The following is a 57261-nucleotide window of genomic DNA, read 5'->3' as shown; positions in this document are numbered from 1 at the left end:
AGTACCCAGTGTCTGAAATTACTATCGCAGGTAATTTAAAAGATATGTTCAACAAGATTGTTGCCGTTGGCAGTGATGTGGAAACACGTTCTCAGATTCAGACGGGTTCTATCTTGCTGGATACAATGAAAGTCGCGGGTGAGTAGTGTTAGAAGGGCCTAGGTTCTAGGATCCTAGGCCCTAGAGGGAGCTGGTTGGGATTACGAATACAAAAATATACTTTTCAGTACTCTGTAATCCGTATTCCAAAACAACAAGCACCTGAGCTTCCATTTTTAACTGAACTTACCACAGACACTCCTAGAACCTAGTCACCTAGGATCTAGGACCGTTTTTAAATCATAATAGTCGCGAGTCCCAGGAACACCGATAGGCCAATCACATCAGTGACGGTTGTTAAGGCCATACCGCCAGCCAGAGCAGGGTCGATATTCATCTTTTTTAGTAGGATAGGAATACTTACCCCCGCGATTCCCGCAACCAACAGATTGGTTAGCATCGCGGCGGAGATAATGCCACCCAGCATCCAGTTGCCTTTCCAGACCACGACGATACCACCGATGATCACTGCCCACATGATGCCGTTAAGCAAGCCGATCGCCGCTTCTTTCATCAACAGCTCACGCTTGTTTGCGTCACCGATATGACCGAGAGCAAGGCCACGAATAACCAGTGCTACTGTTTGGTTTCCCGCAACCCCGCCCATTGATGGCACGATAGTCATTAAGACGGCAATCGCTGCCATCTGATCCAACGTGGCTTCAAACATGTTAGAGACGGAGGCGGCAGCCAGCGCAGCAAGTACGTTCGCGCCTAGCCAGATACTGCGTTTACGTGCAGATTTAACTACAGGTGCGAAGGTATCTTCATCGTCATCCATACCCGCCATACTCATCATGGAGTGCTCAGCATCTTCACGGATAACGTCAACCACGTCATCGATAGTGATACGACCAACCAGGTGTTGGTTTTCATCCACGACCGGCGCAGATACCCAGTTACGACGTTCGAACAGGCTGGCAACATCAGAATCGCTGGTGTCCACAGTGATCGCTTCGTCGGCATCTTCCATAATATCGATGATTTTGATATCAGGCTGAGCCGTAATAAGCGTTGTGATGGGCAGTTCACCAATCAATTTACTTTCATCGTCAATCACATAAAGTGCATCAGTGGCTTCTGGTAATTCGCCTTTCATACGTAAGTACCGCAAGACCACATCCACATCAACGTCACCACGAATGGTGATAACGTCGGTGTTCATTAGGCCGCCAGCGGTATCTTCCGGGTAGGACAGTGCAGTCTCGACTCGGGCACGGTCCGCAGAGTCCATTTGCGACAGAACTTCACGTGAGAGATCGTCTGGCAAGCTACGCAGTACGTAAGCCACGTCATCGGTATCCATGCCTTCAGTCGCTTCTGCAAGCGCTTCGGGAGCCATTTTGGACACGAGGTTGTCTTTAACGTCTTCGTTCAGTTCGTCAAGAATCTCACCATAGTCTTCTGGGTCGGTGAGTTGCCAAAGCACTTCACGACTTTTACGTGGTGCAGCTTCTAAAAGATGAGCGATATCCTCAGGTTCCATGTCCTGAAGTTGACGACGAACATGGACGAAGCGGCCGTTTTCTAACGCTTCTGTGATTTCTTGGAGGGCTTGGTGAGCTTGATCGAATTCTATTTGCTCTGCCATTCGTTCCTCCTAATTCCTGATGTTTACAATGCGTTGAATAATAACTTAATTCTAGGCGCCTTTTAATAACAACTTATGAAACTTAACAAAATTATTTATGGAGGGGAGGAGAGAGGTCCTAAGGTGGCTAGGATCCTAGGTTCTAGGAGTGTCTGTGGTTAGTTCAGTTAAAAATGGAAGCTCAGGTTCTTGTTGTTTTGGGAATACGGATTACAGAGTACGGGAAAGTATATTTTTGTATTCGTAATCCCAACGATCTTTATCTAGGATCTAGGGCCTAGAATCTAGGACCTCGTTACCTAGGTCCTTTCCCTATTCACCTTCTTCGAACTTGTCTTCAATAAGCAGGCATACCGCATCCAGCGCTTGTTCGGCTTGGTCACCTGTTGCATGAATCGTGACGTATTGGCCTTGTGCCGACTCAAGCATGAGTAGTCCCATGACACTGTCTGCTGTCGCCGTTTTGTCTTCTTCGTTATCAATGGTGATGATGGCTTCAAAACTTTGAGCCAGTTCCACTAATTTCACCGCGGCACGTGCATGTAGACCTAGACGGTTTTGGATTAATACCTTACGACTTAATTCCACCGTTACTCCTTATCTTTAGCGTTCTTTTCTAGCGAGGTATGACGAATCTGCACCTGATGTCCCTTTTCCGCGAAGTACTCACCAATTTTTTGTGTCAGATATACCGAGCGATGTTTACCACCAGTACAGCCTATTGCCACGGTGAGATAGCTGCGGTTGTTTGTTTCAAGCAGAGGGAGCCAAGTCTCAATAAAACTCTCAATCTGATACTTCAGAGTCAGTACGGATTGGTGTTGTTCTAAAAATGCAGCAACTGGTGCATCTAGCCCGGTAAATGGGCGCAATCCAGGTTCCCAGTGTGGATTTGGTAAGAATCGCACATCAAATACGTAGTCTGCATCGGACGGCAGTCCATATTTGAAGCCAAATGATTCAAAGACCATTACCAGTCCTTTGCGGTCACGAGCCTCAATACGCGTACGTACTGTCTCACTCAAATCATGTAGAGATTGCCCACTACTATTGAGTACTAAGTCGGCGTGAGCTTTGAGTGGTCGCAAAATCTCTCTTTCACGCTCGATGGCCTGATCGAGAGAAAGGGATTGACCGCCAAGTGATAGCGGGTGAATTCGTCGGGTTTCGCTGTAGCGTTTAAGTAACGTTTCCTTATCCGCATCCAAAAATAGCATGGTGACGTCCAGCTCTTTTTTCAGCTTTTCCAGCGTGACTGTGAACTCTTTGAGCTTTTTAGGAATATTGCGAATATCGATGCTTACCGCAACGTTCTGTTTGCTGTCAGCAATGGACTGAACAAATGCGTCAAGCAGGTTAACGGGTAGGTTATCAACACAGTAGTAACCTAAGTCTTCCAGTACCCGCAGTGCAATACTCTTTCCGGCACCAGAGTGCCCGCTAACAACGATTAATCGCATGGTGTTCGCCTTGCTTATTGGTGAATCATGATGTCGTAGAGTTCTTGATCACTTTGAGCATTACGCAATAGTTTTAATACTTGCTTGTCACTCAGACGTTCTGCCATAGAGGATAGAGTCTTGAGATGCTCTTTGCACTGCTCTTCTGGTACGAGGAGCGCAAAAAGTAGGTCGACAGGACGATTATCGATCGCGTCAAATTCAATCGCTTCATCACATTGAAGAAGCACAGCGATAGCTTTATCGCTCGATTGCATTCTGGCGTGCGGGATAGCAATACCGTTACCAATTCCAGTACTGCCCATTTTTTCTCTGTTGAGCATACACTCAAACAGCTCGTTAGAGTCTTGGCCCGTATGATCTGCAACAATACGGCTGATCAGTTCCAGGGCGCGTTTTTTACTCGTACAGTGGACTGCACTTTTTGTGCAGTCCAATGACAGTATTTCGCTCAGTTGCATGATTAATGACTGTTTAGTTTTTCTTTGTGCTTGTTAAGTTGACGAACCAGTTTGTCTACCAGCGAATCGATCGCTGCATACATATTCTCGTCATCGGATGACGCATGGATTTCGCCTTGGTTTACGTGGAGCGTAGCTTCCGCGATTTGAGTTAATTTTTCAACTTTTAGTACGACTTGGACCTGATTTATATGGTCGAAGAATCTTTCGAGCTTCTGAAACTTAGATTGAACATAGTCTTGCATTGAATCGGTAAGATCAACGTGATGGCCTTGGATATTGATTTGCATAGACTTTCCTTTTCAGTTAGTGCCTAAAGTAGGCGTTTACGCTGACTTGAAGGGGCGATACCCAAGGATTCACGATATTTAGCTATCGTACGTCTCGCGACCTGAATCCCTTGGTCAGCCAGAAGAGCAGCAATCTTGCTGTCACTAAGTGGTTTTGCAGTATTCTCTGCAGCGACCAGTTTCTTAATGAGCGCGCGAATTGCTGTTGACGAACATTCTCCGCCATTATCTGTACTCACATGGCTGGAGAAGAAGTACTTCAATTCAAAAATACCACGTGGTGTATGCATGAACTTTTGTGTTGTAACACGAGAAATCGTGGATTCATGCATATCGACCGCCAAGGCTACATCATTTAGTACCATTGGCTTCATGGCTTCCTCACCATACTCGAAGAAATCTTGTTGATGTTCAACAATACATCTTGCAACTTTGAGTAGCGTCTCGTTTCTGCTCTCTAAGCTCTTAATTAACCACTTTGCCTCTTGCAAATTACTACGAATGTACTGGCTATCGGCACTGTTGCCTTTACCCAGTTGGGCATACTGTTGATTAACTTTTAACTTTGGAATGCTGTCAGGGTTTATGGAAACCGTCCATTTCCCATTATCTTTATATACGGATACGTCCGGAATGACGTATTCAGTATCGTCTGGAGTAATGCGACTACCCGGACGAGGATCCAGCTGTTGGATTAATGTTAGAATTTCACGAAGATCGGATTCTTTTAGTTTCGTTTCTTTAATGATCAGCTTGTAATCACGGTTACCAAGATGTTCAATGTGATGTGTCAGAACCATTCTGGCTTCTACAAGCCATGGAGTGTCCTCTGGAAACGTCGCTAACTGGAGAAGTAAACACTCTTGCAGATTTCGTGACGCAACACCAAGAGGGTCAAACTGTTGAATTCGCTTACGAACCGCTTCTACTTCTTCAAGATCAATATCTTCATTATCGAAGCTTTCGTGAATGTCTTCCGGAGAAAGGGTTAAATAGCCGTACTCGTCAATCGCATCTATGATGGCAATGGCGATGGTACGGTCTGTTTCACTGAACGGGGTTAAATCCAATTGCCACATCAGGTAATCGTATAACGATTCTGTGGTTTCACCTTGGTAGACTGGCATTTCATCATCCAGCGCAAGACCAGTGCTACCCGTGTTTGCACTGTAAACATCATCCCAAGTAGTGTCGATTTCCAGTTCCGAGCTGATTTCCGATTTTTCAATCACTTCTGAACTGTCAGGAACATCCACTTCAGTAGGTTCGTTAGCACTGTGACTATTGTCAGACGCATCCAATTCTGATTTATCTTCACCATTAGCTAGTGGCTCATCTTGGCCATCTTCAACCTCCAGTAGTGGATTTGAATCCAATGCTTCTTGAATTTCCTGTTGAAGATCGAGTGTCGACAACTGCAATAAACGAATCGCCTGTTGCAGCTGAGGCGTCATGGCTAACTGCTGACCTAGCTTAAGTTGTAATGAAGGTTTCATTCAGTGTTACTTACCTTGTAATGCTCAGAATCTTACCGTTCCTACCTATAATCATAGACGGAATTGAATAATCATAGACGGAATTGTTCGCCGAGATAAACTTGTTTTACCTGTTCATTGTTGAGAACTTCGTCCGGAGTTCCCGATGCAATTAGGTGTCCTTGACTTACGATATAGGCTTTTTCACATACGTCCAGTGTTTCGCGTACGTTATGGTCAGTTATCAAGACACCAAGGCCACGATCGCGCAGATGTTCAATGATTTTTTTGATATCACCCACGGAAATTGGGTCAACGCCCGCAAAAGGTTCATCCAGCAAAATGAACTGAGGATTCGCCGCTAAAGCGCGAGCAATCTCAACCCGGCGTCGCTCGCCCCCAGAAAGTGCCATGCCGGCACTGGTTCGGATATGTTGTATATGGAATTCTTCCAATAGATCTTCTAATTTGTCCTGGCGTTCTTCTCTGGTCATTTCCTGACGAGTTTCCAGAACGGCCATGATGTTGTCTTCAACCGATAGTTTACGGAAGATAGACGCTTCTTGGGGAAGGTAGCCAATGCCAAGACGTGAGCGACTGTGCATAGGTAAAATGCTGATGTCTTGATCATCAATAGTGATAACGCCTTCATCGCGGGGTACTAATCCCACTATCATATAGAATGACGTGGTTTTACCCGCACCGTTTGGCCCCAATAAGCCTACAATCTGACCAGATTCTACTTCTAAGCTAACATCGGTTACTACCTTGCGCTTCTTGTAGCTTTTCGCCAGGTTTTTTGCACTTAGTACCGCCATATTAGTTCTCTAGCTGATTAGGTTGCAAAATGGTTGTGACTCGTTCGTTTTCAGAGCTGTCTGCCACCAGTTTTTGTTGACCAATTTGGTAACGAATGGAAGAGCCTTTAATAGTGTTCCCATCTTGCGCGAGCTGAGCTTGGCCTTTCATGGTTAATTCGTCAGTTGAGATACGATAATCGAGCTCAGTTGCTTGACCACTCAGCGTTTTACCATCGTCCATCAGTTGCGAAAACTTAGCCGGTGAACCAAAGGCCTGAATTTGGTTGATCGTTTCAGTTTTTGCATCGCGAGTGACCACGATTTTATCTGCATCAATATTGATGCTACCTTGCTTTAGAGATACGTCGCCACTGAAAATAACCTGGTTGCTCTTCATATCCACTTGTTGGGTATCAGAGTTAATGTAAACCGGCTGTTGAGTATCCGACTTTAATGCCAGCGCGTGAGGCGCCGCCAGAACCAGTGCCAGTAGGCTAAGGTGTAATGGTTTCATATCGACCTTGAACTTTATCTGTCAGAGTCGCAGTGTGCTGTTTCAAGTTGCCTTGCATTGCGCCTCCGGTAGTTTCAAATTGTGGCCCGACCAACATTACCTGCTGATCAGCTTTAAAATCACGATTAGTTAGATTAATGACCATCTTATCAGTTGCCATGGTATCAAAGCTGGCGTCTGGTAATAGGTTCTGCATTAACACCTTGTCATATAAAGTCAGTGTTTGGTTTTTATCTAACACAGCTCTTGTTGCTGTTACCTTCCACTCAACAACGTTACCTTCACGGTAAACCATTAATGTCGGATTGTTAAAAATCGTTTCTCCACTCTTAGCGTAATAATCTAAGTTGTTGGAGCGGATGATGTAACTGCGAACACCATCTTCACCATAGGTGATATTTTCCAGTCCAGTGCCACTGAACATAGGCAGTTCGGTATTTGGTGCTACCTGAATCGTATCTTTGCTTTTTGGTGTCACTAAATAATAGGTGCACCATGCTATTACGAAAATCAAGAGCACATAACAAAGGCGAGTAAAACTCATATAATAAAGGCCTATCGTTTAGCTCAGTACTTCCCTGACCATTGCCTTAATCTTAAGTGGTTTAGGCTTTGTGATGATATTACATCACACCAGCTTTTAGTAAATCATGCATGTTCAATGCACCAACAACTTTATTGTTCTTACACAGAATCAGAGCGTTGATGTTTTTGCTTTGCATTAAGTTCAAGCCTTCAACGGCAAGCATCTCCGGCTGTGCAGTTGTCGGGCTTTGGGTCATCACTTCGCCGATGGCGGTCGTGTGAATATCAATGCGTTTGTCTAATGTCCGACGCAAATCACCATCAGTGAATATACCAAGCATAGCATCGTGTTCATCCACAATTGCGGTCATTCCCAGACCTTTTTGCGAGATCTCAAGAAGTGCATCGCGAATCAGCGCATCTGGCGACACTTTTGGAAGTGCATCGCCAAAGTGCATAATATCAGACAACTTAAGCAGCAATTTTCTTCCTAACGCACCGCCTGGATGTGATAGTGCAAAATCTTCTGCGGAGAAACCTCTGGCCTGAAGCAGCGCGACCGCTAAGGCATCGCCCATCACCAAGGTCGCGGTTGTACTACTGGTTGGAGCCAAACCAAGAGGACAGGCTTCTTGTGGAACCGTAATCTGCAAGTGCAAATCTGACAGTTGCGCCATGTTAGATTCCGGGTTACCCGTCATGCTGATAATGTTAATGTTCAGACGCTTCAATACTGGAAATAGAGACAAGATCTCATGCGATTCACCAGAGTTGGAAATGGCAATAACAATGTCTCCGGCACTTATCATCCCCAAGTCGCCATGGGCTGCCTCGCCTGGATGAACGAAAAAAGCCGACGTCCCGGTGCTTGCTAAGGTTGCGGCAATCTTATTACCAATATGGCCTGATTTACCCATTCCCATCACAACAACTTTGCCTTTGTTGGAGAGTATTAATTCGCAAGCCTGCTCAAATTGTTGATCAAAGTATTTATCCAGCTCTTGCAGAGCGGCAACTTCGATATCAAGCACTTGCTTTGCTGCAGCGCGAAAATCAAATAGGTTGGACATATCAGTGCTCCAATGTGTTTCTATTACCAATGAAATGGGGTTAAGCGGTCATGTTTGCAAATAAGTAGATTTGGTATCCCAAGAAGCACGCAAACAGAATGGCACCTTCAAGACGGTTAATGCTGCGCGATTTACCTAAACACATTGCTAGCAGCAGGAGGGATACTCCCAGCATCACCCAAAAATCGCGCCCCATTGCGTATTCGCTTAGCATTGATGGGTTGATGATGCCTGGAATTCCCATTACTGCCAAAATATTGAATACGTTAGAGCCGATAATGTTTCCTACCGCCATGTCATCTTCGCCTTTTAGTACGCCAGCAAGTGACGCCGCGAGTTCCGGTAAACTGGTGCCGATAGCGATGATGGTCAAACCGATCACAAGATCGCTCATACCGAAATGTTTAGCAATGATAACAGCGTTATCAACTAAAATGTTCGCGGAGACAGGCAGCAACACCAAACCAAACACAACCCAGATTGCGGCTTTTGAGTTGCTCACGCCTTCAGGGATTTCAGATTCCTGGTCATCGAGAAAGGCATCGCCTGACTTTTGTTCTTTACGGCTGATTTGTAACATGACAAACAAAAATGCGCCGAATAATACAAACAGGAGAACACCTTCATAGCGTCCAAGGTGGTTATTCCAAAGAATTGCACCAGCAATCAACGTGACTGCAATCATCAATGGCAGTTCGCGACGAATAACACCAGAGCTTATCGATAGCGGTTTAATAAGAGCGGTGATACCCAAAATCAATGCGATATTCGCGATGTTCGAGCCCAGAACGTTACCGACAGCGGTGTCGGTTTTACCATCCAGTGCTGCGGTTGCAGAAACCATCATTTCAGGTGCAGATGAACCCATAGCCAGAATTGTCATACCAATTACAAGCGGTGAAATGCCAACGTTGCGAGCAATGGCTGCAGAACCAAAAACAAGTTTATCTGCACTCCAAACGAGTAAAACAAGACCAACGATAAGCAACGCGACTGCTTCTACGAGCATGATAATTCCTAACTATTAAATGAGCGAAATGAGTAACCGCTAATTTTGACCTTTTGCTGCGGAAAATGGAAGATAAACAACGAATAAATTAAAGCTTAGTAACGAAATTGTGTTTAGTTGTTGCTCGTTCAATCGCTACTATTAAAGCAATGATTCTGCATTAAGATGTAAATACTACGTCGAGATTTAGCTATTGTTGTGCAGAAATCAATTGAATTTGGCCTGCTTTATTTAATCGAACAGTGCTTTAAATTCGCAGCTAATGTGCTTATGATTGCACCCTAATTAATGAATCGAAGTTGCTTTAAAGTTTCTATAACGTTAAAGATTGAAAACATTCGGACGTGTGTTGGCTTGATAAGACTGCGAGTTCCAACGCTCCGACAGTAGAAGAGATGATATGTCGAACAACGATTTAGTCACCGTGAACAATCTCACTTTTTCACGAGGAAATCGCACGATCTTTGATGGTATTGATCTGCACGTTCCCGAAGGTAAAGTGACCGCGATCATGGGACCATCGGGTATTGGTAAGACGACGCTGTTACGCTTGATAGGCGGCCAGCTGTATCCCGAACAAGGGGAGATTTGGTTTGATGGTGACAACATTCCAACTCTTTCGCGTAAAAAACTATACCATGCTCGTAAGAAGATGAGCATGCTGTTTCAATCCGGAGCATTGTTCACGGATTTGAACGTTTTTGATAACGTTGCTTTTCCTCTGCGTGAACACACTGAGCTTTCAGAAGACATAATCCGGACTATGGTACTGCTTAAGCTGGAAGCGGTTGGCTTGCGTGGTGCCGCTCAGTTGATGCCGAGTGAATTGTCAGGCGGGATGGCGCGTCGTGCGGCTTTGGCTCGGGCAATTGCACTCGATCCGGATTTGATCATGTACGACGAGCCGTTTGTGGGACAAGACCCTATTACAATGGGGGTGTTAGTCGAGCTTATCAGTAATTTAAACCAGGCACTTGGTTTGACTTCTATCGTCGTTTCGCACGATGTACCGGAAGTCATGAGCATTGCTGACTGGGTTTACTTACTTGCGAACGGCAAAATCATCGCATTTGGTACACCAGATGATCTGAGAAAGAATCCTGACCCACGCGTACAGCAGTTCTTACAAGGCGATGCGGATGGTCCGGTGCCATTTAGCTACCCTTCTCAAAGTATCGAAAAGGATTTATTTGATGGTCGATAGCTTTCTTAAATTTGTCGCTTCATTAGGGAAACGCACATTATCCATATGTGAAGCTTTTGGCCGTGCTACTTTGATGCTTTTAGGTGCTCTGTTAGCGAAGCCTCAACCGAGAAAAAGTTTCCCTTTGCTGATTAAACAGCTCTATTCCGTAGGGGTTCAATCGCTTGCGATTATCGTCGTGTCGGGTTTATTTATCGGTATGGTACTGAGCCTGCAAGGCTACGTTGTCTTGGTAGACTACGGCGCAGAAGGCAGTTTAGGTCAGATGGTTGCGCTGTCTTTGTTGCGTGAACTTGGGCCCGTGGTCACCGCTTTGCTGTTTGCCGGACGTGCTGGCTCTGCTTTAACCGCAGAAATCGGTTTGATGAAAGCGACCGAGCAGCTTTCCAGTTTAGAGATGATGGCGGTCGATCCTTTGAAACGAGTCATTGCACCACGTTTTTGGGCTGGTGCGATCTCTATGCCTCTGCTCGCTATGATCTTTATGGCGGTAGGTATCTGGGGGGCTCAGCTTGTCGGGGTAGACTGGAAAGGGGTTGATCACGGCAGCTTTTGGTCGGCCATGCAATCTTCTGTAGAGTTAGGGCAGGACATTGGCAACAGTATGATCAAATGTTTTACGTTTGCTATTACTGTGACTTGGATCGCTCTGTTTAATGGCTACGATGCGATTCCTACTTCGGAAGGGATTAGCCGAGCAACTACACGCACTGTGGTGCATTCTTCTTTAGCAGTACTGGGGCTAGACTTTGTACTGACAGCATTGATGTTTGGGAATTAATCATGCAACAAACACGTAAAACAGAATTATGGGTTGGCAGCTTTGTATTAGCGGGAATTTGCGCGATTCTTGTGATGATTTTTCAAGTCGCTGACGTAAAAAGTATGGGCTCTGGTGATACTTACACCCTCAAAGCCGAGTTTGATAATATTGGTAGTTTGAAAGTTCGTTCTCCTGTAAAGGTGGGTGGTGTGGTCATCGGCCGAGTCAGCGATATTACTCTCAATCCAGATAACCTGTTGCCAGAAGTCAGTTTATCTATCAACAGTCAATACAATCAGTTCCCTGAAACATCGAGCGTACAGATCCTGACATCAGGACTGATTGGTGAGCAATACATTGGCTTAGTACCTGGTTTCGTTTTTGATGACGAAGTGATGTTGGCTGACGGTGATACCATCGAAGATACGAAATCTGCTCTAGTACTGGAAGACCTCATTGGTCAGGTACTTTACAGCGTGGGCGGTTCAAACGATTCAAGTGACGATTCAAGTGACGATTCAAGTAAGGAATAATTATGTTTTCTAGATTACTACTTTTGGTTTTCACTGTTTTTACAGCTTTCGGCGTGAGCGCTGCAGAAGTTGATAAATCTCAGCCCTATCAAATGATGAAGCAGGTAGCAGAAGTTACGTTTGATCGCTTAAAAGCGGAACAGCCAAAAATTAAGCAAGATCCTAACTACCTTAAAGAGGTGGTGGAACAAGAGCTAATGCCTTATGTCAACTACCGTTACGCGGCGTTAAAACTGTTAGGGCCAAACCTGAAAGGGACGAAACGTGAAGATGTGCTTGAGTTTATTGATGCGTTTCAGGGGTACCTGATAGCGTCTTACGCTCAAGTGTTGACGCAGTACAGCGATCAACATATTGAGTTTGGTCCTGAACCTAAAGTTGATCCATCTGATCGTATTACCAGTGTCAAAGTCGATATCATTGACGCGCCACGTCCGAATATCAAACTTGAATTCAAGCTGCGTAAAGATAACAAAACGGGTGAGTGGGAAGCATTCGATATGATTGCTGAAGGCATAAGCCTGTTATCAAGCAAGCAGTCTGAGTGGAATTCAAAGATTCGCCAGGAAGGTATTTTGTCTGTTGCGAAAGATCTTGAAAAACTGGCAGCGGAACCGATTCGCTTTGAGGCGAAGAAATAATGGCTAAGTCTCATGCTCAGTGGAATTTAACTGCGAACGTCCTGAAGCTTTCAGGTGCTCTAGATAGAGATACCGTGCCGTCATTATGGACATATGCACAACAGTGGCAACCTGCACAAACTGAGCTTGAATGCTCATTGAAAGACGTAGAGCGAGTCGATTCTGCGGGTGTGGCGATGTTAATTCACTTATTAGAGCATGCAAAAAAACAAAACTGTCATATAATGCTCAGTTTCGTGCCAGCGCAACTGCGCACTTTGTTTCAACTGAGTAACGTTGAATCGTTAGTGGACAAACACATACAGAATTATCAGGGGTAAAATTGTGGACAGCGCAAAAGTACAACAGTTATTAGAAGAGGCACTAAACCTTCAAGAAGTGCATGTAAAAGGTGAAGGTAGCCACTACGAAGTGGTTGCTGTTGATGCTTGCTTTGATGGAATGAGCCGCGTCAAGAAGCAACAATTAATTTATGCGCCTCTGATGGAATACATCCAGCGTAACGACATTCACGCAGTATCAATTAAAGCGTTCACACCAGCAGAGTGGGCTCGTGATAAGAAACTGATGTCGCTTTAAGGTTTATTGATGGAAAAGTTTCGAGTTATTGGGTCTGACAAGCCGTTAGTCGGTGAAGTGACCATTTCCGGTGCAAAAAACGCAGCACTGCCTATTTTATTTGCGTCTATTTTGGCTGAAGAGCCAGTAGAAGTGGCGAACGTGCCACATCTTCGCGATATTGATACAACGATGGAACTGCTAAAGCGTCTCGGCGCTAAAGTCAGCCGAAATGGTTCGGTTCACGTTGACCCAAGCAGTATCAACGAATATTGCGCACCTTATGATTTAGTGAAAACCATGCGTGCCTCAATCTGGGCTCTTGGCCCATTGGTCGCGCGTTTTGGCCAGGGTCAGGTCTCTTTACCTGGCGGCTGTGCCATTGGTGCTCGTCCGGTTGATTTACACATTACAGGTCTTGAACAACTAGGTGCAACCATCACTTTAGAAGATGGTTATGTGAAAGCCAAAGTTGATGGTCGTCTGAAAGGCGCGCATATCGTGATGGATAAAGTGAGTGTTGGCGCAACCATTACCGTGATGTGTGCAGCGACACTGGCTGAAGGCAAAACAGTATTAGACAATGCTGCACGTGAGCCTGAGATTGTAGACACCGCTGAATTCCTGAACACGCTGGGTGCAAAAATCTCTGGTGCTGGCACTGACACGATCACTATTGAAGGTGTGGAGCGTCTTGGTGGCGGTAAACATAGTGTGGTTGCAGACCGCATCGAAACCGGAACATTTTTAGTTGCGGCAGCGGTCTCTGGTGGCAAAGTTGTTTGTCGCAACACCAATGCGCATTTACTTGAAGCGGTGTTATCGAAACTTGAAGAAGCGGGAGCAGCAGTGGAAACCGGTGAAGACTGGATCTCTGTTGATATGACGGGTCGTCCGTTAAAAGCGGTTAGCATTCGTACCGCACCGCACCCTGGTTTCCCAACCGACATGCAAGCACAATTCACGCTGTTGAACATGATGGCGAAAGGTGGTGGCATCATCACCGAGACTATCTTTGAAAATCGCTTCATGCATGTGCCAGAGCTCAAGCGCATGGGGGCAAAAGCCGAGATTGAAGGTAACACGGTTATCTGTGGTGACGTCGAATCGTTAAGCGGAGCACAGGTAATGGCAACAGATTTACGTGCATCGGCAAGTTTAGTTATCGCAGGTTGTATTGCGAAAGGTGAAACCATCGTTGATCGTATCTACCACATCGATCGTGGTTACGACAAAATTGAAAATAAACTGGCTGCTCTTGGCGCAAATATTGAGCGAGTGAGCGAGTCAAGTTAAACTGCGCAGCAGATGATTTGGATATGAAAAGCCGAAACCCAGGTTTCGGCTTTTTTATATCACTCTCTTTTTTATCGTAAAGGCATAAAAATTGAGGGAAATTGAAAGCTGTATCTGGCAGGAGCCAGTTTTGGAGAACAAGAATGATTGCACTGTTACGTGTATTTGCTATCGCAATATTCGCTATTGTGATGTTTATTGGCGGTTGTGGTTACTGCCTGTTAAGTCCACGCAACCCTAAACACGTTTTCACTTTTGGCCGTCTGTTTGCCAAAATGTCTCGCCTGTGTGGGGTTAAGCTGGAACTGCGCCTTCCTGAAGATGCGTATTCTCGTGGCCAGCACATTTATATTGCTAACCACCAAAACAACTGGGACATGTGCACGGTATCTGCGGCAGTAACACCAAAGGTGGTTACCGTCGGTAAAAAAAGCCTGGCGTGGATGCCACTGTTTGGTCAGCTTTACTGGTTGACGGGTAATATTCTGATTGACCGTGCTAACCGTTCAAAAGCGAAAGGCACCATCGATCAAGTGGTAAGTAGCATGAAAAAGAGTGATGTGTCGGTTTGGATGTTCCCGGAAGGGACGCGTTCACGTGGTCGTGGTCTATTGCCATTTAAGACAGGCGCATTTCATGCCGCGATTGGTGCTGAAGTGCCAATTATTCCTATCGTTTGTAGTTCAACTGATAAACTCAAACTGAATCGTTGGAACAACGGTCATGTGATTGTTGAGATGTTGCCGCCAGTGAGTACGGAAGGTTGCACTAAAGAAGACATCCGTGCGTTGGCGAATACTTGTCGTGAGCAAATGAAACAGAAGCTACAAGAGCTGGATGAAGAAGTAAAACAGCGCAACGCCGCGTAGTTTTACCGACTTAATAACAATAAAAATGGGTAGCTCAGGCTACCCATTTTTTATTTGAACTGACTAACTCTAGTAGCAATTATTTGCGAACCGCGATTGCTTCAATCTCGATACCCACGTCTTTTGGTAGGCGAGCAACTTCAACACAAGAACGAGCAGGGTAGTTCGCTACCTGATGCTCGTCGAAGAACTTGCCGTACACTTCGTTTACTGTGCCAAAGTCGTTCAGATCTTTAACGAAAACCGTCATTTTCACGATGTCAGATACTTGAAGGCCTGAAGCTTCTACTACAGCTTTTACGTTGTCTAGAGACTGGCGCGCTTGTTCTGCGATATCTGCAGATACTTCACCTGTCGCTGGATTTACTGGGATTTGGCCAGAAGTTAGAACCATGTTGCCTAGGTCTACGCCTTGAACGTAAGGGCCGATTGCTGCTGGTGCTGATTCCGTGTGAAGTACTTTCGTCATTTTAATTGTTCCATCTGTTTTAGCGAATAAAGAGTCTCAGTGTGCCTCTAAACCTGCAACAGGTAAAGAGCAAAATGCCCTGTAAATACAGGGCATTTGAACTTATGAGAGGTCTGAAATGTTGCGTTGATTATCTCTCTGTAACGATCTCTCTTGAGTATACTTTTTCGCAGTATTTGCACTTCAGACGAATCTCTTCTTTCTTCTCAAATACTTTGAAGCTGCTCTCGACGGGCTCGTTGTGAGATATACAGTTTGTGTTAGGACACTCAAAAACATTGTTGATTTGCTCTGGTAGCTCTAACGCAAGTTTCTTCACGACTTCGTAGTTCTCGATTTGGTTCACGGTCGCATGTGGTGCATACAGAGCCAGTTTGCTTGCTTGTTCTTCATTAATGAAGACATTCTCAATTTTTAGCAGGTCTTTGTGCCCGAGTGCCGATGACGGTAAATTCAGGCCGATAGTCACACGCTGAGACGAGTTATGCATATCAAATAGCTTTAATACTTTAATGCCGATTTGAGCTGGGATGTGGTCGATTACGGTACCATTTTTAATTGCTTCTACCTGCAATTGAGTTTCTTTAGCCATGTCTTTTCTCCTCGATTACAGTGTTTCGTTCAGAACCAATGCCAACAGTGCCTGACGGGCATACACGCCATTTTGCGCTTGCTGGAAGTAGTAAGCGTGCGGCGTTTTATCAACGTCAGTGGTGATTTCATCCACACGTGGTAGTGGGTGCAGTACTTTAAGATTCTCTCGTGCCCCTTCTAGCAGTGCTGCTGTCAGGATGTAAGCCGACTTGAGGTGTGCGTATTCTGATTCATCAAAACGCTCTTTCTGTACTCGAGTCATGTACAGGATATCAAGTTCAGGAATAACGGCTTCCATTTCTGTATGCAGGCTGTACTCAATACCCGCTTCATCCAGCTCTTCACAGAGGTAATCTGGCATTGCCAGTGCTTCAGGAGCGATAAAGAAGAAACGGATATTATTGAATTTCGCCAGAGCTTGAGTCAGTGAGTGAACGGTGCGACCGTATTTTAAATCACCAACGAATGCCACATTGAGGTTATCTAAGCGACCCTGCGTTTCTGAGATGGTGTAAAGGTCTAGCAGAGTTTGGGTTGGGTGTTGGTTTGCACCGTCGCCTGCGTTAATGACTGGAACGCCGTTTGAGAATTCTGAAGCCAGACGTGCTGCACCTTCTTGAGGATGACGCATAACGAATGCATCTACGTACGAAGAGATGACTTGCACAGAGTCCGAAAGTGTTTCACCTTTCTTTGCCAGAGAAGTATTTCCATCGTTATCAAAACCAATGACGTCGCCGCCCACGCGTTGAATTGCCGTTTCAAACGACAGACGTGTGCGTGTTGATGGCTCAAAGAAACAGCTCGCAACGACTTTATTTTTAATCAGTTCTGGTTGAGGTTCCTTCTTCAGGTTACCTGCTGTTGCGACAATAAGTTCCAGCTCTTCACGTGAAAGCTCTGGAATAGAGATGATGTGCTTCTGGTAAAGCGAGTTCGCCATGATCTTCTTCCCTATAACAGTGATGACTATCTCCAAAATAAACCGTGAGGAATTTTGGACATAAAAAAACCTCCCAAATGGGGAGGTTTAAAAAACAATAGAATTAACGAAAATAACACCACATAAGCGTAGTCGCTTAGTTAGAGCAAATCGCGTTTTTACGTCAGCAATCAGCGTGGTCATTTCGTAATCCTCAGACAAATTGCCGAGCATTATACGCCTAACTTTGTCTAGTGCAAGCGATTACATCATGCTTTTAGCTACTAAAAGCGGTTAACTTCCTAGAGTCGCTACCATCACCGCTTTGATGGTGTGCATGCGGTTTTCTGCTTCATCAAACACGATAGAATAGTCAGACTCAAACACATCTTCAGTGACTTCCAAGCCTTTCATGCCGTATTTTTCTGCGACTTCTTTGCCGACTGTGGTTTCATCGTTATGGAAAGCGGGTAAACAGTGCATAAATTTCACATTTGGATTGCCCGTTTGCTTTATGACATTCATGTTGACCTGATAAGGTTTCATCAGCGCTACACGCTCATCCCAGGCTTCCGCAGATTCACCCATTGATACCCAAACGTCGGTGTACAGGAAGTCACAACCTTTAACACCTTCTTCAACGCTTTCAGTTAAAGTGATTTTTGCACCAGTTTGCTGTGCGATTTCCTGACATGTCTCGACAAGGTGTTCTTCTGGCCAGAATGCTTTAGGAGCAATTAAACGAATATCCATGCCCATTTTCGCTGCGCCGACCATGAGAGAGTTGCCCATGTTATTGCGAGCATCACCTAAGTAGGCAAAGGTGATTTCATGCAGATGTTTTCCGCGACCATGCTCCTGCATCGTCAGGAAATCAGCAAGAATTTGGGTCGGGTGGAATTCATCCGTAAGACCATTCCAAACAGGAACACCAGCGTAAGCGCCGAGATCTTCGACGATTTCCTGGCCGTAACCACGGTATTCGATACCATCATACATACGGCCTAGTACGCGGGCGGTATCTTTCATTGACTCTTTGTGACCGATTTGAGAGCCAGAAGGTCCGATATACGAGACTTGTGCTCCCTGATCAAAAGCCGCAACTTCAAACGCACATCGGGTTCGGGTAGAAGATTTTTCAAAGATGAGTGCGATATTTTTCCCTTGGAGTTTCTTCTGCTCTGTTCCTGCATATTTTGCTTTTTTTAGCTCTGCAGACAGTTCGAGCAAGAACAGGATTTCTTTAGTTGAGAAATCCAACAGCTTCAGAAAGTTGCGATTTCGTAAATTGAAAGCCATAGCTCGTCCCTTTGTACGTGTGATTGATTTTGAATCACTGCATTAAAACATATAAATGCTTTTATTGTGAATAATTATTTTAATTAAAAACTAAAAAAGGTTGATGTATTCACATCAACCTTAGTTTTTATTCACTGCTTCTGAAAGGGTTATATATCGTCTCGCTCAATCGGACAGCTCATACAGCGCGCTCCGCCGCGACCACGCCCCAGCTCGTTGCCAGGTACGGTTAATACCTTAATACCCGCTTTATCGTACTTCTCGTTGGTGTAGACATTACGTTCGTAACCAATTACTACCCCCGGTTTGACCGTCAGTACGTTATTTGCGTCGTTCCATTGTTCACGCTCTGCTTCATAGCTATCACCACCGGTCGTGATGATTTTGAGCTGATCCAAGCCAAGTGCTGATTCAATCGCATGCAGGTAGTTGTGTGACGCTTCCACATGCATCTCACCATTCGTGCCTTTTGGTGTCAGGCGCCATGTATCAAGATCTTTGCGCATGATTTCTGGGTAAACCGAGAAGGTATCAACATCCATGTGAGTCATTACCGTATCAAGGTGCATACATGAACGGTGCTTTGGAAGATCGATGGCAATCACTTCGGTTGCATGACCTGCTTTAAACAGGCTTGCTGCCAGGTTCTCGACACCTTGCGCCGTAGTTCGCTCGGACATACCAATCAGTACCGCTCCCTTACCGATCACCAGAACATCACCACCTTCCACGTTTGCGTTATCGTAGTGAAGATCTTCATCACCGAAGTACTTAATGAAGTCTTGGCCAGCGAAGATCGGATGCCAACGATAGATGGCACGTAAGTGGTTTGTTTCACGCTGGCGTGCCGGCATCATCATTGGGTTCAGAGACACACCGCCGTATACCCAACATGACGTGTCACGGGTAAACAGATGGTTTGGCAGAGGCTCTATTACAAAGTCCAGAGGACGTCTCATCTTCGGTAGCATAGAAGAGGATTTAATTGGCAATTCAGAATAAGCCAAACCACCTAACAGTACCGATGCAAGGTGCTCATTGTCCATCTCTGAGAAATAAGCGCGTAGGTCACGAGCGAAGGTTGGGCCGTAGCGGAAATCAGAAATCTGAGTATCCAACAGCCATTTCTTCGCTTCTGGAACTGCCAGAGTTTCGACGAGTAAATCGTGAAGTAGCAGTACTTCTACATCTTGATCGCGTAAAGTACGGGCGAAAGCATCGTGCTCTTCTCCTGCCGCTTCTACTGCCAGTACATCATCAAATAACAATTCATGACAGTTTGATGGTGTTAAGTGGGTTAGGGCGCGCTCAGGGCGATTTAATAGAACTCGTCTAAGTTGACCAACTTCTGATCCTACGTACAGCTTACTCATTTTGTATCCTTACAGATTTACTTGCCGCTATTTATGACAATCTTATGGATAAGATGCAAGTTAGTTAAGTTTGGTTATATTTTGTAAATTAATAATTTTTTGACTTAAGATTCTGAATTATCATTTTTACTTGTTTGTTTTTGATATTTTATTCTTATTTTGTAGTTTTTAGTAAATTGCGTTTTTATTCTTTTAGACCGAGTGATGAAAATTACATTCCAAGTGCATAAAATGCGCATAGTTATTCTTTATTTTGCATATTGTGAGTTTCTTTATTCGTTGCACTGAAAAAATGAGTCGTTTCTGTATGCAAAAATGGGCAATAAACACGCATAGAAAGTAGGATTGCGCTTCTAATGTGCCGATTAGGATCTTCTGAATATTACAAAACCCACTTTCTTGTTAATTTTTTGTGACCTTGCGTGAAGGGGAGAAATGTTTATCAAGGAATAATTGCCAACAATCGCTATGGATTGGTGTTTGTTAGTGGCTTTTCATCGCAATCCATGCCATATTTCACCGGATCAGAATACCCAGTTAATTGGGTATCGTGTTTCCATCAAGTAACTAATCTGGAGCCTAAACATGTCTCACGAAGATGAATATCTGTCAGTAGAAGAATTAATTGAGATTCAAAAGGAAGAGACTCGCGATATCATTGCCGCTTTGTTAGAGGATGGCAGCGATCCAGATTCACTCTATGAAATCGAGCACCACCTGTTTGCGGAAGATTTTGACACGCTAGAAAAAGCGGTTGTTGAAGCATTTAAGATGGGCTTTGAAGTACTTGAAGCAGAAGAAACAGAAGACGAAGACGGTAACAAACTGCTTTGCTGTGACGCGACAATGGAGTCGGCACTGGATGCAGAAGCGATTGATGCTCAAGTTGAGAAGCTGGTTCATCTTGCTGAGAAGTACGACATCATTTATGACGGCTGGGGTACGTATTACGAAGGCGAAGACGCGCTTTACCCTGACGAAGAAGACGAAGATGAAGAGTAGTCGATAAACTACTGAGAAAACCAGCGGATGTCGCTGGTTTTTTTATGTCTAAAAAATGATAAGTGTAAGCTATGCAACTAATTCACATTGAGCTTGTGTGGTTTTTTTACCATAATGCGTAAAAATTGATCCAGCTCAAGGTGTATATGCAACAATCTCTCGCCGGCTTATGGCAAGTCTCTCCACTGACGGACCTCTCCATCCCTCAAGATGACATCACTTTTCCTGCTCCTCTGAGTCAGGTGCTCCCTGATGAGTTGACGGAAGATACGATTCGTCAGCAAGAATGGCATCTGATGCATGATATCGAAGTGGATGAGTCCATGATGGCATTCCCTGCGGTAGAAATGGTATTAGGTGGTGTGGACTATCATGCTGAAGTTCGTTTGAACGGCGTGGCGTTGTTTGACTGTGATGGCACCCAGAATGTGTATAAGAAAGACATTCGTCCATTCATGCAGATGGGGCGTAATCGCTTCGAGATTTTGTTCTTAGAAGAAGAAGAGGACCTCCTTCTTGAGGAAGATTCGCCTGAGCTGTGTACTCTTACCAATCGAGAATACAAGAAAAGCGATGAGCGAATGGGGGTATGGCAGGAGCCTTACCTGCAATTTATTCGCAATGTTCGGTTAGATAGAGTCGCCACTGAGCAGATCTGGCACCACGGTGGGGGTTGTGAGTTTAAAGTTGATCTTTATTATCAGACGTTTGCTCCTGGTTTGGTCTCCGCATCAGTTAAATTTAATGGCATGACTTACCATATTCCAATTGATGTACGTGTTGATAATGCCAGCGCACTGTTTCAGATTGAAGCGCCAAAATACGCGGATCTCCACGATCCCGATCCAAACGATCTCTATCAATTGTCGGTTGAGCTGGACGGTCAACGTCAGGATTTTTCAGTCGCATTAAGTCAGGAGATCTGCGTTACTCACCTCGTACTTTAACATTTGCTGTGATTTGCTCGCTCACAGCGATTTGAGCATCACGACTTCACAAGCATCATGCCCTGTTTGTCCAAGCGGGGCTTCTAAATGCTCAAATCCCAACTTCTCATATAAACCAATGGCTTCTTTTAAGCACTCGGTGGTTTCTAAATAACATTGGCTATAGCCGAGATCTTTTGCCTGTTGAAGACTGAGCGCCACAATACGTTTCGCTAAACCGTGGCCGCGGGTTTGAGGAAGGAAATACATCTTTTGTAGTTCACAAACATTGAGTTCTCCAGCCAGAGGTGCAAAGCCACCGCCGCCAACAATTTCGCCGTTGTGTTCAATCACCCAGTAGGCTGCGCCTTGCTGGTCATACACAGAGTACATGTCATCAAGTGTTGGGTCTGCCACGCCATAGCCTTTGTCTGCGGTGAGCCCATACTCTGCCGAGACCTGGCGAATGACGTTAGCAATCGATGGATTATCTTGAGGAGAAATAAGTCGAAGAGTAAAGTCTGCAATCTTTTCCATTTTGAGCCTAATATATGAATTTTTAGAGGCTCAATATATTGCGGTTAGCTATGTCGATGCAATCCAAAGTGAGGTAATGATGTTTGTCTTACCGATTTACGTAGCCAAACTTTCTCGTGGAAGTAGTACACCACAGTGTTCAATGATGGTTCCAGCATCGCCATTACGCCACCGATAAATGCATCACCAGTTAATAAGTACACCACGGTGAAGGCGACATTAAAGTGCACGGTAGCAAAGCTTGCGGTTTTTAGTTTGGTCATTGTTTGACGAGCTTTAAGTGCCGGAACACTTGTCCAAGCTTTTTCATGAAAGTAAAAAGCGACGGTGTTTACTGATGGCTCGATCATGGCAATTAAACTACCAATTAGAATGTCGCCAGTAAGCACATAAGCGACACTAAAGGCGATAGTAAAATGTAGCGCTGCGAAGGTTAGTGTCTTTTTCATGATAATCACTCATTCGTGTTTGTTTCGATGAATAGATTATCAATAATAATTCTCATTAGCGCTAATGGGTGATGAGTATTAATAAGATAGGCAAAAGCTATCGATTGAAAGGGTTTGGCTGGGTTAATCGACACAATTTAGCTGATACAAAATTAACTGATACAAAAAAGGTTGGCCACAATGACCAACCTTTCTGATTTTAAGAGCAGAAGCATTTGGCTTCTAATTCAACGCGAGCGATTAAAGAGCCGCGATGGTTTTCTTTTGCTCTTCTAGCTTAGCCAGTGTCTCTTTGTAGCCGTCAAGCTTCTCACGCTCTTTAGCAACAACCGCTTCAGGTGCTTTCGCTACGAAGCCTTCGTTACCCAGTTTGCCTTCGATACGCTTGATCTCGCCATGAGTTTTCTGAATCTCGCCATCCAGACGAGCAAGCTCTGCGTCTTTGTCGATCAGGCCTGCCATCGGGATCATAAGCTCAGATTTACCAACCAGTGCCGTTGCACATGCCGGAGTTTCTTCGCCAGCTTCAAGAACGCGTACCGCTTCTAGCTTCGCCAGAGACATTAGCACTTGCTTGTTCGCTTCCAGACGAGCTGCGTCTTCTTCGCTTGCTGCTTTTAGCATGACATCAAGCGGTTTACCCGGATTGATGTCGTACTCAGCACGTAGGTTACGGATGCTAGTGATGAACGCTTTAACCCACTCAATGTCGTCTAACGCTTCTTGGTTGAAGTTCGCTTCGTCGAATTGAGGTAGAGCTTGAAGCATGATAGTGCTTTCTGATGAATTAGTACCTTCAACACCGTCAACAATAGGCTTGATGCTTTGCCAGATAGTTTCAGTGATGTAAGGAATCACTGGGTGAGCCAGACGTAGCGTCTTCTCAAGAACCGTGATTAGCGTACGACGAGTACCACGTTGCTGCGCTTCAGTACCTTTCCATAGAACAGGTTTCGTTAGCTCTAGGTACCAGTCACAGAATTGGTTCCAGATGAATTCGTAAAGCGTGTTCGACGCCATATCCAGACGGAAGTTGTCGATATGGTTGTTGAACGCTTTCGCTGCTAGTTCAAACTGAGACTCGATCCACTTGTCCGCTAGTGAGTATTCAATGTCACCACCGTTGAAGCCACAATCTTGTTCTTCTGTGTTCATCATTACGTAACGGCTAGCGTTCCATAGTTTGTTACAGAAGTTGCGGTAACCTTCAAGACGCTTCATATCCCAGTTGATATCGCGACCTGTTGATGCCATTGCTGCAAGGGTAAAACGTAGTGCGTCTGTACCGTATGCTTCGATACCGTTTTCAAACGTCTTACGTGTGTTCTTCTCGATTTTCTTCGCTAGTTGAGGCTGCATCATGTTTCCACAACGCTTCTCTACTAAAGACTCTAAGTCGATACCATCGATCATGTCGATTGGGTCAAGTACGTTACCTTTCGACTTAGACATCTTGTCGCCGTTTTCGTCACGGATTAGACCAGTAACGTAAACCGTTTTGAATGGTACTTGTGGCTTGCCGTCTTCGTCTTTCACGAAGTGCATGGTCATCATAATCATGCGTGCAACCCAGAAGAAGATGATGTCGAAACCAGTTACTAGCACGTCTGAAGGGTGGAACACTTTCAGATCGTCAGTTTGCTCTGGCCAACCTTGAGTACCGAACGTCCATAGTGCAGAAGAGAACCAGGTATCCAGTACATCTTCGTCTTGGTGTAGTTCAATCACTGACTCTAGATTGTTGTTGTTACGAACTTCTTCTTCGTTACGACCTACATAAACGTTGCCTTGGTTGTCGTACCAAGCCGGGATGCGGTGACCCCACCATAGCTGACGAGAGATACACCAGTCCTGAACGTCACGCATCCAAGAGAAGTACATGTTTTCGTATTGCTTAGGCACGAACTGGATGTCGCCGTTTTCAACGGCTTCAACCGCTGTTTTCGCCAGAGGGGCAGTGCGCACATACCATTGGTCAGTCAGCATTGGTTCGATAACCACGCCACCACGGTCGCCGTAAGGAACTTGTAGATCGTGATCTTTCACTTCTTCAAGCAGACCTAGCTCGTCGAATTCAGCAACGATCGCTTTACGCGCAGCAAAACGCTCCATACCGTGGTATTTTGCTGGAAGTTCAGCGCTGTACGCATCGCTTGCTTCGCCGTTTGTGTTGAATACTTCAGCCGCGTCACGGATGTTCGCGTCAAAAGTCAGAATGTTGATCATTGGTAGCTGGTGGCGCTTGCCCACTTCGTAGTCATTGAAGTCGTGTGCAGGTGTGATTTTCACACAACCAGTGCCTTTCTCCATATCCGCGTGCTCATCACCTACGATAGGGATGCGACGGTCAACGATAGGAAGAATGATGTCTTTACCGATAAGATCTTTGTAACGTGGATCTTCTGGGTTCACAGCAACACCAGTATCACCCAGCACGGTCTCTGGACGCGTTGTTGCTACAACGATGTAGTCTTTACCATCAGCAGTTTTTACGCCATCCGCTAGTGGGTAGCGGAAATGCCACATGTTGCCTTTAGTGTCTTTGTTTTCTACTTCCAGATCTGAGATAGCAGTGTGTAGTTTTGGATCCCAGTTAACCAGACGCTTGCCACGGTAGATAAGATCATCTTCGTATAGACGTACGAATACTTCCTGAACTGCGTTAGACAGACCATCGTCCATCGTAAAGCGTTCACGATCCCAGTCTACTGATGCGCCAAGACGACGTAGCTGCTTAGTGATGGTGCCGCCAGATTCGCCTTTCCATTCCCAGATTTTGTCAATGAAAGCTTCACGACCGTAATCGTTCTTAGTTTTGCCTTCTTCTGCAGCGATTTTACGCTCAACAACCATCTGAGTTGCGATACCAGCGTGGTCAGTACCTACTTGCCAAAGGGTGTTTTTACCCTTCATACGTTCACAGCGGATAAGCGTATCCATGATCGTATCTTGGAACGCGTGGCCCATGTGTAGGCTACCAGTGACGTTCGGTGGCGGGATCATGATGCTGTATGATTCTTTAGTAGTGTCACCGTGTGGCTTGAAGTAGCCTTTCTCTTCCCAAGTCTGATACAGAGCTTGTTCGATTGAAGTTGGGTTATATGTCTTTTCCATAGCGCTCATTTTTCCTCGTCATATTTGGGCTGATTGTGGCTTTAACTGCCTTAATCGAAGCTCAACTATTTAGAGGTTTGATTCTGGTTAATGGTAAATCTTAGTCAATCTCTATAAGTGAACTCTCTAAAGAGAGAGCTTAACTATAAGGATTGACCGTTAAGGATACTGAATTTCTATCGTCTGCAGTTGGTAGCCTGCTTGTCGGTAAATTTTATATCTTTCTCTTGCGAGCTGTTTAGCTTTTTCTTCGCAGGGCACGAAGTCTACCACTTGAGCAAACTTGTTCGCAAAGGTTGTCTCATTTTCCGCCAAATTAATTACTAGTTGACGGTTCCAGGAGGGTTTTACCCCATCATGGCCAATTTCAATATTGGTGGCGTATTTTGGCCCTTCACCAACGAGATTATGTGCCATGAACTTGTCTGTATCAATTTGCCAGAAGGTTTCTGCCAGTTGCTCAGCATGCGCTTTGTCTTGGCAGTTCAGATATACTTTAGCGCCTTGGCGGGCAAAATGCTGAGCCAAAAACACAACGTACTCTTCAAAGCCTGCGGTGTGCGCTTGTGGGCTGTCTTCTTTTATGATGTAGAAAGTCGCTGTTTGCATCATTTCTCTCGCTTGGTTTGGTCTCATGCTGAAACCTTTATCTTCATCACTCTTTTATAAAGAGTAGAGAGATAATAAAAAAGGGCCTTGCGGCCCTTTTCGATGTTGTTCAGAAATTATTCTTCTGTCTCTTGGCCGCTGCGGTTCAAAAGGAATTGGACAAGCATTGAGACAGGACGACCTGTCGAGCCTTTAGCTGCACCAGATTTCCATGCTGTACCAGCGATATCAATGTGTGCCCAGTTGTACTTTTTCGCAAACTTAGACAAGAAACAACCCGCAGTGATAGTGCCGCCAGGACGGCCGCCAATGTTTGCCATATCGGCAAATGGGCTCTTCAGCTGCTCATGGTATTCGTCAGCCATTGGTAGACGCCATGCGCGATCACTCGATTGCTCAGAGGCGTTGACAAGTTCATGAGCAAGTGGGTTGTGGTTTGAAAGCACGCCACTGATGTGGTGACCAAGTGCAATGACACAAGCGCCTGTTAGTGTTGCTACGTCAACAACACAGTCTGGTTCGAAACGCTCGACATAAGTCAGTGCGTCACACAGTACCAAACGGCCTTCTGCATCCGTATTGAGTACTTCAACCGTTTGACCTGACATCGTTGTTAGAATGTCGCCCGGACGGTAAGCGTTGCTGCCAGGCATGTTTTCACAACCAGCCAGAACACCAATTACGTTGATTGGCAGATTTAGCTTCGCCAGCGCTTTCATTGTACCGAATACAGACGCTGCACCACACATGTCGTACTTCATCTCATCCATACCTTCACCAGGTTTTAGAGAGATACCGCCTGAATCGAAGGTTAGGCCTTTACCAACCAGTACGATAGGTTTTGCTTCTGAATCAGGGTTACCTTTGTACTCGATGATAGACATCATAGATTCGTTTTTCGAACCACGACCTACTGCCAGGTATGATGTCATACCCAGTTTTTCCATCTCTTGCTCACCAATGATCTTGGTGGTTACTGTCTCATAGTCGTCAGCCAGGCGACGAGCTTGAGAAGCAAGGTAAGCTGGGTTTGCTACGTTTGGTGGCATATTGCCCAGATCTTTTGACGCTTTTACGCCAGAGGAGATAGCAAGACCATGTGTGATCGCTTTCTCACCCAAGCTTAATTCACGGCGTGTAGGTACGTTGAATACAAGCTTACGCAGTGGGCGGCGAGTTTCAGGCTTAACGCTCTTGAATTGGTTAAATGTGTACAGACCATCTTTAGTCGCTTCTACTGCCTGGCGAACTTTCCAGTAAGTATCACGGCCTTTAACGTGCAGTTCAGTCAGGAAACATACTGCTTCCATAGAGCCAGTTTCGTTAAGTGTGCTGATCGTCTTTTGAATGATTTCCTTGTACTGGCGCTCGCCAAGCTCACGTTCTTTACCACAGCCAACAAGTAAAACGCGCTCAGACAAAACTCCTGGTACTTGATGCAGAAGTAGCATCTGACCAGGCTTACCTTCTAGATCACCACGGCGAAGTAGTGAACTGATGTAACCGTCACTGATTTTATCAAGTTGTTCGGCTACTGGAGAAAGGCGACGTGGTTCAAACACACCAACAACGATACATGCGCTGCGTTGTTTCTCTGGACTGCCACTTTTTACACTGAACTCCATGCGTACTCCTACATCCTGAAGACAAATTGTTCTAAATGTTAGATAATGTCGCTTACTCGTTGAATTTTAGCTCTCAGCTTACACGCAGAGCTAATTAAGCGACTAACATTTAGTTTATAATTTTTAAAAAAATAAATGGTTCAACGGGAAACTATAGTGATTCGACCAAAAAAACAAGTTTTGTATAGGTAATTTCAGCGTGATTATTGTTAGATATTTGATCCGCGAAACACTCAAGAGTCAATTTGCGATCTTTTTCGTACTTTTTTTGGTGTTTGTGAGCCAGAAGTTCATCAGTGTACTTGCTGACGCTTCTGACGGGGATATTCCGGCTGGGTTGATCTTCTCGATTGTTGGTTTGAACATGCCAGCAATGGGCTTATTGATGCTGCCCTTAAGTTTGTATATTGGCATATTGATCACTTTTGGTCGTTTGTATGCTGAGAGCGAAATTGTCGTCATGAATGCGACGGGTATCGGAAATAAGTTCTTGGTGCAGGCAGCGCTTTACTTAGCCTTAATTACCGCGAGTGTGGCGGCATTTAACGCTCTGTGGTTGTCCCCGTGGTCGCAAGATAAAGTGGAACAGCTTTATGAACAAGTTGCGGCAGAAAACAGTGTGGATCTATTGCAGAAAGGACAATTCCAGGGCACTCCAGATGGTTCTTCAGTGGTATTCATTGACGATATAAAAGACAGCAAATTAAGTAATGTGTTTGTCGCACAAATGCGCCCGCGAGATTCGGTCCTTCCTAGTGTGATGTTTTCGTCTTCTGGCGAAGTGCAAGAACTATCGGATGGTCGTCAGATCATCACAATGAAAGAGGGGACACGTTACGAGGGTATTCCAACTCGCGTTGAGTACATGATCACTAAGTTTGATCAATATGAAGGTGTCATCGGGCAGCGAGAAGTTAAAAAGAAAGGGCGAGATTGGGAAGCCTATCCAACTGCAAATTTGATTGGCCATCCAGACCCAGAAGCACAAGCAGAGCTACAATGGCGCATCTCACTATTCGTGTGTATTCCACTGCTTACTATGCTGGTGATTCCATTGTCTGCGGTTAACCCGCGCCAAGGCCGGTTTGCAAAAATGGGCCCGGCAATACTGATTTACTTGGCTTACTTCCTGGCAATCAGTGCGACAAAATCTGCATTGGAAGATGGTTCTATACCGCCAGCCGTTGGCATGTGGCCTATCAACGCGATGCTGCTACTAGTCGCGGTTCTGGCCAATATGATGGACAGTGTTCCAGCTCGACGAATGAAAGAAAAATTCCGTAAGAAGAGGCTCGCGTAAGCTGTGTTCAAAATCTTAGACCTTTATATCGGTAGAACCATCATATCTACCACAGCCCTGGTTTTGGCAACATTTGTTGGCCTATCTGGCATCATCAAATATGTCGAGCAGCTGCGTAAAGTCGGACGTGGCGTCTACGATCTTACGCATGCACTGTATTTTGTGTTGCTGAGTGTTCCGCGTGATATTGAGATGTTTTTCCCGATGGCGGCTCTACTTGGCGCTTTGATTGGTTTAGGTATGTTGGCTTCGAGTTCTGAGCTGGTAGTCATGCAGGCCGCCGGTTTCTCGAAATTAGATATCGGTTTGTCAGTGCTGAAAACTGCGGTTCCTCTAATGCTGATTGTGATGGCATTAGGCCAGTGGGGCGCACCTGAAGCACAAAAGATGGCCCGTGACTTACGTTCCTTTGCGATATCGGGAGGTAGCATTGTCTCGGTTAGAGCTGGAGTTTGGGCGCGTGATTCGAATGACTTTATCTTTATCGGCAAAGTAGAAGACGACAAGCTGTATGCTTTGAACATGTGGCGCTTTGATGATGATAAACACTTACAGAAAGTGATCTTTGCTGAAGAAGTGGATTACGGTCAAGACAACAACTGGTTAATGCGAGATGTGCAAATTACTGACATGCAAGACGAAACCGTTGTCTCCAAGCAAAATGTCGAACAAATGGAATGGCACACCTCGCTTGCTCCGGACAAGCTTGCCGTAGTGACCGTTAAGCCTGAAGAGCTTTCTTTAAGTGGTCTCTATGATTACGTAGGTTACCTTAAATCATCCGAGCAAGAAGCATCTCGTTATGAATTGGCGTTCTGGCGTAAGCTGAGTCAGCCTCTTTCTATCGCGGTTATGATGCTGATGGCCTTGTCGTTTGTATTTGGGCCTTTACGCAGTGTGACCATGGGGGCGAGGGTGTTATCTGGCGTGGTCGCTGGATTCACTTTCTACATCTCAAGTGAGTTCTTTGGACCTTTAACCTTGGTTTACGGCATTCCACCGATATTTGGCGCGTTAGCACCTAGTTTAGTATTCCTGGCTATTGCTGTTTCTTTACTAAGAAGAAAGCTATAAAACCAAAACCAAAACCAAAAAGGAAGGCCAAGTGTTAAATGCCTTCCTTTTTTATTTTTGATTGTTTAATTTGCTTTCGGTAATACCACGACTTGAGTTTTTGCCCATATATCGTGGAATCCGCGTTTCTTTGGATCGATTGGCACCGTCAGATTTGCTAAACCAAATCCAGAGGTTCCCAGACGAATTAACGCTTGAGTGACAGTAATCGGTGAACCATCGGCTGCGTTACGCACTTGAAGCTTCCAGGCTCGCATTCCCAGTGTCTGACCAGCACGAGTCCAGAAAAAGACAAAGAAATAGATCCATACCACCGCTAAATAGAGCGTAAATAGCGGGCTTGCTACGGGATGCTTTGAGAGCATATCCGCTGCATCCACATATTCCCCATAGCTGAGTAACCCTGCTGCATTAAGTGCAAACATAATCGCTATAACGACACCAGCTGCCATCATTTCTATGGCAATGATAATCAACGAGTCATAGAACAAAGCCGCTAATCGACGAAAAAGCCCTGCTGTAGGAAGAGTTGTAGAAGTAGTCATAATTCCATTACTTACCTTAAAAATTGTGGGTCAGAATATAGATTCCCTTCTCGTGTGAAAAGAGACCCAACGCACAGACTCTCTAATTGTGGTGAAATCCGTTATGTTTGTCGTTGTCTTGTTGGAAAAGTGTAGGGACGGCTTTCATTTTTCAGCCATGATATTTTTGGTCCGTTACCTGATGAGAAAGCTGTGAGAGTTGGTGTTTTTCATCTTCGGTATAATGTTGAGATAGCGCGAGTTCCAATGCTTTTTCTGAGAGTTTTGTCGCCGGAGAGGCAAACAATTTGGGATGAATGCTCGATAGCGCCAACAACGCTTTTTGCAGGCGAATCTGAACTTGGAGTTGGGCTGCGCCATCATGCGCTATCGGCAAAAATACATCATCAAACAGATCCTGGCAGCTTAATGAAGGAACAAACAGTCTAGGAAAGCGTGTTTTTATTGGCCTTTTCTGTAGCAACTCTCCCCACAGTGACAGGGCTCGTATAGATCGCCCGATCACATCAATGGCGGTGCCGTTATCATTCACCGCAGGTGAAAGTGCCCTTGAGGCGATCTCCGCCAATACAACTAACCCAAAGCGAGGGTCCTGATCGAATGAACGTTCTGTGCGAATGGTGAAAGCTGTGATAACGTCACTCTCTTCTTTTAACTCTCCACACAGCCAAGCGATTGGTTGTCCTAAGTAAACAAAATTGCCCGGCTGGCGTTCAATGTAGATCGTGCATTGATTCTCTTCGGCAAGGCTGTCGAGATAGTGCATATCAATATGTTGTAAGTAGCCGATCTCCTGACTGTAAATAGGTTTGCTACCCCGAGGCTTATGTTCCGGGTGACTCCAGGGGCGAGCGCCAAGCCAGGGGTTGTCACCACGTTTGCGAATCGCACTTAACAGGGCTTGCTCTACCTTTGATGTCGTTTCAGCAACCCTGCCAAGCACTGATAGATGCTGAATCCAGCGCAGTAGGGTGAGTATGATCATCACGATCACAACCATAGTAACGATGAACAGATAGATACGCGCTTGTTCATGATACGCACCGACACCTAGCGCGATAATGCCCACCAGACTAAATAAGAACGAACCAAGAAACGTGGCCAGAGCATTTTGTGTTGTGCTGTCTTCCATCAATAGCTTAGTGGCTCTTGGTGTCACCCCTGCGCTAGCGGCTCCGTATGCTGAAACCATAATATTGAGCGAAAAGGTAGTCACCGCCAACATTGAGGTCGCCAGAATATTTAGTATGTTATTAAGTAGTTCACTGCTGACGTTAATCGCGGGAGGCAGGACAACGAATTCGTTCAGAACAATCGACATCAGAGCGGTAGCAACCGCAAGTAAGGCGAACAGTGATGTGCGAACCCACAGCTTGCGTGTTATTTGTTTTAATAACCACTGCCATTTAGACCCGGTCATTCCCGTACTCCTATCTGTCACTGATTCAAAAGTGGCTTGAGAATTCAAAGCGTTATTATTGTTAAAGCATAGGCTAAATTCTCTGAAGTCTAATTGGTGTGTGATAATCCATAGTGGTAAAGGTACGTAGATCAGGATATTTCCATACGTGCAGATCGTATCTGGAGTGAGGTGGTGCACAATAATATTTTCAGGTGCAAGTAGTGGACTGGGCTCAGAGCTGGAGAAGCATTTACAATGAAGTATTGAGCATTGAAATGGCTACGTTTTTGATATCACAGTGAATCGAATATAAACGCCATTGATATTGGGAAGATGGCTGTAAAACGAAAGGCTGTTGACAAGATAGCAGTACTAGAACTCTCCTTTGTCACAGTTTGTGGCGAAATTATCAGCAAACGATAGTTATTTAAGGTTTTTCTGCTTGCGCAGGTCAAAAGCTTACGTATAATGCCAACCATCAAAGGGCAATAGCCTAATGATGCCGGTGTGGTGAAATTGGTATACACGACGGATTCAAAATCCGTTGCTTTCGAGCGTGGCGGTTCAAGTCCGCCCACCGGTACCATATTAGAAAGGTCGCTTTTATAGCGGCCTTTCGTCGTTTATAAGCTTTGAATAAATTCAAGAAATCAGAAGCTTAGCTCGTTTTCCCTTCCTTGTTATCGACGCTTTTCTCGCTCGATTAGACTCACTTTATCAACTCTAAAATCTCTCTCATGGTCCATATATGGTTCATCGCATGTCGATTCTGTGCGCAAGGGAATCCTAGTAAATCCAACAAATGCTAAATCCTGTAATCTCGCAAGCCAGTATCAGTAAGGATTCAGGGCTACTAGAACCATGGTGTGACCATGGTGACTTTACGGTGAATGAATTCTTTTTATGAATTGCGTGGGTGGGAAGCTTGGATAATTGCGCTTTATAAATGTACTCTGTATTTAGGCTTTGATTATTAAAGGTTAATATCATGAGTAAAGAAGCATTTCTAAAGCATTTAGCTGAGCAATTTGAAGAGTACGCTAATATTCCAAGTTCACTGGTTGCTGAGAAGGTTAGCAAGAAGCAATTTATCAATGGCCTTATGACTGCCTCACGCTATTTCGACGTTAAGTATGAGGAGCTAGAAGCAGTAATTCCAAAGTCGTTAAATGATGATTATGAACCTCTTGATATTCCTGCTTTTATTCGAGATGGAAAGCTTCTAAGTAAATTGGGTGTAGTTTAGGCTGTTACTTGGTAGGGTGAGGTGCTATTTCGTTTCTGCTTCCCTCCTATAAGCCTTTCATTATGGGCATTGATTGGTTGTGTGTCATAACCTAGAGGGGGTATATACACCTACAACTAATCACACAAATGAATTAACCCCAAGTTGATATCGATATGCAACTATGTAATCTTCTTTATAGTGGTGAACAAATGGAGATTGGCCAACTATGAAGATGATTTTCGTCGATGCTGAAAATGTAGGACTGAAGGAGCTAGAAAAAATCAATGCTTCGGTCATTGATAAAGTCTTTGTTTTTTCTAAGTCAGATTCAGTCAAGCTTGTTTGTGAAAAGTCGTTGTACCTGTTCTTATCTGACTATCCGACAGGTCAGAACCAAGCCGATTTCTATATCATTGCATATCTGTCTAGGGTGCTACTTGCTTTAGATAAAAAGCAGTTGGGCTCTGTTCATTTTGAGCTTTACAGTAACGATGAAAGCTTGATTGCAGCATTTGAGTTTCAGTGCAGGCAGTTAGGCGCTCCGTGTCAAAGCATCAGAACTAGAGAGAACACCGTTGTTCCAATTGTTAAGCCACAACAGACAACCCCTAAATCCCCTGAAGACAAGCTTCTTCATGCTCTGAAGTCCCCTCGTGCTTTAGATCCTAGCTTTCAAAAGCAGCTAGGGCTGTCAAAGTCAGATTTTACTAAGGCAATCAATGAGCTTTCCAAGAGTAACCAAATCAAGCGCAGTCCTCAGTCCAAGAAAAAATGGGTTAGGTGTTAGTGGGCTAGCTTACCGATCTCATTAAAGGGTAATAAATGGCGGTATTCTCCATCGCTACTACTAACCATCAGTGTGTGAATATCGCTGTCCTAAGCTCACTGAGTGATGATCTCGGTAATCTCTGGTGAACCGCGCGTGAGATTAGTGTACCGAGTGGCGTACCGTAGAAAAATATGTGGTTTGATCAAGTGACTATATGAGTTATGGGCTATGAACATGTTGCTGGTGTTGGTAGTTGTAGGATTGGGTGGATGTGGCTGTGAAATCTGTAGGTAAAACAGTGGTAGTTTCCCTTTTAAGCTATGACATTTTTCATTCGTCTAACCAAAATCACTGAATATCACTAAGAATCACTAAACAATCACCGCCCTATCATCGTCGCTATGAAACCGACTCTCATACAATGTCATCGTTCATTCAACAAAGGAGATAGAACGATGAGCAACGGCAATAAGCAGAACGATCATAAAGCAAACCAAGCCAACGGTAACAAAGGAACTTCTGGTAGTAATACGGCGTACCAGAAAGCTCTTGATAACAGAGCTAATCAATTGAACCCGAATAACTCACGCTACCAAGGTAAGAAATAGGAGATTCAATATGGTTGATACTTCGGATATGTCACAAGATGAGCTAGACCTATGGTCGGATATCAATAACCCGAATAATGATGCAGATATGGATGATTGGGCGGATGCTCACAACCCTAACAACGATGATTATTTAGGAGATGACTAAGATGAAAGCCGATGATTAAATATTATCGGCTTTCTTTTAAATAACAGTTGGTTGGCATGACTATGAGTGACGATAAAAAATACAAATATACAAGGCAGTTGTTGAAAATTGCTAAACAAGAAAGTGGTTACACGAATAAAGCGATTGAAAAGAAGGCTGGTTTGAGTGGTTCTTCTAGTTCTTTGGCATCTCGATGGCTAAATGGTCATGCTTTGGCTACCGAGCGACAAATGCGCTACTTCATAAACAATTATGGTCACCTACTTAAGCGGAAAATGGAGCATCTCTACTATCAGATCCAACCTCAAGGCAATAGCATAGTCACTAATTATATGAAGTTTTCTGGAGATATCATTTTTAAGCATCATATAAAGTTGGATTTTTCCCGCGTTGGAGGGGGGTATTCAAGTAAACGTAAGAACGTTAGCGCTATAAGGATCATTGTTATTGAGGATGCTAAATGCTTTAAACTTCTGTTTCAATATAGAGCTGGCTTAGTCACTTGGAAAAGCGATAATCAAAGTGAAAAACCTAGTTTTTCACCAAGACTCGACGACCTTGATGGAGTACTTAGTAGTGATATCGAAGATAGTAATTGGTGCCTATGGGAGACTGTAGATTGTAGTGATGTTGATTCACTAATCGATACATTTTCAAATGTAATTAATCTTATTCTAGGTAGTTCTAATATTGTCGATATTGCAGCATATAATACGGGGCGGTTTCCAGGGGATCGTAAAAGCTCTCTTTTCTTTACCTTCAAGGAGGTAGGGCCAATGGAGTTTGCGTTCTATCAGAAACTAATGAAACTCGGCTTGCAGAGTAAGTTATTGCCGTTTTAAGATTAACCCGAAAACCCAATAGCCTATGAGGGGCTCAATCCTCAAAGCAGAACTGGATACCAGTTCAACAACAAATACCTTTCATTATGAGCACCACCTTAGCTTTAAAGTTGAGGTCGTGTACAGGTATTCGGATAACCTTGTAATCTGTCACTGACTAGGTGAAAACGCTGAGGCAAGTAGCTGAAACGGTTCAAGGTTTATTAGGGATAGGGGTGGGTAAAGCCGAACCATATAGCTTCATGTTGTATCGTTCGGCTTTTATTTTCTATTCCATACAGCTTTCAATTTTGCCAATTAAAAACTCACCAAATTCTTTAGTGATCTGTACCTTATCGTTACCGAAGTTAAGCGTGCCCAGAGTGAAGTTTCCTGACTTTGTCACTGGAATTGTTGGGTAAAGTTGGCGGAATTCTTCTAATACAGCGTTACGTTTAATGTCATATTCCCACCATGAACCACCGAAATCACAGCTACGGTTTTGCCCTTCCATATACCAAGGCCAGCGTTCCTTCCATGATTCCTGTTTTATCTCTTGATCTGTCACATGGAAAAGACTACCAGTGACTTTGAAGTAACTAAGCAACGAACCACATCCTACGCCAGTTGTAATGACTATATCGCCTTTGGTTACGCCTTTAGGCTTTTTCTTGGAAAAGTGTAAATTCTGGTGAAGATCTGAGAAATCTCTGCGTTCTTCGAGAATTACGGGATCATCTTGAGTCCCAATTGGCTTGAGGAAGTAAAGAGGCTCTTTGTCTAAGTCGCTTTCTGATGAGTAGACACGTGACAGGATATCGATATCAGCAGTTGGCTGCTTTGTTTCCCATGCTTTTTGCGAGCTGTACTGCTCAGCGAACATCACAGCTTTTCTCAGTTGAGTTAACGTCAACTCTCTAAATTCAATGGCCTCATAAATCTCGTCAACAAGATTGTCTAGCTGTTCACTATGGGATGACAAAACTCCCCATTCGTGATTGTTCCGCAAACCATTATTAGTAAAGTTAGCCGATGTGATGATTGCTTGATGTTCATGGCTATTGGTTACGACATAGATTTTACCGTGGAGGCTATTATCGACATGAACTTTTACCTTTATCTTGGGGTATTTGGCCTGGAAGTATTCAAGAAAGTCTAATAGCTGTTTTGGCTTGGTTAGTTGTTCAGGGTCGTTGGCCTTGAATGTGGTAACTAGTTCAAGGCTCTTGATTGCTTTGAAGCTAAATCCACTTAAAAAATTAGCAATATCTGCGGCTAAGAACGGTGAAGTAATTAGAAGTCTATCACCGCCTTTGGTAATCAACTCTTGCAAGTCGTGATGATGGGAGCCTGTTATGTTTGATATTATTTTCATTATCCCCTAAGCCTTGGGTGAAGCGTCGATAATTCATCATATTTGACAGTGCTTTGTTGTGCATCAATATTGAATAACGGCAGTTCAGTTCTGTTAACTAAGCTTGAATTTTTACCCCATTATTCTTAAACGCTATACCAGTCCGTTTACTGCATACTCGCATACTGATTTCACGGCTGTGTTGAAAATTTTCGTAGCGACGACTTTCTGGTTTCCCATTGTAGATAAAGGTAATGAACTGTAACGTTTGGTAAGGTCGATGGGGAGTAGATCGTTTCAATCAACCACACCTATCCATCTATCGAGTATCTCTTTAATTTTTAAGCCGCGTTGAACCTGTGCTTAATGAATCTGAAATTAGGCTCTGGCGATAAGTTCGTTCACTGATTGTTCGGGGGATAGGTGTTCTACTAACCATCAGCCTATTCGTTGCTCAAAATCTCGGTGATTCTGGGTGGCTCTGAGTATCACAGCGGTACTTCTGCGCATCTGTTCTGGCTGTCGACCTTGGCTCTAGATTGGTTGAGAATGTCATGAGTTATATTGCTGATTTCTATCGTGGGAGGCTGCTTGCATGAGCCCTGTTGGCGGCGAGTTGAGGTGAGTTTTGGGTATGGCGTGGATAATTATTTTTAAAATTAATATATAAAACCCCACAACTAAAGGGCGTAGCTGCGCGGCCCTTTAGTTGTGGGGTTTTATGATTAACATTGATGTTAGCAATTTCACACAGCACGAATTTTTCTCGCTACAGTTTTTCATACCTTTCAGGGCCTTACTTCAGCACAAGTTGAGTGGGGCATAGCTGTGGCAGTTATCGTAATAAACGACCGTTTATCCATATATTAACCTCTTGTATTCACAGACAATGCAGGAGGGTAAATGAGTAAATCACAACGACTCACCACCGCTTTTCTAAACAACTTAAAACCCAATCCACCAACTGCCAAATCTATCGACTACGAGGTGAACCTATCTGCTATGAAAGATAGTGGATTACCTACAGGTGTTCGCTGTTTGGTCGGTAAGTCAGGTAACAAGCGATTCTTGCTGCGCTATACCAGCCCAGTAACAGGTAAAAAAGCGTCTATTGGTTTAGGTAAGCATCCTGAAGCCGATATCCTGACGCTACGTAGGATCTCCAAAGAGTATCGTCAACAAATACTCGAAGGCACAGACCCGAAGCTAGAACGTGACAATCAATCTGTCGACAAAGCGATGACACTGGAACGTTTCTTCGATGAAGTTTACCTACCGTTAGCAAAGCAAAAACGTAGCTGGAAAGATGATGTCGCTCGATTCCGTCAACATGCTAAGTCGATACATCACATCCCCATTAATGAACTGACTGCAGCTCATATCGTGAAAGTGCAAATGGTGATGCAGGAAGCTATCAGCAAAACAACGGGTAAGCCCTATGCTCTAGCTACTATCAATCGAGTTATCGCATTACTCAAGACCATCAACAAACTTGCTTACAAGTTAATGGATGCACCATTCATCGCTAACAAGGTCAGCTTGCTTAGGGTGGATAATGTGCGAACCGGATACTTGTCGGAGCAACAGCTTAGAGAGTTCATCGGACATGCACTTAATTACCCAGACAAGCAGACAGGAGCATTTCTGGCATTACTGTTCTTAACAGGAGCGAGAGATAAAGAACTGCGTTTTCGGTTGTGGACTGATATCAATTGGCAAGAGCAGTCAATAAACATTCCGCATACTAAGAACGGCACTAGCCACACGATCTACTTGAGTGACTACATGGTCGATATATTGCGTTCGTTACCTAAAGTGACGAACAATCCCTACATCTTTGCTGGCCGTAAACACCGTAAGCCTATCAGTCCAGCCCGTCATGCTCTCAAAGTAATTAAGGCGAAGATGGGGTTTCCGGATATTCCAGGAGACAAGAATAATATTACCTTACATAGCGCAAGGCACACGGTAGGCTCATTGCTCGCGAGCCAAGGTGTTCCGCTGCACGATATCGCCAAACAGTTAAATCATGCTGACTTATCAAGCTCAAGACGATACTCAAAGCTCACTGTAGGCCGACGTAGAGAGATAGGCTCTAAGCTCTCTGATATGGTGAGTTTAGAAAGTCGAGTTAACCAATAATACAACCCACTAGTGAAAGCCTCACTTCGAGTTAAGCGAAGTGGGGCTTTCTGCATTTAAAGGACTAGAAAAATGAAAACGATACAAGCAATTGAAGACGTTGAATCTTTACCTATACCAGACGATATCAAGGCTAAGCTATTAGCCCACTTGGTAGAGCCGTTTGGTGATATTGAATCGACGAAAACATTCTGGCGAGAGGTAGGCACAACGCTATACCTCATTGAATCGTCTGATACTGATGAATCATTAGCCGAGGAAATGGAAGAAGCACAACACTTCATTCGATTCGTTACCAACTATCCCGAATACGTTCTACTGCTTAACGATGAAGACTGTCCTTGGATATTGGCGGTCGCCATCATCACGATGGAAGGTGGTGGTGCGTATCTGTTGGCACCAACGACTAGCCCGACATTACCTGCGAGGGAGTTACTCCCGCAAATAACTGACAACGAATAACCAACCTAAATTACAATCACGACAAGGAGCAAATACTATGGCTCGTAAACCCAATGTAAAAGATAAAACATCTGAAGTGTTGAACGAAAACAACGATGTAAAACCTGACATACAACCTCAGAGTGAAGCTGATATCACACATGAAATTCTGCGCGAAGGTAAGGCGCTAAAGCTTAGTCCAAAGTCTACCAACCATGTCTTTTATGAGATAGGTCGAGCCCCTGTAGATGGTGAGCTGTACGTTCGCTTAGTGGGTAACGAAGGTGGTGGACTACATAGTAAAGAATGGATAAAGCTGAGCGATGTTCTAGATGTACTTGCAACTCAAGAAGATAAACCATTTAAGAGCAGTTTACTTAAGAGTGTCTTTGCTGGTGGTAGTGCGAACAATGCGGGATTTCTCGCTGCGTGTATACGTGGCATGGAGTTAACCATCAAGTCTGAAAAGTCAGTGTTCCTGCACGTTCTTGCGCCTGATTTCGATAAACACCGAGACGAACTTCTCTCGCTCGGTAAGCAGAACCCTGAAACAGACTAGCGTCACTTCCTAATACCTACAAAGCCAACTTCATACCAAGTACAGTCCAAGAGTGCTTCCCTGACAATTCAAGCGAGATTCTATTATGAACTTAACCTTTGATGTTGAGCGATTAGTTCTGCCTGTCAGCATCGATCTTCAAGATGCTTTAATCAAAGTGATCAGCGATTCAAGCAAATGGACACCTATGATCCAATCGCTAGTGATTAACTTCCGAGATACAACTTACAGTGCTGAGAATGGTGGTTGGCATCCTGTAGAGATCAGAGTTGTCCGCCTCTATGACCAGTGTATATTTGATTACATCACGGACTTTGCGTACTGCGGTGGTCCATATCCAGAACTAGTTAAAGAGGTGGATTTCAACTTCTCATCTGGAACAGCAAGTTTTTCCTATGTGCCGGAACTGCCGATAACAAACAGCGAGGTGATGGAGTTCTACTCGATGTGGGAATCCAACTTCCTCAGCTACATCGAAATGGGCGCATTCGATGAGATAAAAGTCACGGCAGATTAGCTTATCAGCCGCAAACCAAGTTGAAAGCACCATGTATGCACCATAAAATCTGTTGTTCACTTCCTAGTGAAACAAAGGCTTCCCATTGTTCCATGCTTGTCATGGTGTGATGGGAAGCCTTTTTCATTTTGAGCTGGTTTCACAACGTTTTACTTAAACGTTGCAGCCGGAATACAGAGGGAAGTAGTTCCATGGGGAGGGGGAAGGATGACGATAGGATTTTAATTCTAACCCGTTTGGTTGGTACGTACTGGTGTTTTGACATAACGCTAAAGGGAGGTTTTTAAACGTCAGAAAAGATCATCAGTAGTAACAACAATAGCAGCCCGATAGGTCTTGTACTTATCGGGCTTTTTTACATCCAGAGAAAAGGAGAATGATGATGCAACCGTTACTAACTACAGGAGTAGCATCAGTAAAGATATATAAGCGAGAAGATGAAGTAGAGATTGAAGTTAAACCAAGTACGAAAGGAGCCTTTAAAGGCGCTGCGACAGGAATGCTGATTGGTCGCTCATTTGGTCCGGTTGGAGTGGCTGTTGGTGCTGGTATCGGAGGTATACTTGGGTATGTTCTAGAGTCTGATTAAACAGGAAGCTTAAAGACTGTTTAAAGGTGGTCTCTTACATGACCATCTTTTTTTTTCGTAAATAGAAAGTGCTTACCGCCATTGAATTAAAAGGGTTTGAACGTCGTGTGTGATTGGTTCGTTGGGGATGAGTAATATCAACAAAAAACACGTTTCGACCGCTAACTCTCTGAACTCTCACTCCCATGGAGGGAAAATAATTCTCCGCATCTATTAATGTGATTATTTTAAGCTTAAATAAAGCGGACCTTTTTTGTTAAGGTAATAATTCTCGATAGGGCCTAATTTTTTATTTATTACGCTAACTATCTCATTTGCTTGTTTTTTATTTATTCTTTTGTTGTTTTTTGTTAAGTGTCCATCAAAAGAAAAAACGCCACTAGTATTGCGAATTGTATTTAGTGATACTTCTTTTTTGTCGAGAGTTACTTTTATATTTGTTTTAAATATTGGAAGTGAATTTAAATGTATGGTTAATTTTGATAATTCTTTGTTGTCCGTTTTTTCTATTTTTACATGTATGTTTTGTTTTTCTTTGCTATTTTCTATGGTGAATAAGTTTGGCGAGTTTACTTTTATAAAGATACAGCCTGGGTGTTTTGTTTCTTTAATAATTAAAAGAATTGTTGGATCTGAATCTTCATCATCGAAGTTTATTCTTAGTAATGAGTAGAAGTATTCATCTTTACTAAGTTTATACCTGACATTTTTGTCAATGTTTTTCTTGTACCACCTCGCGGGGCATTGACTAATTTTAGGGCCGGTATCATATAGTGTTTTAGTCGCACTTACTATTCTTCTTATCAAGTCTTTTTCAATGCCCTTATAGTAGGCTCTGTTTTTGCTAGGTTCAGGCTTATGGGACTTTTTTATTAGGTTTTGAATATTAAGAATGCTAGCTATTGAACGGATGAATTCAGCATTACTTTTGCTTGCTACAGATAATCTTTGGAGTGGGAATTGTATTTTTAAGTATTCATCTTCAGATTCTTTATTGTTAAGAGTGATTTCTTTGTTTTTAATAATTGATATGTATTTTATTTTGTTGGTGATAGTGTTTGGTTTATATTCTTTCGTAAATTCAACAATGTATTTATTTCTATGCTTACTATATGTTGCTTTCTTAGGTAAGTTAAATGGAATATTACTTTTACTTGTGTTGAAAATGTTGCTTATGTTTTCAGGGCTAATTTTTGTGATCTTATTTATTAAAGTAATAATATAAAACTTTTCTTTAGCTGAAAGCTTCGTAATTGAATTGTGGATGAACAGTTGTACCATCTCGTCTTTTTTACTTTCTGTCTTTAGCATTGAAAATTTCTTGTCCTATTTGTTTCTTCATCTTCATCGTAAGGCCATTCAAATTTCATTATACCCGTCTACTTGGAATTGTAGCAGTGTCGGTGGTGCAAAATGCTTCTGAGTATAACTCGACACTGATGTTTGAGCTGTTTGTCAGTACCGCTGCTAGGGCAAGCTATATGGGATAGATTTATCGCATTATACTTACTTTATGAAACTTTTTTTTGGTTCACAAGGGCTCAATAAATGCGGAGCTTCCTCTGAACTAAGCCGAAATACCTACTAGGCGAGCCCTTTTGAGGTCCCCGAACAAATCTACTTATTTTTCTTAAACTACTTCGAAATTTTTACTACGAAACACTGAGAAGTAAGTATGAAGAAAGCTATTAACATGACCCAAAAGGAACTCAATACCCTGCCTCGACCTGCTAAGGGCGAGCAGGGTATTGAGTACCGCTGTAAGAAAAATCCAAGACTTCGCTTACTCGTAACCGCTTCTAGTATGCGTTGGATTGTTCGTCTTAGTTGGAAAGGACAACGCTACTACGAGTCGTTTGGCACCTACCCTGAGATGAAGTTTGCTGACTTTGAGAAGTTGGCTTACCTGTTTATTTCGGATGTTCAATCTGGAGCTTACCGCAAAGGTAGTCGTCTGACTGTGCAGCAGTTCTTTAATGAAGTGGCATTGCCTTTCAGTCAACGATACCACCGTGATCATAAGACGTTTGTATCTCGTGCTAAGCGTGTCATGGCTGTAATGGGTAATAAGCGTATCGTTGACGTAACTCGTCGTGATGTAGAGAAGTTTCTTCACTCCTTGACAGGGCTGTCGAATTCAACGGTAAACCGCTACCAATCCGTTTTATCCAAGATCTTCTCGATTGCAGTAGAGCACGACATCATCGAAAAGAGCCCTGTGAAAGGGGTAAAAAAGTTAGTGGAGAATAACGCTAAAGATCGAGTGTTCTCTGCTAAAGAGATTGAGAGATTCTGTTTTCATGCTTGCGCTGAGTCTAACTTCATTCATGCCAGTGCGTTGATGCTCAGCCTACTCACCGGAATGCGTATTGGTAACGTAATCAGTCTGTCTCGTTCGATGTTAGCCGATGATCTGTCTTCTGTGCTTTTGCCAGTGACTAAGTCGGGTAAATCGCAGCGCGTCTATTTCTCCGAGCCAGCAAAACGCCTGATCCGTAAATGCCTCAAAGTGTCGTTCAACGATTGGGTGTTCCCCTCGTTAAAGAACCAAGGTGAGCATATTGCATACCCACGCTCTTGTATGGAACGCATTCAGCAAGCCATGAAAGCGGAAGGTTCACTAGACGCACCTTTTACTATCCACGACCTTCGCCGCACCTATGCGACTCAAATGTTGATTGCAACGAATGATATTCGTCTAGCGCAGCAAAGTCTTGGCCATTCAAACGTGAGTGTCACTGAGCGATATGCCTATTACAACAATACCCATCTAGCTCAAGCCTCACAGCGAACTGTTGAGTCAATGCTAGCTAATTTCCAATTCGATTAAGGATATTCGAATGAAAAAAGCACTAACAATCGAAGAGTTTGCAGCGGCGTACAGCCTGAATCCTGCAACGGTAAGAACCAATGTCACTCGTAAGCCAGACAGTCTGCCGAAGGTGTTTCGTATTGGTCGCAGTATCCGCTTCCTGCTCAGTGAAATTAACAAGTGGGAGGTGTCACAACTAGAACAAGAATAAGCCGTTATTAACAAGTTTTTCTAGCTATTACTTTTGCCAATTGAGATGGGCTTGATTGGCTACTGAAGAAGCAATGACTTCTTCGTTGCTCTTTAACAATTTAAACAAAATACAAGGTGATTAAAAATGAACACAATATTTGTAAAAACGAAAGCTGGTGTAGCGAACTTAGCCAATGGTAAGACGGTTTTACCGTCTGATGATCGAGTAGTGGTTTTGGATAAAAACTGTAACTTGATTCTTAACGAGTCGGGTGATCATGTTGGTGAGTTGTTTGAGAAAGTTTCGAAAGTGGTGAAGCCAGAACAGGGAAAAAGCCTGATGCTTGAAAGTGGTGGTTGGATACACGCAAGTGCTATATCCAATGCTTTCATTTCAAGTAAATCAGGAGCACTTTTGATTACGGCATTGAACAGTGACAAGCTCTTGGCAATGTTTACTCCAGAAGAATATTCGGATCTAGAAGGTTTGCGAGATGCGATTACTGAGGCGCTGCTAGCGTTCTCTGAAGGTAATGATTTGCCTACAGTGAATTGGGCAGAGTATCAATAATCTAAATCGTAACATTTGCAAAAAGGCACCTTCGGGTGCCTTTTTGCGTAACTAGAGAGAATTTTTTATGAGTGAAAGTTTTGATTGGCTTGAGCAGGATTCAGACTTAACGATGGATAGCATCGCAACATCGGGTTGGACTGAGGAAAAAGTGGTTAGTACATGGGATGAAGCTCAGGCAGATGCGTCTACTTCTATTAGTAGCGTAAAGCGCAAAGCTAGACCCCTGATGGCACGCAAGTCCAAAAAGAAGAAGGAAGCCAAGCGGAAGCGGCGAGAGGCCACATCGTTCTTTGAGCGTCCTATAGTGGCGATGGATACCGAGTATGTGGAATCCGAGTGCGGAACTTTCAACCGTATCTTGAGCTACCAATTTGCGGTTCTATTCAAGGGCAAGATATCAACGATAATCTTGTTCCCTGAATCAACTAAAAAATCAGGTCGTCTCGCTTTGGATAAGTGTTTGGTACAAGCCATCGAAAAAGCCATGGATGACGAGGTGCTGGATAAATGGCCGACTGACATCATCTTGTGTGCTCATTGGTTATCTGCTGACCTATTTAATTTTAGTAAGGCATTTGACCAGTTGAAAACACATGTTAGCGGTCTTCGAAAAACAGTGGCAAGCCTCGATGATGTTTATGGTCTTGACCTAGACAAAGTTATGTCTCGTCGCATCGATAAAAAACCTCTTAATGTCCACGACAAATCCCGTAATCGTCATACTCTATACATTACGTTCTACGACACCATGCTGCTTTCACCTAATGGATCTTCGTTAGCCTCGGTTGGAGAGCTTTTAAAAGTTCCAAAAGTTGAGATTCCAGAGCCGTACTCCATCTCACGTATGGATGAGTTTTTGGAAGCGGAGCCAGAGCAATTCGCCGAGTACGCGGTTACAGATGCCATTATCAGTGCACGTCACTTCGAACGGGTTAGTTCTTTTTGCCAACATACTCTTGGCTTAAAGTCGGTTCCGTTCACTATTGGTGGTATTGCCGTAAAAGCATTTGTTAACAGTCTGGAAGACAAACGTGGTTATCGTGGCTTGTTTGGCTTTGATAAGGTGACCAAAGAGGTGTGGCCATCTGACCGTAGCAAGCCTTTGACATTGACTCGCGATGTTCCAGTTACGGCACGGATGACGTTAGAGAATTTTGCTACTCAGTGTTACCACGGTGGCCGCAACGAAAGCTTTATTGCTGGGCCTACGTCGATTGATACGTGGCGAGACTATGATGTTCCGTCTTGTTACTCTGCGATTACGCTTGGCCTGCGAGAGTTAGCATATCATCGTATGTATATGACGACTGCACTGCAAGAGCTTTTTGGTGACAAATGTGCTTTGGCTTGGGTTGAGTTTAAGTTCCCTGAACATACTCGATTTCCTAGCTTGGCAGTTCGTTCAGAGTATGGATTGGTGTTTCCGCTTTCGGGGGAGACACACTGCACGGGTCATGAACTTGAAGTGGCTTACAATCAAGGGGCTGAGATAACTATCAAGCAAGCGTTTGTTGTGCCTTGGCTGAACGACGTTCGCATTTTCGAGCCGTTTATGAAATGGGGTAGAGAACGTCGTAAGTCATTTGTTAAAGGAAGCTTTGATGAAAAACTCACGAAAGAAATGTTAAATAGTTGTTATGGCAAGCTGGCGCAATCACTTAGACCTAAGCGTTCGTTTGATATCCAAGCTGGCTACTCCGCGCAACTACCTCCATCGACTTTGACCAATCCATTTTTCGCCTGTTACACGACAGGTCTAGCCAGAGCCTTGTTAGGAGAAATGCTTCATAGCATCCCCGATGACAAGGTAGTTGTATCAGTGACAACTGATGGCTATTTAACCAATGCGAAAATGAGTGAAATTCAACTTAATGGAGCCATTTGTCAACGGTTTCGTGATTTATACCATCGAATCGATCCAGCTGGTGGTGAAATTCTGGAACTCAAGCATCAAGCGAAACAGTTAATTGGTGCTAAAACCCGAGCTCAATATACCGTTATCGAAAGTGAAGGTTTTGAACCAGTGTTAGCCAAAGGGGGTGTTAAGGTCGACCCTTTGGTTTCTGATCAAAGTTCTCATATGGTCGATATGTATCTTAATCGCAAATCGGGTGACAAAGTTGATGGCAGCTATTTGACACCTAACCGGATGCGCTTTTTAGAGCATAAGGATTTGATGTTAGAGAAGCGGTCAATCTTCTTGAACATGGAATACGATCAGAAACGTCAGAGCTTTAATCCGATCATGACTGATGTTAAAGGCCGTCAACATATTGCTTTGGAAACCAAGCCTCATCAGTCGTTAGATGACATGCAGTTTACGCGATTGCGTTTTGATCGTTGGCGTAAAAAGCATTGTCTTAAAGCGCTTGAAGATTGGTATGACTGGCAAGACCGCTTGGTGATGGCTGAGACTGCTAGTAACAAAGATGTGCGTCTAAAGGCTGATGAAACTTCGGATAGCTTAATGGCGCGGTTGTTCTTGCGGTTCTATGCGTATGAACAAGGTGGTATGAGTAAGCATGAGATTACCGCAAAAGAATTGGCTGAGTGGATGACTGATATTGGCTATCCAACCAAACCAACCGCAGTGCGCAGTGCGAAACAATCCAAACTGATTGAAGGGGCTGTGCCAATGACAGAGCAGACCTTGAAACTCGCGCGCTTAATCATTTCGAAGTTTCCTAACTTCGAGGTTGAACTTATCTTCAACGCTGATGCTCGTCTCGCATTGCTAGAAGCGCTCAAATCTAGTTGAGATCGTAAATATTGAATTAAAAAAGCCCTTTATCTAAAGGGCTTTTTCATACCTGAGTGTTTGTGCCGTAGGGGAGTAAGTAACCCGTGGCATGACACTCTCCACTTACAGTCACATATCCGTGGCAATTATCACTCTTCAAAAAAATAAGGAGGCCGATCATGGCTAAAAAAGCAAAAGCACATGTAGTAGCGCAAGGACATCAAACAGGTGTGTTCACCGAGTGGAGCGATGTAGAGAAACAGACTTTTAATTACAGTGGGAAGCTTAACTGGGGCTGCCCGTCAGTTGAGCAAGCCGAAGCTGAATATCAAAAACTGTGTGAATGGCGAAGTTTGTACGATAAAGATAATCAAGCCGTGCTTACTCTGAACGCTGCTAAAAAGATAGTTGCTGGCGAGTATGTAGATCCGAAACCATTTATTAAGCTGCTGGAGGTGGAGAGAGACGGTTTAGTAAATGACGGAGTTGGGCAAACTAAAGTTATGTCGAAATCTCAATCGAGAAAGTTAGCCACAGCTGACCGAAGAGTGCGGGCTACAATGCATTATGAAATCACAGGGCGAGTGTTCAAAAAGTAGTTTTAAACGAATTTATGAGATTTAATTGATATTTAAATTAAAAAAGCGGAGTTGGCCTTTTGGTCAACTCCGCTTTTTTATTGTGTCTCATAGTAGTGAGCACTCTTTGGCGTTAGAACCAAGTTCAAGTAGCACCTACGGTAATAAAGCAGTTATATACAAGACTGAGTACTCAAGTATGCGCCAAGCGGCTAGAGAGTTAGGCGTGGCGCAAAGTACGCTGATGAACCGCATAAAGGCTGGCATATCTGTAGAGGAAGTGCTTTCGGCTTCCCACGCCAACCGAGAGAAACTAAACGGTCAGTCCAAACCTATGTTCTACGGTAACAAGCTCTATCCGTCTGCGCGCCATTTGTTGCTTGCTAATCCCGCGCTGGTTGCTGGTGGTGATTTAGGTAAGGCTGTTACCTCTCTGAATGACAAGGCTCGCCGAGCTAAGAATCAGGGTGGGGTTCACAATCTGTCGTTGGATCAAGTTGCCGCTGAGTTTGGTCTTGCGAAAATTGGGTTTGCTGATGAGTTTGATGGTTTTGTTGCGCAGTTAGTTGAGCAAGTTGGTGAAGTGGCTTTGACCGGGCTGTTCTATGAGCTGAAGTAGTGCACATTGGTGTTTTGAAGAGAGTAGTTGCGTTGAGAGACTGCTCCCTTTTTTATTGTCTGCTCGGACGGTAATCACTGCTGCTGATATTTATAATCGTGGGTTAATATTGCTGAAGGTTTTGCTCTGAGTGGTTGCTTGGGACATCTGAGGGTAATCTGCTTCCGGAATTTAGCTGGGGACTTGTTGTGGTATGCGTGATACTTAAGACTGATATGAAGTGGCTCTTTTACCTCACTTTTTGCAATACTTAATAAGTAAGCTGGATTTTTATGTGATGCGTGTCACGTTTTTATGGGTGTGTCGAGAGAAGTTGTAGTGGACAGTAAGTGGCGCATCATGTGAGGGTGTAAGTCAAAATGTCTATATATAGTGCTTATGAACACTATTGCGTGACAAGTGTCACGCTGTTTGTTAGGTAGACACATTTTTAACCTAGCTTTATATTGGAACTAGATGTGGACACATAGATGGGGCTGCTATAGAATCGCCGCCTAAATTTTATACTATGTTTTTATGAGGAGGGAGACGCAAATGACTAAGAAAAAAGCTAATGTATCTGAACGTCAACCTTTAGTAATATCTAAAGAGAAGCGACTAGAGCTTATTGCTGAGTCTCTTGAGAATATTGATTTTACTGATTCTCGCAAGCATAGCATTACGATGGTTGAATCTATTAGGAAGATGCGGAGCTCGTTTTCTGCTCTGATTGACGCATACTAGAATACTTACATAAATATGTGCAATAAGTAGTATAATGGCGCTTGAATTTTATTCAGGCGCTTTTTCTTTGTTGGGGGGCAGTTTTGGTAGGTAAAAAATGGGTGTTTAGGGAGCTAGTAAAAGACAACCGAGATTATCTTGGACTCATGTCATATGCACTTTACAAGCATGAAAAAGACGAAACTGCTAATGGCTTGAGAGAAAACGGAGCTTCGGACGATAAGGTTGAGCAAACTCTCAAAGACTTTCACGATCAAGTTTTAATGAGCCCTGCTAGGTTGGGGGCATATAAGCAGAGAGCTGCTGGCCTGATAGATACTGCAATAAAATCTTCTACCGATAAACTTGAAGCCCAGTACAATGAATTACAGGAACAGCTCAAAAGAGAATATGTAAGTCAGCATAAAAAGCTTGAAAAACAGAAAGCAGATCTGGACTTGCGTGAAAAAGGCCTAAAAAAACTCGAAGGAAAAATCCGAACAGAAGTCGTGAACACTATTAAATCAAGCGCTCAAGAATACCAGAAGCCTCACTTTGTGGTTGGTATTTTAAAGTGGCTTGGTAGTGGTTTCAGTGGTGTGGTTGCGAGTGTATTGGTTATGGTGCTGACATTAGGGGTTTTAACTATGGGAGATCCTGAGTCCAAGCACCAGTTGGCAGTTGGTTTTTTAAAAGGGCTAGTTACCTTACTTACAGGGGAGAGTATGGGGTAACCACCGATTGTCAGAATCGTTTTGGTGTAAAGCTTGCTGAATAATTGTGTAAGGAACACTCTTCCGAAGTTTGTTCATCTTTCTAGATCTTGAAACTTTCGCTATGTCTTTACTTTATGGAAGTTATTTTCACTTTGCGTTAGCGTAGTTTATTCTCTCATTAATTAGAAATCCACCTAGAGGCTGTCTTCTAGGTGGGCTAAAATGCTTTCTAGTTCGCTGTGTATTTCTCTAATGTCGCTACTCTCTTGAGTATGAGCTGGCCATCTTCGATCGTGAGGATAGGCTCGCCATTATTTCTTACATGGCCATATGAGATTGACTTTCTGTATCTTTGTCTTCTGTTGCTAGAGTCAACATTGCGGTCATAGTTTTTATCATAGCCGTCTTTCCATTGATGAAAGTGAGATTCTGCTAGGTCTTCCCCTTTCATAACCATCACACTTACCCTGCTGTAATCTTTTGAATATGAGCAGAATAGATGGTTTACAGTACAATCTTCTTCTAGCTTTTCTAAGCCAGTATTTAGGTGATATTGGTATTCAAAAGATGAATCCATTGTAGCGGATTTTACTTCCCAGCCTTGTAGGTCAGCACCAGTGTTACCAGTACCTTTTTGTCCCGTTAGTATTGCTGCAAAAAGCTCCCAGAGAACCGAGGGGACCAACCCTGGAACCTTTAAATTATGCTCTTCAAGTAGGTTTATGAGCTCCACTTTGTGAATATGCTTTCTATAAAACGCATATGCAGCATCAATACCGTATGCTCGTTTGGTTTTTTCGTTCATTTTTAGCCACGCTATTTGATTCAATCAGATTAGTTCTAGGTTGAGCGTTGATACTTATTAAGTCAATTTATATCAGTTGCTTATGATGACTTGGTTGTTGTTTTTTACTTGCTAGTGTGTTGTGGTGTTACAATCGTTTGTGCTCACGGCTAGCTAATTTCTTAGAAATGTAAAAAAAACTGAGATATAGTGGCGGGCAGTTCGGTTTTAGTGCAAAATAACTGTGTATTCATACAGTGTTGGATTTAGGAAATGTTTGAGTTATCCAGTAAAGAAATTAGTGAGCCTAAAGGAAGTTCTTTATTGCAAAAGGAAAGTGTTGCTTTCTTACCAAGAAGTCTTGATTTTTTCGCTGGAAGTGGTCTGGTATCTGAAGCTCTCAAAGGTATTTTTAATACCGTTTGGGCTAATGACATTTGTGATAAGAAGAGAGATGTTTTTGTCGCAAATCACTCAGACCAAGTATTTCACCTAGACTCAATAGAAAACATTAATGGTGGCGAGTTACCTGAACATGAACTCTCATGGGCTAGTTTTCCTTGCCAAGACCTATCTGTTGCTGGTAATCAAAATGGTATTAAAGCAAACCGTAGTGGTATGGTTTGGCAATGGTTAAGGGTGTTGGATGAAGTTAAACAACTTCCTTCTGTTATTGTTGCGGAAAATGTCGTCGGTCTAATTACGTCTAAAAGTGGCGAAAACTATCTTGCTCTACACAACGCCTTAACAGAACGAGGGTATCGAGTTGGGGCGGTTTTATTAGATGCTGTGCATTGGGTTCCTCATTCTCGACCTAGAATTTTTGTCATTGGTGTTCAATCTGACATCAATGTCGACTCGATTACACGAACAGATGCTACTTGGTGCCATAGCGATGCTCTAAAGAAAGTCGCAAACCGTGCTCAAGGATGGCTTTGGTGGGATATTCCCATGCCATCCAAACGCAGCTTCGACATCGAATCAATTATTGAATTTGATGCACCAGTTGATCGTGGTGAAAAAGCACAAAGAAACCTTAGTCTAATTCCAGATGCTCATGTGGCTAGAATGCATGAATGTGTAAAACTAGGTCAGAGAGTCTTTCCTGGATACAAGCGAATGCGAAAAGGGAAGCAAGTGCTGGAGTTGCGCTTTGATGGCGTTGCAGGTTGTTTGCGAACTCCTTCTGGTGGAAGTAGCCGTCAGTATGTTGTGATTTATAATGGTAGTGGTTTTGATATTCGGTTATTGACCGTGAGAGAGACTGCTAGATTGATGGGAGCGAGTGACAATTTTGTGCTTCCGGGAAGTTATAATGATGGTTATAGAGCGATGGGTGATGCAGTAGCTCTGCCTGTTGCAAGATACCTTGCGCAAGAGCTCTTAGCTAAAATTGTAAAGCGATAATAGTATTGTTTTTGTTCTCAGAGGTATCCAACTAGATCCTATAATATCTGTGTTTTTGGCTTCTTTTATCTAACAAGATCCTTGTAAATACAACTAGTTAAAAGGTCATGTAAGGAATTCAAAATCCGTTTCCTTCGGGAGTGGCGGTTCAAGTCCGCCCACCGGTACCATATTCTAAGGCAGAGCCTCGACGAAAGTCGGGGCTTTGTTGTATCTGGGTTTTAAAAATTCAAGTCCAGCGTGGCGGCTCGGATGCGAGCCCAGTCAGTCATACATAGAAAGGTCGCTTTTATAGCGGCCTTTCGTCGTTTATAAGCTTTGAAAGTGTTTGATTTCACAAGGTCCACTCGTTATTCCCATCCTTTATTCGTTTTTCATAATCCGCTTTAATCTCCTGCTTTATCTACTTCGAAAAGTACTCCGGGTACTCGCTTGCTAAATATGTGCTCTATTTTGGTGTGGAGACAAGTTCGATTTATATTTTTTAGAGTTGGAGCTTCCTGCTAGAAACTACAGCAAAGGAATAGTATCGACGATACTAAAAGTAGTATTCACTAATATGGGGTGCCGGTTAGCAAACTTTGTACTGATAGGTTTCACTCTTTTGGTGCGATAATTAACTTCCCGAGTTTAATGATGAAATATCAAACCGTATTTGTCTGGTTGCCTTTTTTGAGAATGCGATATGTGAAAAGATGCCCGTCTTAACTATCTTCATTGTGGCACCATCAACTTTGTTATGAAAAAGCAAGGTATGGCGGGGCGCTGCTTCACCATTAAAAAAAAGGATAATCTAAATGATAGGGAGATTAACCCAGTTGTTCCCCGTTTGGGCTGTTGTATTTGCCTTAACTGCTTACTTTTCACCTAGTCTCTTTGTCGATTTAAAGTCTCAAATAGTACCGCTACTTACCATCATCATGCTTGCCATGGGAATAAGCTTATCACCAGGTGATTTTCTTAATGTTCTTAAGCATAAAAAAGCAGTGGGCGTTGGCGTATTTCTCCAGTTTTTAATTATGCCTCTTACGGCCTTGTTCATTAGCTTTTTGTTAGGATTTAGCACCGAACTTACGGTAGGTATGGTACTTGTTGGTAGTGTTGCTGGTGGTACGTCATCGAACGTAATGGTATTTCTTGCTAAAGGTGACGTTGCCCTTTCCATCTCGATGACGGCTATATCTACATTATTAGGCGTAATCTTAACGCCACTGCTTGTAGAAGGATTGATTGGTCAAAGTGTTGATGTTCCTGTCTCGGGGATGTTGATGAGCTTGGTCAAGATCGTATTACTTCCTGTCGCGATTGGGGTCATCATCAATACGTTCATTCCTAAGGCTGTAGCTAAGGTTAATGCTATCTTGCCGTTAATCTCAATGGTTGCGATTGTACTTATTATCGCAATTGTCGTTGCTCTAAACGCTGAGAATCTCAATACGGTTGGGCCACTAGTTGCTTTGGCGGTTATGTTACACAATGGCCTTGGATTGACGTTGGGCTACTACTGCTGCCGTCTGCTTGGATTTAATGAATCGACTTGTCGGACGATTGCATTTGAAGTGGGGTTACAGAACTCAGGCTTGGCAACTGCACTTGCAATGAAGTTCTTCTCACCTGCATCGGCGATTGCAGGCACAATATTCTCAGTTTGGCACAATATTTCAGGCTCTTTGTTAGCAGGGTACTGGGCGAGTAAAAAAACTCGTAAACCTCAAGCGGTAACCAATAGCTAAATAAGTTGAAATGCTTCAAGCATATCAAGATGTATCCCGTGAGGAGTGTTTCTCCTGCGGTATTCACCTTGACTCTCAAATTTACCTCCTGACTGTTTACCCGTACTCAGGAGGTGAATTTGACCTGTTCAGATAAACAGTAAGGTTTGGTGATTGAGTTACTCAAGCTCTACTGGTGGTCTAAATACCATTTCATGTACAACCACATCTTCAGGTAACTTCAACAACCCCATTATTGTGCGGGCGACACTTTCTGGGCTCATATACTCAGGACGGCTGGCGGATCTGAAGTTGGTGTCGGTACCACCTGGTAATAGGTTTGTGACTTTGACCCCATGAGGCTGAGCTTCTTTCATTAGCACGCCAGTAAAACCGGATAGCCCTTGTTTCATTGATGTGTAAACCGCCATTGTTTCACTTGCTCGTTTGGCAACTGTGCTGGTGACATTAATAATGTATCCCGATTTTTGTGCTTTCATGATTGAAAGCGCTTCTCTGCACAGAATGGCTGGAGCTCTTAAGTTGATGGCATATTGTTGGTCGAACTCTTCTAAAGAGAATTCTTCAATTGCACACTTACGAGTGTTCAGGCCGGCGTTATTCACCAAAACGTCCAATCCGCCGAGCTCATCAGCCGCTTGGTGGAACATATCAATCACTTGTTGTGAATCCGCGAGATCATAAGCGCCAAACTTACAACTGGTAATGTTGTGTAATTCGCTTAACTTATCTTGATTTCTGCCAGTGGCAAAAACGTCATGCTGCTCAGCACATAGTTGTTTTACCAGTTCAAACCCAATACCACTGCTGGCCCCCGTAACAAGCACTTTCATATTCTCTCTCCGAGTTAACGTAACAAGAAATCCAAATTTAATTATGCCTTGCTTCAATTAAACGACAAATGGAAGTAGCGGATTTAGGATTACTCAACTGCTGAATTGTGACTAAACGTCTCATTTATTGGTGTCTCAATTTTTCTCTCGATACGTAACCGTTGTAACGTCTGAACAGATACATAACTTTTGGACGATATACGCCTCGTAGTTTTTTGTTCTTATTGATGAACTTGTTATCAAAATTTACTAATATTCAATGTTTATCTTGATAATTCAATTGGTAGTGAGCTGTGGCAGCAATTAAACTTACCGTAGATCGTATCCAGCCTGGGTTACATATTCGCTTACCGTTGAAATGGAACGATCACCCCTTCCTACTCAATAGCTTTAAAATTAAAGACCAAGAACAGGTTGAGATGATTCGTCACCTCGGCGTTAAGTTCGTGTACTTTAACCCTGAACAAAGTGACGTTTCTCCACTGCCTGTTAATTTGGATAATTTCGAGACAGCCAAAAATGACGGGGAGTTAGATATAGAAGCTAAAAAATTGTGGCAAGAGAAGCAGAAACGTATTGAAAAACTGAGCGCTTACCGGCGTAGAGTTTTGCAATGTGAAAAAGAGTTTGAGCGATCACTGGCTCGTATGCGCTCTGTTATGACCAAGATTCGTAACCGTCCTGTAGCCGCCGTTGATGAAGCCAGGCAATTAACAGAAGATATTGTCGATAAACTAATGTGTGAGGACAATGTCACATTGCATTTGATGAATGGGAATAACGAGTTTGAAGATATCTACTTTCATTCTTTGAACGTCGCAGTCATAGCGATGATGATTGGCCAAGCAAAAGGTTACTCTGCAGAGAAGTTAAAAGCATTGTCTTTCGCTGCACTTTTTCATGATATGGGGAAAGTGAAAATTCCAACGGCGATTATAAGAAAACAAGCGAGCCTGACAGAGCCCGAAGCGAATTATTTAAAGTTACACACCAAGTATGGCTTGGATCTGGCCAATCAAATCGAGGGGTTTCCTGAAACTGCTAAGGTAGTGATTGCTCAACATCATGAGTTAAGAGATGGCTCCGGCTATCCGAAAGGGCTTCAAGGGGATGAGATAAACGAGCTCGCACAAGTTGTTATCGTAGCGAATGCGTTTGACAACTTGTGTCATACCCCCGTGGCTTCCGAGCAAAAAATTCCTCATGCGGCGCTCTCTCATCTATATAAGAATTGCAAACACTTATATAAAGAAGAAAACTTAAATATATTGATTAAGTTTATGGGTGTGTTTCCGCCGGGGACTGTCGTACAGCTATCGAATAACATGGTTGGGCTAGTCATTTCAGTGAATGCTTCGAAGCTACTGTTCCCAAATGTCTTGGTTTATGACCCGTCGGTACCGAGAACTCAAGCTCCTATCATCGATCTCGCGTCAAAAGACTTAAGAATTATAAATGCAATTCATCCATCCAAATTACCTGAGAAGATAAAAGACTATCTCAATCCACGCTCGCGTATATCATATTTCTTTGATAGTGAAGATTAGTTATCCACAGGGGTTTGTGAATATTCTGTATAAATACTGAGTGTTGATTTGGGGTAACTTTTAAGATGGATAGAAAGTGTTCGTTTGGCATGTTTTTTTAGAAAAAATGCATTTTTAGTATTGCCAAAGAAATACTTCTCCCTATAATGCGCATCCACCGACACGGCAGATGCGATAAGGCTTCAGCAAGGTCGGAGAGGTGAAAAGCTTCTGCGAAAATAAGTTGAAAAAAGTGTTTGACACTAACAGCTAAATCGCTAGAATGCACCTCCGCTTTGAGAAGAAAGCTTCTCGAAAGCAAGCTCTTTAACAATATAGACCTATCAATCTGTGTGGGCACTCGTTGATGATAATCCAATTAGATACCTCGGTATCAAATTAGGTATCAATGAACTGAGTGACCAATCGAGATTAAGTTTACTTAGTCTTGGCACAGTCAATTCATTATCG

Annotated in this window: 60 protein-coding genes, 1 tRNA gene and 1 pseudogene (1 of these 62 only partly in view); 35 read left to right on the top strand and 27 right to left on the bottom strand. The window is 43.6% G+C overall.

All coding sequences use genetic code 11. From position 1 onward, the window contains the following. Positions 1-146, top strand: the 3' portion of a protein-coding gene (pmbA, locus tag ACWYU8_RS18880) for a metalloprotease PmbA (RefSeq protein ID WP_457521280.1). 1198 nt of this gene lie to the left of the window's left edge; the window shows 146 of its 1344 coding nt (coding positions 1199-1344); the start codon falls outside the window, past its left edge; it ends in the stop codon at positions 144-146. Between the two features lie 188 nt (positions 147-334). Here the strand turns inward: pmbA and mgtE are convergent, their stop codons facing one another. The 11 genes from mgtE to ACWYU8_RS18825 all read right to left on the bottom strand — a co-directional run bounded on the left by mgtE (position 335) and on the right by ACWYU8_RS18825 (position 9294). Beyond that, positions 335-1690: a magnesium transporter gene (gene mgtE / locus ACWYU8_RS18875; RefSeq protein WP_457521278.1), complete on the bottom strand. Its 1356-nt coding sequence runs from the start codon at positions 1688-1690 to the stop codon at positions 335-337. A gap of 312 nt (positions 1691-2002) precedes the next feature. Further along, on the bottom strand, positions 2003-2278 hold the full coding sequence (locus tag ACWYU8_RS18870; protein ID WP_457521276.1) for an HPr family phosphocarrier protein: 276 nt from the start codon (positions 2276-2278) through the stop codon (positions 2003-2005). A 2-nt stretch (positions 2279-2280) separates the two neighbouring features. Then, positions 2281-3150: an RNase adapter RapZ gene (gene rapZ / locus ACWYU8_RS18865; protein ID WP_457521274.1), complete on the bottom strand. Its 870-nt coding sequence runs from the start codon at positions 3148-3150 to the stop codon at positions 2281-2283. A gap of 14 nt (positions 3151-3164) precedes the next feature. Further along, positions 3165-3611, bottom strand: coding sequence for a PTS IIA-like nitrogen regulatory protein PtsN (ptsN, locus tag ACWYU8_RS18860; RefSeq protein WP_457521272.1), 447 nt, complete (start codon positions 3609-3611; stop codon positions 3165-3167). Between the two features lie 2 nt (positions 3612-3613). After that, positions 3614-3901 (bottom strand): ribosome hibernation promoting factor, encoded by a 288-nt coding sequence (gene hpf, locus ACWYU8_RS18855; protein ID WP_457521271.1) that lies wholly within the window; start codon positions 3899-3901, stop codon positions 3614-3616. Positions 3902-3924: 23 nt separating this feature from the next. Beyond that, positions 3925-5397, bottom strand: coding sequence for an RNA polymerase factor sigma-54 (locus tag ACWYU8_RS18850; protein WP_457521269.1), 1473 nt, complete (start codon positions 5395-5397; stop codon positions 3925-3927). Between the two features lie 71 nt (positions 5398-5468). Continuing rightward, positions 5469-6194 carry an LPS export ABC transporter ATP-binding protein gene (gene lptB / locus ACWYU8_RS18845; RefSeq protein ID WP_457521267.1) on the bottom strand — a complete coding sequence of 242 codons (726 nt, stop codon included), beginning with the start codon at positions 6192-6194 and terminating at the stop codon, positions 5469-5471. A gap of 1 nt (position 6195) precedes the next feature. Beyond that, positions 6196-6690 (bottom strand): lipopolysaccharide transport periplasmic protein LptA, encoded by a 495-nt coding sequence (gene lptA, locus ACWYU8_RS18840; protein WP_457521266.1) that lies wholly within the window; start codon positions 6688-6690, stop codon positions 6196-6198. Continuing rightward, positions 6671-7234 (bottom strand): LPS export ABC transporter periplasmic protein LptC, encoded by a 564-nt coding sequence (gene lptC, locus ACWYU8_RS18835; protein WP_457521264.1) that lies wholly within the window; start codon positions 7232-7234, stop codon positions 6671-6673. The genes lptA and lptC overlap by 20 nt, the downstream gene beginning before the upstream one ends. Positions 7235-7313: 79 nt before the next feature. Further along, on the bottom strand, positions 7314-8285 hold the full coding sequence (kdsD, locus tag ACWYU8_RS18830; RefSeq protein WP_457521262.1) for an arabinose-5-phosphate isomerase KdsD: 972 nt from the start codon (positions 8283-8285) through the stop codon (positions 7314-7316). A 40-nt stretch (positions 8286-8325) separates the two neighbouring features. Continuing rightward, positions 8326-9294, bottom strand: a complete 969-nt coding sequence (locus ACWYU8_RS18825; protein ID WP_457521260.1) for a calcium/sodium antiporter — start codon at positions 9292-9294, stop codon at positions 8326-8328. Between the two features lie 400 nt (positions 9295-9694). On the opposite strand from ACWYU8_RS18825, the gene mlaF reads away from it, so the two are divergent. The 8 genes from mlaF to ACWYU8_RS18785 all read left to right on the top strand — a co-directional run bounded on the left by mlaF (position 9695) and on the right by ACWYU8_RS18785 (position 15158). After that, complete coding sequence (mlaF, locus tag ACWYU8_RS18820; RefSeq protein ID WP_457521258.1) at positions 9695-10498, top strand: phospholipid ABC transporter ATP-binding protein MlaF; 804 nt, start codon at positions 9695-9697, stop codon at positions 10496-10498. Continuing rightward, entirely contained in the window at positions 10488-11279 is a 792-nt protein-coding gene (mlaE, locus tag ACWYU8_RS18815) for a lipid asymmetry maintenance ABC transporter permease subunit MlaE (protein WP_457521257.1), read from the top strand. Before mlaF ends, mlaE begins: the two co-directional genes overlap by 11 nt. A gap of 2 nt (positions 11280-11281) precedes the next feature. Next, positions 11282-11794 carry an outer membrane lipid asymmetry maintenance protein MlaD gene (gene mlaD / locus ACWYU8_RS18810; RefSeq protein ID WP_457521255.1) on the top strand — a complete coding sequence of 171 codons (513 nt, stop codon included), beginning with the start codon at positions 11282-11284 and terminating at the stop codon, positions 11792-11794. A 2-nt stretch (positions 11795-11796) separates the two neighbouring features. Continuing rightward, positions 11797-12435 carry a phospholipid-binding protein MlaC gene (mlaC, locus tag ACWYU8_RS18805; RefSeq protein ID WP_457521253.1) on the top strand — a complete coding sequence of 213 codons (639 nt, stop codon included), beginning with the start codon at positions 11797-11799 and terminating at the stop codon, positions 12433-12435. After that, the gene (locus ACWYU8_RS18800; protein ID WP_457521251.1) at positions 12435-12755 is read left to right on the top strand and encodes an STAS domain-containing protein; all 321 of its coding nucleotides are present in this window, start codon (positions 12435-12437) and stop codon (positions 12753-12755) included. The genes mlaC and ACWYU8_RS18800 overlap by 1 nt, the downstream gene beginning before the upstream one ends. Before the next feature lie 4 nt (positions 12756-12759). Next, positions 12760-13014, top strand: coding sequence for a BolA family iron metabolism protein IbaG (gene ibaG, locus ACWYU8_RS18795; RefSeq protein WP_457521250.1), 255 nt, complete (start codon positions 12760-12762; stop codon positions 13012-13014). A 9-nt stretch (positions 13015-13023) separates the two neighbouring features. Next, positions 13024-14289: a UDP-N-acetylglucosamine 1-carboxyvinyltransferase gene (gene murA, locus ACWYU8_RS18790; protein ID WP_457521249.1), complete on the top strand. Its 1266-nt coding sequence runs from the start codon at positions 13024-13026 to the stop codon at positions 14287-14289. 143 nt (positions 14290-14432) lie between these two features. Next, positions 14433-15158, top strand: coding sequence for a 1-acylglycerol-3-phosphate O-acyltransferase (locus ACWYU8_RS18785; RefSeq protein WP_457521248.1), 726 nt, complete (start codon positions 14433-14435; stop codon positions 15156-15158). Positions 15159-15237: 79 nt separating this feature from the next. Here the strand turns inward: ACWYU8_RS18785 and ACWYU8_RS18780 are convergent, their stop codons facing one another. From ACWYU8_RS18780 to arcA, 5 genes are all read right to left on the bottom strand, one after another. Continuing rightward, positions 15238-15627, bottom strand: coding sequence for a RidA family protein (locus tag ACWYU8_RS18780; RefSeq protein ID WP_444495823.1), 390 nt, complete (start codon positions 15625-15627; stop codon positions 15238-15240). 130 nt (positions 15628-15757) lie between these two features. Further along, complete coding sequence (gene pyrI, locus ACWYU8_RS18775; protein WP_444495822.1) at positions 15758-16219, bottom strand: aspartate carbamoyltransferase regulatory subunit; 462 nt, start codon at positions 16217-16219, stop codon at positions 15758-15760. Positions 16220-16234: 15 nt separating this feature from the next. Next, positions 16235-17164, bottom strand: coding sequence for an aspartate carbamoyltransferase (gene pyrB, locus ACWYU8_RS18770; protein ID WP_457521247.1), 930 nt, complete (start codon positions 17162-17164; stop codon positions 16235-16237). A 273-nt stretch (positions 17165-17437) separates the two neighbouring features. Next, positions 17438-18442: an ornithine carbamoyltransferase gene (locus tag ACWYU8_RS18765; RefSeq protein ID WP_457521246.1), complete on the bottom strand. Its 1005-nt coding sequence runs from the start codon at positions 18440-18442 to the stop codon at positions 17438-17440. A gap of 149 nt (positions 18443-18591) precedes the next feature. After that, positions 18592-19815: an arginine deiminase gene (arcA, locus tag ACWYU8_RS18760; RefSeq protein ID WP_457521245.1), complete on the bottom strand. Its 1224-nt coding sequence runs from the start codon at positions 19813-19815 to the stop codon at positions 18592-18594. A gap of 585 nt (positions 19816-20400) precedes the next feature. Between arcA and rraB the strand changes: the two genes are divergently transcribed. Both rraB and ACWYU8_RS18750 read left to right on the top strand, forming a co-directional pair. Continuing rightward, the gene (gene rraB / locus ACWYU8_RS18755) at positions 20401-20817 is read left to right on the top strand and encodes a ribonuclease E inhibitor RraB (protein ID WP_444495818.1); all 417 of its coding nucleotides are present in this window, start codon (positions 20401-20403) and stop codon (positions 20815-20817) included. Positions 20818-20963: 146 nt separating this feature from the next. After that, positions 20964-21764 (top strand): glycosyl hydrolase 2 galactose-binding domain-containing protein, encoded by an 801-nt coding sequence (locus tag ACWYU8_RS18750; protein WP_457521244.1) that lies wholly within the window; start codon positions 20964-20966, stop codon positions 21762-21764. Between the two features lie 21 nt (positions 21765-21785). Here ACWYU8_RS18750 and ACWYU8_RS18745 read toward each other — a convergent pair. From ACWYU8_RS18745 to pepA, 5 genes and pseudogenes are all read right to left on the bottom strand, one after another. After that, positions 21786-22262: pseudogene (locus ACWYU8_RS18745) on the bottom strand (GNAT family N-acetyltransferase); the annotation flags it as partial. A gap of 62 nt (positions 22263-22324) precedes the next feature. Next, positions 22325-22729 (bottom strand): DUF2061 domain-containing protein, encoded by a 405-nt coding sequence (locus ACWYU8_RS18740; RefSeq protein ID WP_457521243.1) that lies wholly within the window; start codon positions 22727-22729, stop codon positions 22325-22327. A gap of 240 nt (positions 22730-22969) precedes the next feature. Further along, entirely contained in the window at positions 22970-25843 is a 2874-nt protein-coding gene (locus tag ACWYU8_RS18735) for a valine--tRNA ligase (RefSeq protein ID WP_457521242.1), read from the bottom strand. 159 nt (positions 25844-26002) lie between these two features. Then, positions 26003-26452 carry a DNA polymerase III subunit chi gene (locus ACWYU8_RS18730; protein WP_457521349.1) on the bottom strand — a complete coding sequence of 150 codons (450 nt, stop codon included), beginning with the start codon at positions 26450-26452 and terminating at the stop codon, positions 26003-26005. Positions 26453-26568: 116 nt separating this feature from the next. Continuing rightward, entirely contained in the window at positions 26569-28077 is a 1509-nt protein-coding gene (gene pepA, locus ACWYU8_RS18725) for a leucyl aminopeptidase (protein ID WP_444495814.1), read from the bottom strand. Between the two features lie 199 nt (positions 28078-28276). Between pepA and lptF the strand changes: the two genes are divergently transcribed. Next, the gene (gene lptF / locus ACWYU8_RS18720) at positions 28277-29377 is read left to right on the top strand and encodes an LPS export ABC transporter permease LptF (protein WP_457521241.1); all 1101 of its coding nucleotides are present in this window, start codon (positions 28277-28279) and stop codon (positions 29375-29377) included. A gap of 3 nt (positions 29378-29380) precedes the next feature. Next, positions 29381-30451, top strand: coding sequence for an LPS export ABC transporter permease LptG (lptG, locus tag ACWYU8_RS18715; protein WP_457521240.1), 1071 nt, complete (start codon positions 29381-29383; stop codon positions 30449-30451). A 65-nt stretch (positions 30452-30516) separates the two neighbouring features. Here lptG and ACWYU8_RS18710 read toward each other — a convergent pair whose 3' ends face one another. After that, entirely contained in the window at positions 30517-30996 is a 480-nt protein-coding gene (locus tag ACWYU8_RS18710) for an RDD family protein (RefSeq protein WP_457521239.1), read from the bottom strand. A gap of 151 nt (positions 30997-31147) precedes the next feature. Beyond that, positions 31148-32416, bottom strand: coding sequence for a DUF2254 domain-containing protein (locus ACWYU8_RS18705; RefSeq protein WP_457521238.1), 1269 nt, complete (start codon positions 32414-32416; stop codon positions 31148-31150). A 483-nt stretch (positions 32417-32899) separates the two neighbouring features. On the opposite strand from ACWYU8_RS18705, the gene ACWYU8_RS18700 reads away from it, so the two are divergent. From ACWYU8_RS18700 to ACWYU8_RS18675, 6 genes are all read left to right on the top strand, one after another. Further along, positions 32900-32984: transfer RNA gene (locus ACWYU8_RS18700), tRNA-Leu, on the top strand. A 402-nt stretch (positions 32985-33386) separates the two neighbouring features. After that, positions 33387-33644, top strand: coding sequence for a hypothetical protein (locus ACWYU8_RS18695; protein ID WP_457521237.1), 258 nt, complete (start codon positions 33387-33389; stop codon positions 33642-33644). A 208-nt stretch (positions 33645-33852) separates the two neighbouring features. Next, the gene (locus ACWYU8_RS18690) at positions 33853-34413 is read left to right on the top strand and encodes a hypothetical protein (protein ID WP_457521236.1); all 561 of its coding nucleotides are present in this window, start codon (positions 33853-33855) and stop codon (positions 34411-34413) included. 437 nt (positions 34414-34850) lie between these two features. Further along, complete coding sequence (locus ACWYU8_RS18685; protein WP_457521235.1) at positions 34851-35003, top strand: alpha-amylase; 153 nt, start codon at positions 34851-34853, stop codon at positions 35001-35003. A gap of 10 nt (positions 35004-35013) precedes the next feature. Next, positions 35014-35151, top strand: coding sequence for a hypothetical protein (locus ACWYU8_RS18680; protein WP_172438150.1), 138 nt, complete (start codon positions 35014-35016; stop codon positions 35149-35151). Between the two features lie 62 nt (positions 35152-35213). After that, entirely contained in the window at positions 35214-35993 is a 780-nt protein-coding gene (locus ACWYU8_RS18675) for a hypothetical protein (RefSeq protein WP_457521234.1), read from the top strand. Between the two features lie 268 nt (positions 35994-36261). Here ACWYU8_RS18675 and ACWYU8_RS18670 read toward each other — a convergent pair whose 3' ends face one another. Further along, positions 36262-37347: a phospholipase D family protein gene (locus tag ACWYU8_RS18670; RefSeq protein WP_457521233.1), complete on the bottom strand. Its 1086-nt coding sequence runs from the start codon at positions 37345-37347 to the stop codon at positions 36262-36264. Between the two features lie 882 nt (positions 37348-38229). On the opposite strand from ACWYU8_RS18670, the gene ACWYU8_RS18665 reads away from it, so the two are divergent. The 5 genes from ACWYU8_RS18665 to ACWYU8_RS18645 all read left to right on the top strand — a co-directional run bounded on the left by ACWYU8_RS18665 (position 38230) and on the right by ACWYU8_RS18645 (position 41574). Further along, positions 38230-39468 (top strand): tyrosine-type recombinase/integrase, encoded by a 1239-nt coding sequence (locus ACWYU8_RS18665; protein WP_457521232.1) that lies wholly within the window; start codon positions 38230-38232, stop codon positions 39466-39468. A gap of 72 nt (positions 39469-39540) precedes the next feature. Continuing rightward, on the top strand, positions 39541-39930 hold the full coding sequence (locus tag ACWYU8_RS18660) for a hypothetical protein (RefSeq protein WP_457521231.1): 390 nt from the start codon (positions 39541-39543) through the stop codon (positions 39928-39930). Positions 39931-39967: 37 nt separating this feature from the next. Then, a complete protein-coding gene (locus ACWYU8_RS18655; RefSeq protein WP_457521230.1) occupies positions 39968-40468 on the top strand; it encodes a hypothetical protein in 501 nt (166 codons plus the stop codon). 85 nt (positions 40469-40553) lie between these two features. Then, positions 40554-40985 (top strand): DUF2787 family protein, encoded by a 432-nt coding sequence (locus ACWYU8_RS18650; protein WP_457521229.1) that lies wholly within the window; start codon positions 40554-40556, stop codon positions 40983-40985. Positions 40986-41367: 382 nt separating this feature from the next. After that, positions 41368-41574, top strand: a complete 207-nt coding sequence (locus tag ACWYU8_RS18645; protein ID WP_457521228.1) for a YMGG-like glycine zipper-containing protein — start codon at positions 41368-41370, stop codon at positions 41572-41574. Positions 41575-41796: 222 nt separating this feature from the next. Here ACWYU8_RS18645 and ACWYU8_RS18640 read toward each other — a convergent pair whose 3' ends face one another. Further along, complete coding sequence (locus ACWYU8_RS18640) at positions 41797-42885, bottom strand: hypothetical protein (RefSeq protein ID WP_457521227.1); 1089 nt, start codon at positions 42883-42885, stop codon at positions 41797-41799. A 364-nt stretch (positions 42886-43249) separates the two neighbouring features. On the opposite strand from ACWYU8_RS18640, the gene ACWYU8_RS18635 reads away from it, so the two are divergent. The 8 genes from ACWYU8_RS18635 to ACWYU8_RS18600 all read left to right on the top strand — a co-directional run bounded on the left by ACWYU8_RS18635 (position 43250) and on the right by ACWYU8_RS18600 (position 50525). After that, positions 43250-44404 carry a tyrosine-type recombinase/integrase gene (locus ACWYU8_RS18635; RefSeq protein WP_457521226.1) on the top strand — a complete coding sequence of 385 codons (1155 nt, stop codon included), beginning with the start codon at positions 43250-43252 and terminating at the stop codon, positions 44402-44404. A 10-nt stretch (positions 44405-44414) separates the two neighbouring features. Next, positions 44415-44597 carry a helix-turn-helix domain-containing protein gene (locus ACWYU8_RS18630; protein ID WP_457521225.1) on the top strand — a complete coding sequence of 61 codons (183 nt, stop codon included), beginning with the start codon at positions 44415-44417 and terminating at the stop codon, positions 44595-44597. Positions 44598-44723: 126 nt separating this feature from the next. Beyond that, on the top strand, positions 44724-45149 hold the full coding sequence (locus ACWYU8_RS18625; protein ID WP_457521224.1) for a hypothetical protein: 426 nt from the start codon (positions 44724-44726) through the stop codon (positions 45147-45149). Positions 45150-45216: 67 nt separating this feature from the next. Further along, the gene (locus ACWYU8_RS18620) at positions 45217-47910 is read left to right on the top strand and encodes a hypothetical protein (protein WP_457521223.1); all 2694 of its coding nucleotides are present in this window, start codon (positions 45217-45219) and stop codon (positions 47908-47910) included. Positions 47911-48071: 161 nt separating this feature from the next. Beyond that, positions 48072-48491 (top strand): ribonuclease H1 domain-containing protein, encoded by a 420-nt coding sequence (locus tag ACWYU8_RS18615; protein WP_457521222.1) that lies wholly within the window; start codon positions 48072-48074, stop codon positions 48489-48491. Between the two features lie 106 nt (positions 48492-48597). Beyond that, a complete protein-coding gene (locus ACWYU8_RS18610; protein WP_457521221.1) occupies positions 48598-49089 on the top strand; it encodes a hypothetical protein in 492 nt (163 codons plus the stop codon). Positions 49090-49623: 534 nt separating this feature from the next. After that, on the top strand, positions 49624-49812 hold the full coding sequence (locus tag ACWYU8_RS18605; RefSeq protein ID WP_140318811.1) for a hypothetical protein: 189 nt from the start codon (positions 49624-49626) through the stop codon (positions 49810-49812). A gap of 83 nt (positions 49813-49895) precedes the next feature. Further along, positions 49896-50525, top strand: a complete 630-nt coding sequence (locus ACWYU8_RS18600) for a hypothetical protein (protein ID WP_140318812.1) — start codon at positions 49896-49898, stop codon at positions 50523-50525. A gap of 211 nt (positions 50526-50736) precedes the next feature. Here the strand turns inward: ACWYU8_RS18600 and ACWYU8_RS18595 are convergent, their stop codons facing one another. Then, positions 50737-51312, bottom strand: coding sequence for a hypothetical protein (locus ACWYU8_RS18595; RefSeq protein ID WP_140318813.1), 576 nt, complete (start codon positions 51310-51312; stop codon positions 50737-50739). Positions 51313-51564: 252 nt separating this feature from the next. Between ACWYU8_RS18595 and ACWYU8_RS18590 the strand changes: the two genes are divergently transcribed. After that, positions 51565-52698, top strand: coding sequence for a DNA cytosine methyltransferase (locus tag ACWYU8_RS18590; RefSeq protein WP_457521220.1), 1134 nt, complete (start codon positions 51565-51567; stop codon positions 52696-52698). 797 nt (positions 52699-53495) lie between these two features. After that, the gene (locus ACWYU8_RS18585; RefSeq protein WP_457521219.1) at positions 53496-54431 is read left to right on the top strand and encodes a bile acid:sodium symporter family protein; all 936 of its coding nucleotides are present in this window, start codon (positions 53496-53498) and stop codon (positions 54429-54431) included. A gap of 158 nt (positions 54432-54589) precedes the next feature. Here the strand turns inward: ACWYU8_RS18585 and ACWYU8_RS18580 are convergent, their stop codons facing one another. Next, positions 54590-55264 (bottom strand): SDR family oxidoreductase, encoded by a 675-nt coding sequence (locus tag ACWYU8_RS18580; protein ID WP_457521218.1) that lies wholly within the window; start codon positions 55262-55264, stop codon positions 54590-54592. Between the two features lie 293 nt (positions 55265-55557). Between ACWYU8_RS18580 and ACWYU8_RS18575 the strand changes: the two genes are divergently transcribed. After that, positions 55558-56811: an HD-GYP domain-containing protein gene (locus ACWYU8_RS18575; protein ID WP_457521217.1), complete on the top strand. Its 1254-nt coding sequence runs from the start codon at positions 55558-55560 to the stop codon at positions 56809-56811. Positions 56812-57261: the final 450 nt, after the last annotated feature.

The sequence above is a fragment of the Vibrio limimangrovi genome (assembly GCF_054064025.1).
The sequence above is the reverse complement of the archived record's forward strand: the minus strand, read 5'-3'. Positions and strand labels throughout refer to the sequence as shown.

Coding starts and splice junctions, on each gene's coding strand:
- ACWYU8_RS18695 (WP_457521237.1), top strand. CDS start 33,387: ATGAGTAAAGAAGCATTTCTAAAGCATTTAGCTGAGCAATTTGAAGAG.
- ACWYU8_RS18735 (WP_457521242.1), bottom strand. CDS start 25,843: ATGGAAAAGACATATAACCCAACTTCAATCGAACAAGCTCTGTATCAG.
- murA (WP_457521249.1), top strand. CDS start 13,024: ATGGAAAAGTTTCGAGTTATTGGGTCTGACAAGCCGTTAGTCGGTGAA.
- ACWYU8_RS18580 (WP_457521218.1), bottom strand. CDS start 55,264: ATGAAAGTGCTTGTTACGGGGGCCAGCAGTGGTATTGGGTTTGAACTG.
- ACWYU8_RS18850 (WP_457521269.1), bottom strand. CDS start 5,397: ATGAAACCTTCATTACAACTTAAGCTAGGTCAGCAGTTAGCCATGACG.
- ACWYU8_RS18620 (WP_457521223.1), top strand. CDS start 45,217: ATGAGTGAAAGTTTTGATTGGCTTGAGCAGGATTCAGACTTAACGATG.
- ACWYU8_RS18675 (WP_457521234.1), top strand. CDS start 35,214: ATGAGTGACGATAAAAAATACAAATATACAAGGCAGTTGTTGAAAATT.
- ACWYU8_RS18730 (WP_457521349.1), bottom strand. CDS start 26,452: ATGCAAACAGCGACTTTCTACATCATAAAAGAAGACAGCCCACAAGCG.
- ACWYU8_RS18585 (WP_457521219.1), top strand. CDS start 53,496: ATGATAGGGAGATTAACCCAGTTGTTCCCCGTTTGGGCTGTTGTATTT.
- ptsN (WP_457521272.1), bottom strand. CDS start 3,611: ATGCAACTGAGCGAAATACTGTCATTGGACTGCACAAAAAGTGCAGTC.
- lptC (WP_457521264.1), bottom strand. CDS start 7,234: ATGAGTTTTACTCGCCTTTGTTATGTGCTCTTGATTTTCGTAATAGCA.
- ACWYU8_RS18605 (WP_140318811.1), top strand. CDS start 49,624: ATGACTAAGAAAAAAGCTAATGTATCTGAACGTCAACCTTTAGTAATA.
- ACWYU8_RS18785 (WP_457521248.1), top strand. CDS start 14,433: ATGATTGCACTGTTACGTGTATTTGCTATCGCAATATTCGCTATTGTG.
- ACWYU8_RS18780 (WP_444495823.1), bottom strand. CDS start 15,627: ATGACGAAAGTACTTCACACGGAATCAGCACCAGCAGCAATCGGCCCT.
- ACWYU8_RS18640 (WP_457521227.1), bottom strand. CDS start 42,885: ATGCTAAAGACAGAAAGTAAAAAAGACGAGATGGTACAACTGTTCATC.
- ACWYU8_RS18800 (WP_457521251.1), top strand. CDS start 12,435: ATGGCTAAGTCTCATGCTCAGTGGAATTTAACTGCGAACGTCCTGAAG.
- kdsD (WP_457521262.1), bottom strand. CDS start 8,285: ATGTCCAACCTATTTGATTTTCGCGCTGCAGCAAAGCAAGTGCTTGAT.
- ACWYU8_RS18705 (WP_457521238.1), bottom strand. CDS start 32,416: ATGACCGGGTCTAAATGGCAGTGGTTATTAAAACAAATAACACGCAAG.
- ACWYU8_RS18630 (WP_457521225.1), top strand. CDS start 44,415: ATGAAAAAAGCACTAACAATCGAAGAGTTTGCAGCGGCGTACAGCCTG.
- ACWYU8_RS18635 (WP_457521226.1), top strand. CDS start 43,250: ATGAAGAAAGCTATTAACATGACCCAAAAGGAACTCAATACCCTGCCT.
- ACWYU8_RS18595 (WP_140318813.1), bottom strand. CDS start 51,312: ATGAACGAAAAAACCAAACGAGCATACGGTATTGATGCTGCATATGCG.
- ACWYU8_RS18590 (WP_457521220.1), top strand. CDS start 51,565: ATGTTTGAGTTATCCAGTAAAGAAATTAGTGAGCCTAAAGGAAGTTCT.
- pyrI (WP_444495822.1), bottom strand. CDS start 16,219: ATGGCTAAAGAAACTCAATTGCAGGTAGAAGCAATTAAAAATGGTACC.
- mlaE (WP_457521257.1), top strand. CDS start 10,488: ATGGTCGATAGCTTTCTTAAATTTGTCGCTTCATTAGGGAAACGCACA.
- mgtE (WP_457521278.1), bottom strand. CDS start 1,690: ATGGCAGAGCAAATAGAATTCGATCAAGCTCACCAAGCCCTCCAAGAA.
- ACWYU8_RS18740 (WP_457521243.1), bottom strand. CDS start 22,729: ATGAAAAAGACACTAACCTTCGCAGCGCTACATTTTACTATCGCCTTT.
- hpf (WP_457521271.1), bottom strand. CDS start 3,901: ATGCAAATCAATATCCAAGGCCATCACGTTGATCTTACCGATTCAATG.
- ACWYU8_RS18685 (WP_457521235.1), top strand. CDS start 34,851: ATGAGCAACGGCAATAAGCAGAACGATCATAAAGCAAACCAAGCCAAC.
- ACWYU8_RS18665 (WP_457521232.1), top strand. CDS start 38,230: ATGAGTAAATCACAACGACTCACCACCGCTTTTCTAAACAACTTAAAA.
- ACWYU8_RS18625 (WP_457521224.1), top strand. CDS start 44,724: ATGAACACAATATTTGTAAAAACGAAAGCTGGTGTAGCGAACTTAGCC.
- ACWYU8_RS18690 (WP_457521236.1), top strand. CDS start 33,853: ATGAAGATGATTTTCGTCGATGCTGAAAATGTAGGACTGAAGGAGCTA.
- lptB (WP_457521267.1), bottom strand. CDS start 6,194: ATGGCGGTACTAAGTGCAAAAAACCTGGCGAAAAGCTACAAGAAGCGC.
- ACWYU8_RS18825 (WP_457521260.1), bottom strand. CDS start 9,294: ATGCTCGTAGAAGCAGTCGCGTTGCTTATCGTTGGTCTTGTTTTACTC.
- ACWYU8_RS18670 (WP_457521233.1), bottom strand. CDS start 37,347: ATGAAAATAATATCAAACATAACAGGCTCCCATCATCACGACTTGCAA.
- ACWYU8_RS18660 (WP_457521231.1), top strand. CDS start 39,541: ATGAAAACGATACAAGCAATTGAAGACGTTGAATCTTTACCTATACCA.
- ACWYU8_RS18680 (WP_172438150.1), top strand. CDS start 35,014: ATGGTTGATACTTCGGATATGTCACAAGATGAGCTAGACCTATGGTCG.
- pepA (WP_444495814.1), bottom strand. CDS start 28,077: ATGGAGTTCAGTGTAAAAAGTGGCAGTCCAGAGAAACAACGCAGCGCA.
- ACWYU8_RS18645 (WP_457521228.1), top strand. CDS start 41,368: ATGCAACCGTTACTAACTACAGGAGTAGCATCAGTAAAGATATATAAG.
- ACWYU8_RS18655 (WP_457521230.1), top strand. CDS start 39,968: ATGGCTCGTAAACCCAATGTAAAAGATAAAACATCTGAAGTGTTGAAC.
- mlaF (WP_457521258.1), top strand. CDS start 9,695: ATGTCGAACAACGATTTAGTCACCGTGAACAATCTCACTTTTTCACGA.
- ACWYU8_RS18650 (WP_457521229.1), top strand. CDS start 40,554: ATGAACTTAACCTTTGATGTTGAGCGATTAGTTCTGCCTGTCAGCATC.
- ACWYU8_RS18765 (WP_457521246.1), bottom strand. CDS start 18,442: ATGGCTTTCAATTTACGAAATCGCAACTTTCTGAAGCTGTTGGATTTC.
- arcA (WP_457521245.1), bottom strand. CDS start 19,815: ATGAGTAAGCTGTACGTAGGATCAGAAGTTGGTCAACTTAGACGAGTT.
- ACWYU8_RS18710 (WP_457521239.1), bottom strand. CDS start 30,996: ATGACTACTTCTACAACTCTTCCTACAGCAGGGCTTTTTCGTCGATTA.
- ACWYU8_RS18750 (WP_457521244.1), top strand. CDS start 20,964: ATGCAACAATCTCTCGCCGGCTTATGGCAAGTCTCTCCACTGACGGAC.
- rraB (WP_444495818.1), top strand. CDS start 20,401: ATGTCTCACGAAGATGAATATCTGTCAGTAGAAGAATTAATTGAGATT.
- mlaD (WP_457521255.1), top strand. CDS start 11,282: ATGCAACAAACACGTAAAACAGAATTATGGGTTGGCAGCTTTGTATTA.
- pyrB (WP_457521247.1), bottom strand. CDS start 17,164: ATGGCGAACTCGCTTTACCAGAAGCACATCATCTCTATTCCAGAGCTT.
- mlaC (WP_457521253.1), top strand. CDS start 11,797: ATGTTTTCTAGATTACTACTTTTGGTTTTCACTGTTTTTACAGCTTTC.
- rapZ (WP_457521274.1), bottom strand. CDS start 3,150: ATGCGATTAATCGTTGTTAGCGGGCACTCTGGTGCCGGAAAGAGTATT.
- ACWYU8_RS18615 (WP_457521222.1), top strand. CDS start 48,072: ATGGCTAAAAAAGCAAAAGCACATGTAGTAGCGCAAGGACATCAAACA.
- lptA (WP_457521266.1), bottom strand. CDS start 6,690: ATGAAACCATTACACCTTAGCCTACTGGCACTGGTTCTGGCGGCGCCT.